This is a genomic window from uncultured Lacinutrix sp., assembly GCF_947500325.1.
GTDB lineage: Bacteria > Bacteroidota > Bacteroidia > Flavobacteriales > Flavobacteriaceae > Lacinutrix.
Genome location: NZ_CANMRQ010000010.1, coordinates 57,672 through 115,342, shown reverse-complemented (window position 1 = coordinate 115,342; position 57,671 = coordinate 57,672). Strand labels below are relative to the sequence as shown.

46 protein-coding genes and 1 tRNA gene (1 of these 47 only partly in view) are annotated in these 57,671 nt (G+C 30.7%); 36 read left to right on the top strand and 11 right to left on the bottom strand.

The genetic code is table 11. The features are described from left to right. Positions 1-49: 49 nt before the first annotated feature. Positions 50-1,489: a tRNA (N6-isopentenyl adenosine(37)-C2)-methylthiotransferase MiaB gene (gene miaB / locus Q0997_RS13050; protein ID WP_299889569.1), complete on the bottom strand. Its 1,440-nt coding sequence runs from the start codon at positions 1,487-1,489 to the stop codon at positions 50-52. A 160-nt stretch (positions 1,490-1,649) separates the two neighbouring features. Here miaB and Q0997_RS13045 point away from each other — a divergent pair, with 160 nt between their 5' ends. The 8 genes from Q0997_RS13045 (at position 1,650) to Q0997_RS13010 (ending at position 12,301) form a co-directional block, all read left to right on the top strand. After that, a complete protein-coding gene (locus Q0997_RS13045) occupies positions 1,650-2,558 on the top strand; it encodes a lipid A-modifier LpxR family protein (RefSeq protein ID WP_299889567.1) in 909 nt (302 codons plus the stop codon). A 114-nt stretch (positions 2,559-2,672) separates the two neighbouring features. Further along, entirely contained in the window at positions 2,673-5,180 is a 2,508-nt protein-coding gene (gene topA, locus Q0997_RS13040) for a type I DNA topoisomerase (RefSeq protein ID WP_299889565.1), read from the top strand. A 6-nt stretch (positions 5,181-5,186) separates the two neighbouring features. After that, positions 5,187-6,353, top strand: coding sequence for a formimidoylglutamase (locus Q0997_RS13035; protein WP_299889563.1), 1,167 nt, complete (start codon positions 5,187-5,189; stop codon positions 6,351-6,353). 164 nt (positions 6,354-6,517) lie between these two features. After that, positions 6,518-7,888 (top strand): gliding motility lipoprotein GldK, encoded by a 1,371-nt coding sequence (gldK, locus tag Q0997_RS13030; RefSeq protein WP_299889560.1) that lies wholly within the window; start codon positions 6,518-6,520, stop codon positions 7,886-7,888. A gap of 65 nt (positions 7,889-7,953) precedes the next feature. Next, complete coding sequence (gene gldL, locus Q0997_RS13025; protein WP_299889558.1) at positions 7,954-8,583, top strand: gliding motility protein GldL; 630 nt, start codon at positions 7,954-7,956, stop codon at positions 8,581-8,583. Between the two features lie 47 nt (positions 8,584-8,630). Further along, entirely contained in the window at positions 8,631-10,193 is a 1,563-nt protein-coding gene (gene gldM, locus Q0997_RS13020) for a gliding motility protein GldM (RefSeq protein WP_299889556.1), read from the top strand. Between the two features lie 40 nt (positions 10,194-10,233). Beyond that, on the top strand, positions 10,234-11,133 hold the full coding sequence (gene gldN, locus Q0997_RS13015; protein ID WP_299889554.1) for a gliding motility protein GldN: 900 nt from the start codon (positions 10,234-10,236) through the stop codon (positions 11,131-11,133). A 112-nt stretch (positions 11,134-11,245) separates the two neighbouring features. Next, entirely contained in the window at positions 11,246-12,301 is a 1,056-nt protein-coding gene (locus tag Q0997_RS13010) for an FAD-binding oxidoreductase (protein ID WP_299889552.1), read from the top strand. Here Q0997_RS13010 and Q0997_RS13005 read toward each other — a convergent pair. Next, entirely contained in the window at positions 12,291-12,674 is a 384-nt protein-coding gene (locus Q0997_RS13005) for a DUF983 domain-containing protein (protein WP_299889550.1), read from the bottom strand. The genes Q0997_RS13010 and Q0997_RS13005 overlap by 11 nt on opposite strands. A 90-nt stretch (positions 12,675-12,764) precedes the next feature. Here Q0997_RS13005 and Q0997_RS13000 point away from each other — a divergent pair, with 90 nt between their 5' ends. From Q0997_RS13000 to Q0997_RS12990, 3 genes are all read left to right on the top strand, one after another. Beyond that, complete coding sequence (locus Q0997_RS13000; protein WP_299889549.1) at positions 12,765-14,672, top strand: ABC-F family ATP-binding cassette domain-containing protein; 1,908 nt, start codon at positions 12,765-12,767, stop codon at positions 14,670-14,672. A 210-nt stretch (positions 14,673-14,882) separates the two neighbouring features. Beyond that, entirely contained in the window at positions 14,883-15,701 is an 819-nt protein-coding gene (locus Q0997_RS12995; RefSeq protein ID WP_299889547.1) for a Two component regulator three Y domain protein, read from the top strand. A gap of 79 nt (positions 15,702-15,780) precedes the next feature. After that, complete coding sequence (locus Q0997_RS12990) at positions 15,781-15,963, top strand: CPXCG motif-containing cysteine-rich protein (RefSeq protein ID WP_299889545.1); 183 nt, start codon at positions 15,781-15,783, stop codon at positions 15,961-15,963. Between the two features lie 195 nt (positions 15,964-16,158). Here Q0997_RS12990 and Q0997_RS12985 read toward each other — a convergent pair whose 3' ends face one another. Together Q0997_RS12985 and Q0997_RS12980 are read right to left on the bottom strand one after the other, a co-directional pair. Then, positions 16,159-16,620, bottom strand: coding sequence for a hypothetical protein (locus Q0997_RS12985; RefSeq protein WP_299889544.1), 462 nt, complete (start codon positions 16,618-16,620; stop codon positions 16,159-16,161). A 45-nt stretch (positions 16,621-16,665) separates the two neighbouring features. Continuing rightward, positions 16,666-17,067 (bottom strand): hypothetical protein, encoded by a 402-nt coding sequence (locus Q0997_RS12980; RefSeq protein WP_299889542.1) that lies wholly within the window; start codon positions 17,065-17,067, stop codon positions 16,666-16,668. 282 nt (positions 17,068-17,349) lie between these two features. Between Q0997_RS12980 and Q0997_RS12975 the strand changes: the two genes are divergently transcribed. The 13 genes from Q0997_RS12975 (at position 17,350) to Q0997_RS12915 (ending at position 34,964) form a co-directional block, all read left to right on the top strand. After that, positions 17,350-17,853, top strand: a complete 504-nt coding sequence (locus tag Q0997_RS12975) for a hypothetical protein (protein ID WP_299889540.1) — start codon at positions 17,350-17,352, stop codon at positions 17,851-17,853. 60 nt (positions 17,854-17,913) lie between these two features. Next, positions 17,914-19,632, top strand: a complete 1,719-nt coding sequence (locus tag Q0997_RS12970; RefSeq protein WP_299889538.1) for a tetratricopeptide repeat-containing sensor histidine kinase — start codon at positions 17,914-17,916, stop codon at positions 19,630-19,632. Positions 19,633-19,635: 3 nt separating this feature from the next. Then, the gene (locus Q0997_RS12965; RefSeq protein WP_299889536.1) at positions 19,636-20,373 is read left to right on the top strand and encodes a LytTR family DNA-binding domain-containing protein; all 738 of its coding nucleotides are present in this window, start codon (positions 19,636-19,638) and stop codon (positions 20,371-20,373) included. 194 nt (positions 20,374-20,567) lie between these two features. Next, positions 20,568-20,640, top strand: a tRNA-Met gene (locus Q0997_RS12960). Positions 20,641-21,240: 600 nt separating this feature from the next. Then, positions 21,241-22,803 carry a hypothetical protein gene (locus Q0997_RS12955; protein WP_299889534.1) on the top strand — a complete coding sequence of 521 codons (1,563 nt, stop codon included), beginning with the start codon at positions 21,241-21,243 and terminating at the stop codon, positions 22,801-22,803. Between the two features lie 197 nt (positions 22,804-23,000). Beyond that, on the top strand, positions 23,001-24,488 hold the full coding sequence (locus Q0997_RS12950; RefSeq protein ID WP_299889532.1) for a T9SS type A sorting domain-containing protein: 1,488 nt from the start codon (positions 23,001-23,003) through the stop codon (positions 24,486-24,488). Positions 24,489-24,938: 450 nt separating this feature from the next. Further along, the gene (locus tag Q0997_RS12945) at positions 24,939-26,234 is read left to right on the top strand and encodes a hypothetical protein (RefSeq protein ID WP_299889530.1); all 1,296 of its coding nucleotides are present in this window, start codon (positions 24,939-24,941) and stop codon (positions 26,232-26,234) included. 343 nt (positions 26,235-26,577) lie between these two features. Beyond that, entirely contained in the window at positions 26,578-28,887 is a 2,310-nt protein-coding gene (locus Q0997_RS12940; RefSeq protein ID WP_299889528.1) for a PSD1 and planctomycete cytochrome C domain-containing protein, read from the top strand. Positions 28,888-28,891: 4 nt separating this feature from the next. After that, a complete protein-coding gene (locus Q0997_RS12935) occupies positions 28,892-30,352 on the top strand; it encodes a DUF1501 domain-containing protein (RefSeq protein WP_299889526.1) in 1,461 nt (486 codons plus the stop codon). Between the two features lie 4 nt (positions 30,353-30,356). Then, positions 30,357-31,400, top strand: coding sequence for a 6-bladed beta-propeller (locus tag Q0997_RS12930; protein ID WP_299889524.1), 1,044 nt, complete (start codon positions 30,357-30,359; stop codon positions 31,398-31,400). Further along, positions 31,397-32,179, top strand: coding sequence for an FN3 associated domain-containing protein (locus tag Q0997_RS12925; protein WP_299889522.1), 783 nt, complete (start codon positions 31,397-31,399; stop codon positions 32,177-32,179). The genes Q0997_RS12930 and Q0997_RS12925 overlap by 4 nt, the downstream gene beginning before the upstream one ends. After that, complete coding sequence (locus Q0997_RS12920; protein ID WP_299889520.1) at positions 32,179-34,308, top strand: c-type cytochrome domain-containing protein; 2,130 nt, start codon at positions 32,179-32,181, stop codon at positions 34,306-34,308. The genes Q0997_RS12925 and Q0997_RS12920 overlap by 1 nt, the downstream gene beginning before the upstream one ends. A 5-nt stretch (positions 34,309-34,313) precedes the next feature. Then, positions 34,314-34,964 carry a hypothetical protein gene (locus tag Q0997_RS12915; RefSeq protein ID WP_299889518.1) on the top strand — a complete coding sequence of 217 codons (651 nt, stop codon included), beginning with the start codon at positions 34,314-34,316 and terminating at the stop codon, positions 34,962-34,964. A 121-nt stretch (positions 34,965-35,085) separates the two neighbouring features. On the opposite strand, the gene Q0997_RS12910 is transcribed toward Q0997_RS12915, so the two are convergent. From Q0997_RS12910 to Q0997_RS12900, 3 genes are all read right to left on the bottom strand, one after another. Continuing rightward, positions 35,086-35,661 (bottom strand): DUF2911 domain-containing protein, encoded by a 576-nt coding sequence (locus Q0997_RS12910; protein ID WP_299889516.1) that lies wholly within the window; start codon positions 35,659-35,661, stop codon positions 35,086-35,088. Continuing rightward, positions 35,658-36,461, bottom strand: a complete 804-nt coding sequence (locus Q0997_RS12905; RefSeq protein WP_299889514.1) for a DUF6503 family protein — start codon at positions 36,459-36,461, stop codon at positions 35,658-35,660. The genes Q0997_RS12910 and Q0997_RS12905 overlap by 4 nt, the downstream gene beginning before the upstream one ends. Before the next feature lie 73 nt (positions 36,462-36,534). Beyond that, positions 36,535-37,140, bottom strand: a complete 606-nt coding sequence (locus tag Q0997_RS12900) for a methyltransferase domain-containing protein (protein ID WP_299889512.1) — start codon at positions 37,138-37,140, stop codon at positions 36,535-36,537. A gap of 146 nt (positions 37,141-37,286) precedes the next feature. Here Q0997_RS12900 and Q0997_RS12895 point away from each other — a divergent pair, with 146 nt between their 5' ends. The 4 genes from Q0997_RS12895 (at position 37,287) to Q0997_RS12880 (ending at position 40,388) form a co-directional block, all read left to right on the top strand. Beyond that, positions 37,287-38,036, top strand: a complete 750-nt coding sequence (locus Q0997_RS12895) for an SDR family NAD(P)-dependent oxidoreductase (RefSeq protein WP_299889510.1) — start codon at positions 37,287-37,289, stop codon at positions 38,034-38,036. Between the two features lie 137 nt (positions 38,037-38,173). Continuing rightward, positions 38,174-38,467, top strand: a complete 294-nt coding sequence (locus tag Q0997_RS12890; protein ID WP_299889508.1) for a carboxymuconolactone decarboxylase family protein — start codon at positions 38,174-38,176, stop codon at positions 38,465-38,467. Between the two features lie 5 nt (positions 38,468-38,472). Further along, positions 38,473-39,516: an FAD-dependent oxidoreductase gene (locus tag Q0997_RS12885; protein WP_299889506.1), complete on the top strand. Its 1,044-nt coding sequence runs from the start codon at positions 38,473-38,475 to the stop codon at positions 39,514-39,516. Continuing rightward, on the top strand, positions 39,513-40,388 hold the full coding sequence (locus Q0997_RS12880; RefSeq protein WP_299889504.1) for an AraC family transcriptional regulator: 876 nt from the start codon (positions 39,513-39,515) through the stop codon (positions 40,386-40,388). Before Q0997_RS12885 ends, Q0997_RS12880 begins: the two co-directional genes overlap by 4 nt. 136 nt (positions 40,389-40,524) lie before the next feature. Here the strand turns inward: Q0997_RS12880 and Q0997_RS12875 are convergent, their stop codons facing one another. Then, on the bottom strand, positions 40,525-42,519 hold the full coding sequence (locus tag Q0997_RS12875; RefSeq protein WP_299889503.1) for a M43 family zinc metalloprotease: 1,995 nt from the start codon (positions 42,517-42,519) through the stop codon (positions 40,525-40,527). Positions 42,520-42,767: 248 nt separating this feature from the next. Here Q0997_RS12875 and Q0997_RS12870 point away from each other — a divergent pair, with 248 nt between their 5' ends. The 8 genes from Q0997_RS12870 (at position 42,768) to Q0997_RS12840 (ending at position 55,797) form a co-directional block, all read left to right on the top strand. Next, complete coding sequence (locus tag Q0997_RS12870) at positions 42,768-43,226, top strand: RNA methyltransferase (protein ID WP_299889501.1); 459 nt, start codon at positions 42,768-42,770, stop codon at positions 43,224-43,226. Between the two features lie 102 nt (positions 43,227-43,328). Further along, positions 43,329-46,130 carry a trypsin-like peptidase domain-containing protein gene (locus Q0997_RS12865; RefSeq protein ID WP_299889500.1) on the top strand — a complete coding sequence of 934 codons (2,802 nt, stop codon included), beginning with the start codon at positions 43,329-43,331 and terminating at the stop codon, positions 46,128-46,130. Positions 46,131-46,263: 133 nt separating this feature from the next. Further along, complete coding sequence (gene era, locus Q0997_RS12860) at positions 46,264-47,145, top strand: GTPase Era (protein WP_299889497.1); 882 nt, start codon at positions 46,264-46,266, stop codon at positions 47,143-47,145. Between the two features lie 148 nt (positions 47,146-47,293). Continuing rightward, on the top strand, positions 47,294-48,040 hold the full coding sequence (locus Q0997_RS20495; RefSeq protein WP_367180219.1) for a hypothetical protein: 747 nt from the start codon (positions 47,294-47,296) through the stop codon (positions 48,038-48,040). Further along, positions 47,995-48,825: a hypothetical protein gene (locus Q0997_RS20490; protein ID WP_367180218.1), complete on the top strand. Its 831-nt coding sequence runs from the start codon at positions 47,995-47,997 to the stop codon at positions 48,823-48,825. The genes Q0997_RS20495 and Q0997_RS20490 overlap by 46 nt, the downstream gene beginning before the upstream one ends. A 164-nt stretch (positions 48,826-48,989) precedes the next feature. After that, positions 48,990-50,297: a ribosome biogenesis GTPase Der gene (gene der / locus Q0997_RS12850; protein ID WP_299889495.1), complete on the top strand. Its 1,308-nt coding sequence runs from the start codon at positions 48,990-48,992 to the stop codon at positions 50,295-50,297. Between the two features lie 148 nt (positions 50,298-50,445). Next, positions 50,446-52,881 carry a T9SS type B sorting domain-containing protein gene (locus Q0997_RS12845; RefSeq protein ID WP_299889493.1) on the top strand — a complete coding sequence of 812 codons (2,436 nt, stop codon included), beginning with the start codon at positions 50,446-50,448 and terminating at the stop codon, positions 52,879-52,881. 132 nt (positions 52,882-53,013) lie between these two features. Beyond that, a complete protein-coding gene (locus Q0997_RS12840) occupies positions 53,014-55,797 on the top strand; it encodes an outer membrane beta-barrel protein (RefSeq protein ID WP_299889491.1) in 2,784 nt (927 codons plus the stop codon). Between the two features lie 190 nt (positions 55,798-55,987). On the opposite strand, the gene Q0997_RS12835 is transcribed toward Q0997_RS12840, so the two are convergent. The 3 genes in view from Q0997_RS12835 to Q0997_RS12825 are tightly spaced (at most 20 nt apart) and all read right to left on the bottom strand, a layout consistent with a single transcriptional unit that may run on beyond the window. Further along, positions 55,988-56,860 carry a YgcG family protein gene (locus Q0997_RS12835; RefSeq protein ID WP_299889489.1) on the bottom strand — a complete coding sequence of 291 codons (873 nt, stop codon included), beginning with the start codon at positions 56,858-56,860 and terminating at the stop codon, positions 55,988-55,990. A gap of 1 nt (position 56,861) precedes the next feature. Further along, positions 56,862-57,302 (bottom strand): TPM domain-containing protein, encoded by a 441-nt coding sequence (locus Q0997_RS12830; protein WP_299889487.1) that lies wholly within the window; start codon positions 57,300-57,302, stop codon positions 56,862-56,864. A 20-nt stretch (positions 57,303-57,322) separates the two neighbouring features. Then, positions 57,323-57,671: the 3' portion of a LemA family protein gene (locus Q0997_RS12825; RefSeq protein WP_299889485.1), read on the bottom strand. The gene runs 242 nt beyond the window's last position; 349 of the gene's 591 nt are visible here — the last part of the coding sequence; its start codon lies beyond the right edge, outside the window — the gene reads right to left on this strand; it ends in the stop codon at positions 57,323-57,325.

Below are 57,671 nucleotides of genomic sequence, written 5' to 3'. Positions count from 1 at the left end.
TTTTTTAATTGTTTTTTTTGTTTTTGGTTTATAACGAACGAAACTATTTTTATTTTGCTATGCCTACAGCTTCACCTATAAGTGTCGCCTTAGTACAATTTGTTACTTTTACATTAACAAAATCACCAACATTATAATGCTCTTTAGGGAAAACAGCTACTAAATTCTTCTCGGTTCTTCCAGACCATTGGTCTTTAGATTTTTTAGATTCACGTTCTACTAAAACCTCTACTGTTCTTCCTAAATGTTCTCGTGTTCTTAATTCACTATGTTTCAGTTGTAATTCAATAATTTCACTTAACCTCTTACTCTTAGTTGCTTCGGGAACATCATCTTCTAGTTTTCTTTCAGCAAGTGTGCCAGGTCTTTCAGAATAAGTAAACATATAACCAAAATTATATTTTACATACTCCATAAGTGATAATGTGTCTTTATGGTCTTCTTCTGTTTCAGTTGGAAAACCAGAAATCATATCTTGAGAAATTGCACAATCTGGAATAATTGACTTTATATTATCTATTAGAGTAAAATACTCTTCGCGAGTATGTAAACGGTTCATGGCTTTCAAAATGCGATTACTACCACTTTGCACAGGTAGATGAATGTGGTTACATATGTTATTGTATTTTGCCATAGTACGTATCACATCTAAACTCATGTCTTGTGGATTAGATGTTGAAAAACGAATACGCATTTTGGGTTGCGCTTCTGCGCATAATTGCAATAATTTTGAAAAATCAATAGCTGTAGCTTTTTGAATGTCTGTAGCCTTTACAAAATCTTTTTTTAATCCACCACCATACCAAAGGTAACTATCAACATTCTGGCCTAATAACGTGATTTCTTTATAGCCTTTCTGCCATAAATCATTTACTTCTTCTATAATACTTTGTGGGTCTCGACTACGTTCACGACCACGAGTAAAAGGTACTACACAAAAAGTACACATATTATCACATCCACGAGTAATAGAAACAAAAGCAGTAACACCATTGGAGTTTAAGCGAACAGGAGAGATGTCTCCATACGTTTCGTCTTTAGATAAAACAACGTTAATAGCATCGTGACCATCTTCTACTTCAGCTAAGAGGTTTGGTAAATCTTTATAGGCATCAGGCCCAACTACAAGATCTACTATTTTTTCTTCTTCTAAAAACTTGCTTTTTAAACGTTCAGCCATACAGCCTAATACGCCAACTTTCATTTTAGAATTTTTGCGTTTTACAGCGTTGTATTTTTCTAAACGTTTCCGAACAGTTTGTTCAGCTTTATCTCTAATTGAACAGGTGTTAACTAAAACTAAATCGGCGTCTTCCAATTTATCTGTTGTATTATAACCTTGATCATTTAATATAGAAGCTACTATTTCACTATCGCTAAAATTCATTGCGCAACCATAGCTCTCTATAAAAAGTTTTTTTGTGTTTTTTTGGTTTTGTTTTAAAACAAGTGATTGTCCTTGTTTTGATTCGTCTATAGTCTTCTCCATATTCATTTTCTGTAAAAACAGATATCTTTTCGTGTAAAAAGTAGTGTTCAATAAGTGTGCAAAGATAATATTTATTTTAAATATAGTGACAAAGTGGCAGGTTGTTATTGTTGATTTTAGTAATATTGAACGTCTAAAGATGTTATAAATACCTAACTGCTTGAAAAAACTTTTTTATTTAATCTACCTACTAACAGCATGTAGTCTAATTGCTCAAAACAATAATGAGCAAATAGAGCTACGTATAGAAAATGATAAACTAGTTTTAGTAGATAAATATTATACTAGTGGTCTGTTCTTATCTTATAAAAAAAGTTTAGACAATAATTTTGTCTTCAAAAAAAATAATAAGAATGCATTGCAGTTAAATATAGTTCTCGGAAATGAAACATACACACCAAGTAATTTAATGTCTTCGAATTCAAAAGACTTTGATAGGCCATATGCAGGATGGTTTTTTTTGAAAACAGAGTTAGGTAGTGTTAAAAATAATACTGCTTTATTTGTTGCCGTAGAAACAGGTATTACAGGTAAGGAAGCGCTTTCTGGGAAATTGCAAACGTGGGTGCACGATTTTTTGAATATTAATGATAATCCTACTTGGTTTCAGGAAATTGAATTTAAATTTTTAGTAAACTTGAAAGCTAAGTATATACTCAACAAAACTATAGGCAAGTATCAGGCATTTCAATATAATATTGAATCTTCAATAGGCACAAAAGATATTTTTTTAGAAAATGGAATTAGTTATGTTTTTGGAAAGTTTAATAATTTAAAATATTCGTCAAGAATAGGAGTGATAGATAGGAATACAGTAAATGAACTTTTTGGTTTTATTAATTTTGGCTACAGGTATGTCGTTCATAATACTTTAATTCAAGGTAGTTTAGATTATAAGGATACTTTTTTTACAATTAATAGAGCACCTCATATAATTAAATTTAAAGCGGGAATAGTTTTTAAAACAGCTAGAAATACTTTTAGATTTATATACAATTTTAATACAAAAGAAACACCAATTGCTAATTCTCATGCCTACGGAACTTTAAGTTATAGCCGTGATTTTTAATTTTATTTTACTAAGAATCAACTATAAAATTATACTAATATTAATGGTTTTAAAAATTTTAATTAGGTTCATATATTTTTTTTGATATACATTTGTAACCTCAAAAATCGAAGAATGGCGAAGAATTTAGTAATAGTTGAGTCACCTGCGAAAGCAAAAACAATTGAAAAATTTCTTGGAAAAGATTTCAAGGTTGAATCTAGTTATGGACATATATCAGATTTACCTTCCAAGGAATTAGGTGTAGATGTTGAAGGTGATTTTAATCCCAAATATGAAGTTTCTACTGATAAAAAAGCAGTTGTAAAAAAACTAAAAGACTTAGCTAAGAAAGCAGAAATGGTTTGGTTGGCAAGTGATGAGGATCGAGAGGGAGAAGCTATTGCATGGCATTTAGCAGAGTCTTTAGGATTAGATAAAGAGAAGACTAAGCGTATTGTCTTTCATGAAATTACTAAAAGCGCTATTCAAAAAGCGGTTGAAAACCCAAGACAAATAGATTACGATTTAGTAGATGCACAACAGGCAAGACGTGTACTGGATAGAATAGTAGGATATGAATTATCTCCAGTGTTATGGAGAAAAGTAAAAGGAGGTTTATCTGCGGGAAGAGTGCAATCTGTTTCTGTTCGATTAATTGTTGAGAGGGAAAGAGAAATTCAAGCATTTGAGCCACAAGCATCTTATAGAATTGATGCTGAGTTTTCAAATGAGAACGGGCAGTCTTTTAAAGCAAAGTTGCCAAAAACAATAAAGACTAAAGCTGAAGCAATAAAGTTTTTAGAGCAAAACGCAAATACAACTTTTAAAGTTTCAGATTTAGAAAAAAAACCTGCTAAAAAATCACCTGCGGCACCATTTACAACATCTACTTTACAGCAAGAAGCGTCTCGTAAATTATATTTTTCAGTAAGTAAAACCATGAATATGGCGCAACGCCTATATGAAGCAGGTTTAATTACTTATATGAGAACAGATAGTGTGAATCTAAGTGATGAAGCTAGAAAAGGAGCTGAAAAAGAAATTAAAGCTGCTTATGGAGATAATTATGCTAAAGAGCGTAACTATAAAGGGAAAAAAGGAGCTCAAGAAGCACACGAAGCTATAAGGCCTACAGATTTCTCAAGGCATTCTGTAGATAATTTAGAAAGAGATCAAGCGAGATTATACGATTTAATATGGAAACGTGCTATAGCATCACAAATGAGTGAAGCGCAATTAGAGCGTACCAATGTAAAAATAAATGCAGCTGCTCATAACGAAACCTTTACTGCAAATGGAGAAGTAATTACATTTGATGGTTTCTTAAAAGTGTATTTAGAAGGGACAGATGATGAGGAAACTGAGCAAGAAGGCATGTTGCCAGCAATGAAAGTGAATGAAGTGTTGCTTAACAATTATATTAATGCTACAGAACGTTATACAAGAGCTCCGTATAGATTTACAGAAGCTTCTTTGGTTAAGAAATTAGAAGAGCTTGGTATTGGACGTCCATCTACATATGCTCCTACTATTTCTACAATTCAAAATAGAAACTACGTTGAAAAAGGATCAATTGAAGGTGTAGAGCGTAATTATACACAGCTAGTTTTAAAGCAAAATGAAGTAAAAGATAATTTATTGACAGAAAAAGTAGGGTCAGATAAGGGTAAACTTGTTCCTACAGATATAGGAATGATTGTGACTGATTTTTTGGTTAATCATTTTGAAAGTATTTTAGATTATAGTTTTACTGCTAATGTAGAAAATCAGTTTGATGATATTGCAGATGGTAAAGCAGACTGGAAGAATGTAATGAGGTCTTTTTATAAAGATTTTCATCCTCGTGTTGTTGATGTTCAAGAAAATGCCGAACGAGAATCTGGAGAGCGTATTTTAGGAGAAGATCCTAAAACAGGAAGACGAGTTAGTGTACGTTTAGGTAAGTTTGGACCAATGGTACAAATGGGAACTGTAGATGATGAGGAAAAACCAACGTTTGCTAGTTTAGGACCAGATCAACAATTAAATACAATCACTTTTGAGGAAGCAATGGACTTATTTCAATTGCCTAAAACATTAGGAGAGTATAAAGAGAAGTCTGTGCAAGTAAATAATGGTCGTTTTGGACCTTACGTTAAATTTGGAGATGCTTTTGTGTCATTGCCAAAGGGAGTAGATCCATTAAGTGTTGAATTAGACGAAGCTATAGAGCTTATTAAAGAAAAAGAAAAAGCAGATGCACCTATTTATGTGTATAAAGATTTACCAGTACAAAAAGGTAAAGGGCGTTTTGGGCCGTTTATTAAATGGAATGGGATGTTTATCAATGTAAATAAAAAGTACGATTGGGATAATTTATCTGAAGCAGATATTATTGAATTAATAGAAGTTAAGATTCAAAAGGAGATTGATAAAGTTGTCCATAATTGGGAAGAAGAAGGTATTCGTGTTGAAAAAGCCCGTTGGGGAAGACACAATATTTTACAAGGTAAAATAAAAATAGAATTACCAAAAACAGTTGATGCAGCAGCTTTATCTTTAGAAGAAGTGAAAGCTCTAATTGAAAAAAATGCACCTAAGAAAAAAGCAACTAAAAGAAAAACAGCTACAAAAAAGAAAGCAACAGCAAAAAAGAAGTAATAATATATGAATTTTAATTTCTTATCACCTGTTCAAGATGCAGTCTTAGCTCATAACGAGTTATTGTCAATGCAAGCTCTTGGAAGGAAATTAAAAATACATTCAATACAAAATGGGATTCCTGATTTAGAAGATGTTTCAATTGCTATAATAGGGGTTTTAGAAAATAGAAATGATGTTAATTATATAGGAGAGGAATTTCAACTTAATGAAGTAAGAAAATCATTTTATTCATTATTTCCAGGAAGTTGGAATACTATAGTTGCAGATTTAGGAGATATTAATCGTGGAGAATCTGTTGAAGATACATACTTTGCATTAAAAACAACGATTTCAATATTAGTGCAGAAAAAAATAATACCTGTTATAATAGGAGGTAGTCAAGATTTAACTTATGCTGTATATAGGGCTTATGATAATATGATGCCAATGGTTAATATTGTAAATGTTGATTCTCGTTTTGATTTAGGTGATTCAACAAAACCAATTAAAAATAATAGTTTTGTAGGGAAGGTTATTTTAGATCAACCATATAATTTGTTTAACTATGCGACTGTAGGATATCAAACATATTTTAATTCGCAAGAAGAAATAGATTTAATGGAGCGCTTATATTTTGAAGCGTATCGTTTAGGAGAAGTCTCAAATGATATTACTACTGTTGAACCAGTAATGCGTGATGCAAATATTGTAAGTATAGATTTAGGAGTGGTAAAGGCAAGCGAGGTAAGTTTAAAACAACGTTTATCTCCAAATGGATTAGATGGAAAAGAGATTTGTGCTGTAGCCCGCTATGCAGGAATTAGTAATAAGGTGTCGTCATTTGGTATTTATGAATATAAACCATCTTACGATGATGAAGTTACAGCTATGTTAATATCTCAAATGCTATGGTATTTTATTGAAGGTGTAAACTGTCGGGTTGAAGATGATGATTTTATGAATGATAAAAGTCATCAAAAATTTACAACTTTAACAAATTCACAAGAGTTAGTGTTCTATAAAAGTACAAAAACAGGGAGATGGTGGATAGAAATACCTTTTTTAGCAAATGTTAATAATAAATTAAAAAAGCACACGTTATTATCATGCACGCACCAAGATTATCTGGATGCATGTAACGATAAAGTACCTGAAAGGTGGTATAAAGCCTATCAAAAGAATAGTGTTTAATTGTTGAAAATAGTTCGATTTTAACACAATATTTATCGTTTAAATGTAATTTTATACGATGAAATGTATTTTTTTTTAGTTAAAAAGTTGTTTTTTTGAAAATATATAAATATGTTTACGCTCTTAAAAAATTTAAGAGTAAATAATTAACCTCGAGTTTTATCATGAATATGAAGAAGTTTGTATTGTTAACGGCAGTTTTAGCATTTTTAGCGAGTTGTGGGTCTAAAGACAAAGGCCAACTAGTTGGTGTTAAAGGAAAGAAATGGCATCCAGAAAAACCTTATGGAATGACATTAGTGCCAGGAGGCGCATTTATTATGGGTAAAGCTGATGATGATTTGGCTGGTATTCAAGATGCACCTGCAAAAACGGTCACAGTTAGGGCATTCTATATGGACGAAACTGAAATCACAAATAGTGAGTATCGTCAATTTGTAGAATGGGTAAGAGATTCTACTATTAGAACCAAATTAGCAATTTTAGCTGATGAAGTTGGTGAAACAGATCCTGATTCTGATGGGATTGGTCAATTTGCATTTAAAGATGCAGATACTACAGATATGTCTCCTTATGAGAAATATATGATTGACAACTATAGCGGTCTTGGTGAAACAGGATACGAAGGTAGAAAGTTAAACAATGATATAGACTTGATTTTTGATACTGCAGAATACCCAGATGAGTATTATGTAGAAGTAATGGATACAATGTACTTACCATTAGAAGAGTCTTATAATGGACAAAGAACTTGGGATGTTACAAAATTCAAGTTCCAATACACACATATGGATATTGCTAAAGCAGCAAAAAATAAGAGTTTACGTCGTAAAGATGTTATTATAAAAGAAGAAGTAGAAATCTATCCAGATACTACAGCATGGATTCGTGATTTTGCTTATTCTTATAATGAGCCAATGCATAATGATTATTTCTGGCACGATGCATATAGCGATTACCCTGTAGTTGGTGTGTCTTGGAAACAAGCAAAAGCATTTTGTCAATGGAGAACATTAAAGCATAATGCATACCGTAAAGAAAGAAAAAGACACTATGTAAATTCTTATAGATTACCTAGTGAAGCGGAATGGGAATATGCTGCAAGAGGTGGTTTGCAAGCTGCTACTTTTCCTTGGGGTGGACCATATGCTAAGAATGACAGAGGTTGTTTTATGGCTAACTTTAAACCATTACGTGGTGATTATGCTGCAGATCAGGCATTATATACAGTAGAAGCAGACGCATACGAGCCTAACGATTTTAATCTATATAATATGGCTGGAAATGTATCAGAATGGGTAAATGCATCTTATGATCCAGCATCTTATGAATATGCATCAACAATTAATCCAAGTGTTAACGATAAGAATAATCAACGTAAAGTTGTAAGAGGTGGATCATGGAAAGATGTTGCATATTTCTTACAAGTAAGTTCAAGAGATTATGAATATGCAGATTCTGCAAGAAGTTATATCGGTTTTAGAACTGTACAAGATTATATGGGAACTGAAGTAACTAAAAATTCAAGAAGATAAAAGTATAAAGAATAGAATACCTACTTAATTAAAATTAACTACTTAAAACTTAAAACTTAGAAATTATGGCACAAAAAGGAAAAATCACAGTTACTAATATGATCTACGGATTAGGAGCAGCAATCGTAATCGTAGGTGCATTATTTAAAATTCAACACTGGCCATTTGGATCAGAGATTTTAACAATTGGTATGATTGTAGAAGCATTAGTATTTACATACTCTGCATTCGAAAGACAACAGTCAGATTTAGATTGGTCGTTAGTTTACCCAGAATTAGCTGGAGGAGCAACAACAAAAGGTAAAAAAGAAGAGCCAAAAGATGCTCAAGGAATGTTGTCTCAAAAATTAGATAACTTATTAAAAGAAGCTAAAATTGACGGAGAGTTAATGTCTAGCTTAGGAAACAGTATTAAAAACTTTGAAGGTGCTGCAAAAGGAATTTCTCCAACAGTAGATTCAATGGCTGCTCAAAAGAAATATGGTGAAGAGTTATCATTAGCTGCTGCACAAATGGAATCTTTAAATAGTTTATATAAAGTACAAATGGAATCTGCTAGTCGTCAAGCGTCTATTAATGAAGAGTCTGTTGAGAATGCTAATAAATTAAAAGAGCAAATGCAATCATTAGCGTCTAACTTATCTTCATTAAATGGAGTATATGGTGGAATGTTAACTGCAATGAACAAAAACTAATTAGTAATTAGGTATACATAAATTAATAACTTAAAAACTAATTAGACATGGCAGGAGGAAAAGCATCTGCAAGGCAGAAAATGATTAACTTGATGTATTTAGTGTTTATCGCTATGATGGCAATGAATATGTCAAAGGAAGTACTATCAGCATTTGGACTGATGGAAACAAAGTTTGCTAACGCAAATAATGATACAGCCGATAGAAATGGAGCATTGTTAGCAGATTTAGAAACTAAAGCTGAAGAAAAACCAGAAGAATTTATGGTTCCTGCAGCTAAAGCTAAACAAATTAGTGTTGTTTCAGAAAAATTTTATAATTACATAGAAACTTTAAAGAACGATTTATTAAAGCAAGGGAAATATTCAATTGATCCTGAAACTGGTAAATTACCTTTTGAGGCTATGGATAAGACTGATATTTTAGATGAAGCTTGGTTTACTGGAGATCGTTTAACCAAGAAAGGTGACGAAGTAATGGCTAAAATTAATGGCTACAAGTCTGAAGTAAAAGAAATTTTAGGTACAGATGTAAAATATAGTAAGGCATTAAATAGTTTTGAAGAATTATTTAATACTAACAAGGTTGAAAATAAAGATAAAAAGAAAATCGATTGGTTAAATTACCACTTCCAAGGTTTTCCTGCTATAGCTTCTTATACTAAAATGACAGCAATGCAAAATGATGTTAAAGTTACTGAAGCTAATATGATGAACCTTTTCTTAGGGAATACATTAAGTGAAGCAGTATCTCTTAATAAATATCAAGCTATTATTTTGGCAGATAAATCAGCGTTTTTTGCTGGTGAAAAATTCCAAGGTAAAGTTGTAATAGGTAAATATGCTAAAGTGCCGCCAACTAAGTTAGAAGTACAAGGAAAAGAAATTGATTTGTCTCAAGCAATTGATTCTACTGGAGCAGCTACGTTAGATTTTAATGTTGGTAATGTAGGAGAACATGATATTAAAGGTAAATTTACTTTCTTAGAAGATGGAAAGCCTTTAGAAATCGATATTAAAGGAAACTACGTTGTAGTACCAAGACCAAATTCTGCAACTATATCTGCAGATAAAATGAATGTAGTCTATCGTGGTGTAACAAACCCAATGACTATTTCTTTTGCTGGTGTTCCAGATAATAAAGTATCTGCTTCAGGTGCTGGTTTATCTAAAGCTGGTAAAGCTGGTAAATATAATATGATACCTACATCTGGTAGAGAAGTAACTATTAATGTATCTGCTACTCTAGATGATGGTTCAAAAGCATCAGATAAAGCAGTATTTAGAATTAAAGACATTCCTAAACCGTCAGGTCAGATTGCTGGTTTATCTACAGGTAAATTACCAAGAAATAATGTTGAAATTGGTACAGTTAAAGCTGTCTTAGAAGATTTCGATTTCGATTTACCGTTAACAGTTACAGGATTTAAATTTAAAGTGCCAGGACAACCAAGTGTTACAGTAAGTGGTAATAAACTTAATGGTTCTGCTAAAGGAGCTTTACGTAAAGCTAAACGTGGAGCAACTGTTCAATTTATTGATATTAAATCAAGATCTAATGGGCCTAAAATAAAGCCTGCAACACCTATAGTTATAGAGTTAGCAAACTAATTAACTTTATAATTATATAAATAATTTTAAAAAATAGAATATGAACTATAAATCTTTATTAGCAATTGTATGTGGTGTATTAATCACTTCTAATGCCTTTGCTCAAGCTAACATTTTAAATGCTAAATCTCCAGCAGAGATTGGTGTGAGAACTGACGAACAAAAAGCTTTAGACAACGATAAGCCATTAGAATATGGTTATGTTGACGATAGAGATATCATGTTTGCTAAAATGACTTGGGAAAAAGTGGTTTTAGACGAGCGTGTAAACTTCCCATTATACTATCCAGTAGATACAAATAATATCGGAAGTAATAGACGTTCATTATATGATGTGTTAACAAAAGCGATCGTCGATGGTGAAATTAAAGATGTTTATAACGATTCTTATTTTACAGGAAAACGTACAGCTAAAGAATTGGCAGATATCACAACCAAAGTAGATACTATGGATATTGGTTATGACCAATTAAATGCAGATGGTCGTGTAGATCCAGAATATATTAGAAAAAGAGAGCTTGCATCTTTTGATATTAGCGCTTATTTAATAAAAGGATTATGGTATTTTGACAAGCGTCAAGGTGAACTAAAGTATCGTCTTTTAGGTATTGCACCAGCAGCACCAGACATTAACTTTATCGATTCTAATGACGAAGATAATAAAGAGCCTAATCCATTATTTTGGATATTCTATCCAGATGCTAGAGATGTTTTACATGAAGCAAAGTCTTTTAATGCAAAAAATAGTGCTATTCCTTTTTCTTTCGACCATATTTTAAACGCTCGTCGTTTTAACAGTGTGGTGACAAGAGAAGAAAACGTATACGGAGATCGTAAAGTGGAGGAATATATTCCTGAAAATGCATTAATGCAACTTTTAGAATCTGAACGCATCAAAGAAAAAATTAGAAATTTTGAATTAGATATGTGGTCATACTAATTTAAAATTATAATATATCTTAAAACGCTCACTTGAAAAAGTGAGCGTTTTTATTTATTAATATAATGATTCGTTACTCTAGTCTTGGTATTGAATCCTTTATCTTCGCATAATGAAAGTAGATTATATTGTTGTTGGATGTGGTATAGCAGGAATTAATTTTTGTGAAGAATTAATTGCAAACAATAAAACATTTTTAGTTTTCGATAATAAATCGCAGCAAGCATCTACTGTTGCTGGAGGACTATATAATCCAGTAACATTAAAACGGTTTACACCAGTTTGGAACAGTAAAGAACAATTAGAAATTGCTTTGCCTGTTTATTCTAAAATTGAAAAGCGTTTAAATAAAAAGATAGATTTTAAAATACCAGTTTTTAGACGTTTTACCTCTTTAGAAGAGCAAAATGATTGGTTTGCGGCTTCAGATAAAGTAGGATTGTCTGATTATATGTCTACTACAATTCATAAAAATGATAACGAATATATTGATGCTAAGTTTGGTTTTGGGGAAGTCTTACATACAGGAAGAATTGACACTAAACTTTTAATTTCCGAGTATAAAAATTACTTACAAACGAATCAATTATTAATTGAAGAGACCTTTGAGTATGATGCTATAGAAAGAACAGAAGAGTTTGTTGTTTATAAAAATTATAAGGCAAAGCATATTGTTTTTGCAGAAGGCTTTGGAGTGATAAATAATCCGTTTTTTAATTATTTACCGTTAGTAGGTAGTAAGGGTGAATTACTTACCATTCATTCACCAAACTTAAAATTAGAATTTGTTTTAAAATCTAGTGTTTTTGTGATTCCTTTGGGTAATGATTTATATAGAATAGGATCTACTTATAATTGGAAAGATAAAACCAATAAAACGACACCTGAAGCTAGAGAAGAACTTTTAAATAAGTTTAAAACATTTACAAGTTGTGACTTTGAGGTTGTTAATCAAGTTGCAGGAATTAGGCCTACGGTACAAAACCGGAGACCTTTAGCTGGCACTCATAATACTTTTAATAATTATCATGTGTTAAATGGATTGGGCACACGAGGTGTAATGATTGGACCATATGTTGCAAAGCAATTGTACGACTTTATTGAAAACAAAAAGCCTTTAGATGTAGTAATAGATATTAAACGTTTCAATAAAACGATTAAGACTTAGTTTTAGACTTGTCGTAACTCATAAAAAGGTTAATCCAAATGTTGCGAGATAACCTAATAATTATTGGGTATAGTAAAACTTGAGATACTATAACCGCAAGTATTGCTATATTAATTGAGCTATTAAAAACGAAATAACTAATTAAAAACGGGCCAAGTGCAAGTGCAATACCAACACCATAACTTACATACATAGCACCGAAAAAAAACGAAGGTTCTATTTTATATTTAGTATTACAATTACTACAATGTTCATGCATTTTAAAAAGCTCGGTCAAAGCATATGGATTTTTGTTTACATACATTGACTCTTCATGACATCTTGGACAAGTACCAGTAATAATTGAGTATAGTTTTGAGCCTTTTTTAAACATATAATTTATGTACTTTTGCAGTCGTTAAACAATAACACAAAGTTAAGGTTTACTAGTTATATATTCTCTTATCATTAATAGTTATAATCGATGCTCAATATTCATAATCTATCCATTTCGTTTCAAGGCGAATATTTATTTCAAGACATTACTTTTAAATTAGGTAATGGTGATCGTGTAGGGCTTATTGGTAAAAATGGAGCAGGTAAATCGACAATGCTAAAAATTCTATCTAAAGAATTAGAACCAGATTCTGGTCAGATTGCTGCAGATAAAGAATTAAAAATAGGTTTTCTTAAACAAGATATTGATTTCATCTTTGGTAGAACAGTACTAGAGGAATCGTATGAAGCATTTACAGAGATTAAAGCTCTAGAAACTAAAATGGAAACTATTAATAATCAGTTAGCAGAGCGAACAGACTACGAAAGTGAAGGATATAATCAGCTAATGATTGATTTAAACGAAACGCAACATCAATATGAAATAATAGGTGGTTATAATTACCAAGGTGATACAGAGAAAATACTTCAAGGTTTAGGTTTTAAACGAGAAGACTTTAATAAGTTAACAGATACATTTTCTGGAGGTTGGCGAATGCGAATCGAACTTGCTAAATTATTGCTTCAAAATAATGATGTATTACTCTTAGATGAACCTACAAACCATTTAGATATTGAGTCTATTATTTGGTTAGAAGGATTCTTAAAGAATTATTTTGGGGCAGTAGCCATAGTGTCGCACGATAAAATGTTTTTAGATAATGTAACTAATCGTACTATAGAAATCTCACTAGGTCGTATTTATGATTACCCAAAACCATACACTAAATATTTAATTTTACGAGAAGAGATTAGAACACAGCAATTAGCATCTCAGAAAAACCAGCAAAAGCAAATTGAACAAACTGAAAAACTTATAGAAAAGTTTAGAGCTAAAGCAAGTAAGGCAACAATGGCTCAATCTCTTATTAAAAAGCTGGATAAAATTGATCGTATAGAAGTCGATGCTGATGACAATAGTGTAATGACATTAAATTTTCCAGTATCAATTATTCCTGGTAAGGTAGTAGTAGAGGCTGAAGGTATCTCTAAAAATTATGATGAAAACCAAGTGTTGTCTAATGTAAGTTTAATGATTGAACGTGATGCAAAAACTGCTTTTGTAGGACAAAATGGTCAAGGGAAATCAACATTAGCAAAAATATTAGTTGGTGATTTAGAACACAATGGCAATTTAAAATTAGGACATAATGTGCAAATAGGTTACTTCGCTCAAAATCAAGCTGAATATCTTGATGGAAGTAAAACTGTTTTAGATACCATGATTGATGCTGCAAATGAAACCAATAGGAGTAAAGTTCGTGATATTTTGGGCTCGTTTTTATTTAGAGGAGAAGAAGTAGATAAATATGTTCGTGTATTATCTGGAGGTGAAAGAAACCGCTTGGCATTAGCAAAATTAATGCTACAGCCTTTTAACGTGTTGATAATGGATGAGCCTACTAATCATTTAGATATAAAATCTAAAAATGTATTGAAAGAAGCGCTTCAACGTTTTGAAGGTACACTTATTTTAGTTTCTCACGACCGTGATTTTCTTCAGGGTTTAACATCTACAGTATACGAGTTTAAAGATGAAAAAGTAAAAAAATATTTAGGAGATATTGATTATTATCTAGAACAACGTAAAGTAGAAAGTCTTCGTGAGGTTGAAAAAAGAACGATTATAAAAGAAGCCCCTAAAGAGACTAAAAAGCAAAGCTACGAAGAGCAGAAAAAGATAAAATCTTTAAATAATAAATTGAGTAATACAGAATCTAAAATCAGTGAGTTAGAAAAAGAAATCAAAGAAATTGATGTAGAATTAGCCACTAATTATGATGAAACAGTAGCTAAACCAGATTTTTTTGATGCTTACCAAGCAAAAAAAGATAGACTTTCTAACTTAATGGAAGATTGGGAGACTATTACTTTAGAATTGGAAGGTTTAATGTAAGTAAAACCCTATTAGTAATTTTTGTTTTCTTAAAAGCTAGAATGTTTTTCTTTTTAATGGCAATATTGCATTTTGTCTTTAAAATTAGTGTTTAAAAGTATTTTTGCTAATTTTTTAATAATTGCCACGTGTCGTTCATCGAAAAAATTTGCATTTAACAAGCCTTTAACATAGATTTACAAGGTATTTGTCCTAAAACCCTAACCTATTATGAAAACATTTAAACTTACTTTTGTCTGCTTATTTGCAATGCTTTTTAGTTTTGCTCAAATTCCTAATACAGAAAAAGAAGCTTTAATTGCTATTTATAATTCAACAAATGGTGAAAAATGGAATACAAAATGGGATTTAACAAAAGAAGTTAAAACATGGACAGGTGTAACTATAGAAAATGATCATGTTGTTGCTTTAAATCTAACATTTAATAATCTTCAAGGTACCTTACCAGAAGCTATTGGAAATTTAAAACAATTACGTTCACTTAATCTAGGCCTTAATAAATTAGAAGGTAATTTACCTAAAAGTATTTCTGCTTTAACTCAGTTAACATCTCTGGAATTATTTTTAAACCAATTTAGAGGTACTATTCCAACTTTTTTAGCAGATCTTTCTAAGTTAGAAGTACTAAGATTGTATAGTAATGCTTTTATAGGAGATATTCCAATAGAATTAACACGTTTAACTAACTTAAAAGAATTACAATTAGGGAGTAACTTTTTGACAGGGACAATTCCTACCGAAATTAATGCGCTGGTAAAACTTGAAAAACTAAGTTTAATAGATAATAAATTAGTAGGTAATATTCCTGTAGAATTAAGTGATTTAACAAACTTAGAAGAGCTTATCTTATCAGATAATAATTTAACAGGTAACGTACCATTACAATTTAGTAAAATGCCTAAATTAAGTACATTAATGATTAGCGATAATAAGATGGATGCAAATTATGCAACTGTTGTTGATGATAAGGCTACAATTAAAAAGGCATTATTAAATTATAATGATACATATGTAGTAGAAAGAGATTAGAAAAAAAACTAACTAAATATATCTAAAAGGAGTCGACTTAAATAGTTGGCTCTTTTTATTTTTATAGAAAATTAAAAGTATGTTAGAACATTTTTTCCAATGTCCATATTGCTGGGAGACAATATCAATGCTATTAGATACTAGTGTAGATAAACAAACTTATGTTGAAGATTGTGAAGTATGCTGTAATCCAATACAAATTACAACAAATTTTGAATCGTATAAACTTATTAGTTTTGATGTGGTTAATATAGAACAGTGATTTACTAGTGGTACCTATAAATATTGTGTGATAATACATGATTGTAATAGAAACTATTCTTTTTTCTCTTATTTAAGAAGTAACTATTTAAATTAATATTTGGTAATGAATTAATTGCAAGTATTTTGGTTTCTTTAATAAAAGAAAAACCTTTACAAGATTGTAAAGGTTTTTAATTTCTAAAAAAGGCTATAGCTATACAGGTGGATGTATCATTGGGTTTGCAACTCCAGCAGTAATAGTGTAAATCCAATTTGTAGTATCTCCTGCAATATTTTCTTGAGCATATCCAAAAATACCATCTGCAGATTCTACATAAATTTGATTTGTTTTCTCTTTTTCGTTTTGAGCAACCCATGATGGCATATTGGCTCCATCGATTGTAATAATTGTAGGATTGTATTTTCCTTCTGGACCAAAAACCACAACAGTAATTGAAACGTCCTCAATGTTTCCATCTAATTCTAAAAACCATGTTGGAGATTTTGGAGGATCATTACTTGGAATTGGTAAATGAACACCTTCTTGATAAGGAAAACTTGTTTGCTTGTTTAAGGTCCCACCTTTAGTTCCTAAAACAATTCCATATAATTCATCACCACATCCAGTTCCTGGATCGTTTTGACTAACCATTGTTAATTGAAATACTTGTTTCATAATCGTAATTTTTAATGTTAATAAATTGTTTGTTAGCTAAAGGTCTTAAGCTATAGAAAAAGTAATGTCATTATCTCCTTTACTCCATATAACACCATCTAAAGGTTGGTTTGGATTGTTTGGTAACTTGTATTGATCTTTATTAAATGTGAAATCAAAATTGTAAGGTCCACCCCAATTTATACCTGCGTAGTATAACACGTAATCTCCAGCAGGAAGATTTACTGTAGTACTATCGTTTAAATTTTGGTTTACACCATCTAAAGCATATGTTCCTGCGAAAGTGCCTTCAGAAAGCGCAATGGTAACATCTACTGTATTGAAATTACCACTTTTAATATTACAAATTTGATATGATAAATCTTTATTACTTTGGTTAACTGCGAAAACAAAAAGTTGGTTATCGCATGCTGAAATTTTTATTGTATTCGATTTGGTACTTGACATAATATTGAAATTTAATTTTCCTACTCTTTTAAAAAGGCTTTTCGGATTACACCTTAACTTTATTGAATGCGCATTATCTTATTAAAGACAGTGCTAATTTCAAGAATGAAAGGCTTGTAATTATTTAAAATGACATAAGTGTAGAAAAATAGACCATAAACGTAGTAGAATACAGACTAGAATTATAGAGCTCTATTTTTTAAAACTAAAATCTATGCGTTAACATATGTTTATACTATAAAATCCTTAAATTTAACTGCTAATCTAAACTTATATATACTTATGTCAGAACAAGAAAAACTATCCAAAACAGCACATTCTATTAAAGTAATTTCTATGTCTATAGATAAGGTAAATAGTAAAATGTTTTTTTTACAAAATGCGCCAACCAAACCAATGGTTTCAGCTTCGTGTTTAAAAGATGAAGAACTTTACATGTACCAAGTTGACGTTGCTGTATATTTACCACAAGAAATAAATAACTTGCATCTTAAGAAATGGGGCAATAATAATTATATTTCTCAATATCAAAAAGCGGGTGAAAATAAAAACAAGATTAATGGTTCGTATCGTCAAATAACGATTCAGTTTGACGGAAATATCTCAAACATTCTTACTCAAGATATTGTAATGTTCGATTTATACACTATTCAAATTTGTTATACAAGTACACAAAAGGAAGATCCTAAAAACATTTTTGTAGATTATGTATTCGATGATCCAGAAACAACAAGAGGTACAGTTACAACTGTTAGAGATGTAGATGCTACTTCTACTAGTGGATAAGTTTAATTAGTTTCAAAAAAAATACAAATAAAAACTTTCGTTAATTTAATTCATTTAAATATGAAAAAAGGGCTATGTCTTATATGTTGTTTTATTTTCTTTTATAGTTATAGCCAAAAAATAGTAGACAATACTAATTTTAATACCCATTTTAAAGAGATTTGTAGTAATACAAAGCATAATTACTACTTTCATAAATCACTTAGTTTTTTTATTAATAAAGAGATCGATTCTGCTTATTCTAATATTAATAAGTATTTTTTATCTGAAAATCGAAACGACAAATTAAAAAACTATGCATATTATATTCAAGGTGATTGTGCTGTAAAGAAAAAACTATGGAGTGAAGCACAAGAGAGTTTAGAAAAAATTCCAGATGGCTTTGTATCAGATCATTTTAAATATTTAAATCTAGCGAATGTCTTTTTAAATCAAAAAAAATATAAAGAAGCCTTAAAGTTTTATAAAAAAGTAGAAGTATTAGGAGTAAAAAAAACAGATGATTATAATCAAAAAATTATGTATCATAATATTGGCTTGTGCTATCTACATTTAAACGATTATAAAAATGCAGAAATTTACTTGTCTAAAGAAAGAAATTTAGCAATAAAAAGTAAAGATACGTTAAGTACTATTTATGCAACAATGGATTTGGCGAACCTTTATTATCAGCAATATCTAGATGATAAAGCAATACCTTTATTCTTAGAATCTTATAATTTATCAAAGATTACCTCTAATTTAGAAATAAAACAAAATGCTGCTTTAAATATGGCAGTAGTAGAAGAAAATAATAAAGATTTTGAAAAAAGTATTGCCTATAGAAAAGAATATGAATCTTGGAAAGATTCTATTTGGAATCGAGATAAAATATGGGAACTAGCCAAGCAAGGAAGAGTATTTGCTGTAAAAGAGAAGCAAAAAGAAATAGCATTACAAGAGGAACAAATTAAAGTGCAAAAAACTAAACAAAGAGCATTGTATATTGGTGTCTTTGCCTTAGCGTTGATTGTGGCTATTATTGCTTTTTTCTTACATGATAGAATTCAAAAAAATAAGGTGATTACACAACAAAAAAATAAGCTATCAGATTTAAATGATATGAAAAACAAACTGTTTTCAATTGTTTCTCATGATTTACGCACTCCTATAAATACTATTAGAAATAACAATGTAGATTTAAAAGAAGCTTTTAAATTAAATAATAAGACAGAAATATCAGATAAAATTAATCAGGGTATTCAAGTAACCGAAGGCGTACATTTACTTTTAGACAAGGTTTTAAACTGGTCGCTTTTAGAATCTGGACAGCTATTTACCAATATAGAGTCTTTTCCATTAAAACCAATTTTAGCTCAAGTTATATACAATTATAAAAGTATTGCAGCATCAAAAAATATAACAATTATAAATACGGTTTCTTCTAATGTTATAGTGAATTCTGATATTGAATCGACTAAAATTGTATTAAGAAATATACTAGATAATGCTATTAAATACTCTGCTAATGGAAGTGAGATAAATTGTAAAGCAATCATGAATGAGAATTTTTGTAATTTAGAAATTACCGATACTGGTATTGGAATATCTAAAGCTGATTTAGCAGAAATACTTATAGAAGAAAAAGCAACTAATGAGCAAAGTGCGGTTAAAGGGTTTGGTTTACGTTTATGCCGATCTTTAATACAAAATAATGGCGGAGATTTAACTATTTCAAGTCAAAAAGGAATAGGTACTACAGTAAGTCTTTCTATACCATATAAATCACTAGAACATTAAACAATGAAAAGTATTAATATACTCATATTAGAAGACGAACCTAAAGAAGCCAAAAAATTAAAAACAGCATTAGAGGATAATAATTACAATGTTATAGCTGTTTGTGATACAGTTGTAAGTGCCGAAAACGTTTTAAAAACTAAAAGTATTGATTTCTGCATTTTGGATATCTTTTTAGGAAAAGAATTAGGAGGAATCCAATTGGCAGAAAAAATTTCAGAATACAATATTCCTTTTCTGTTTTTAACAAGTTCTAAAGATCGATTTGTGTTCGAAAAAGCAAAATTAACACAACCTTTTAGCTATTTATTAAAACCTTTTAATGAACTAGAACTATTGTTTACTCTAGAGTTAGCTATTGAAAAGTTTTTCCAGCAAGCTAATGCTTTCTCTGAAGAAAAGGCGCCAACCGTTTTAAGTGAAAAATATTTATTTATAAAAAATAAAGATCGAATTAGCAAAGTAGAAATTAATGATATTTCTTTTGTGGAAGTAGAAGATCGTTATTGTAAAGTTGCATACAACCAAAGAAATTATCTTATTAAAATGGCTTTAAAAAAAGTAATAGAAATATTACCTGATTATTTTATACAAGCGCATAGAAATTGCATTGTGAATTTAGATAAAATTAAAGATATTTTTCCAAATGATAATTTAATCGTTTTGGCAGGAGATGAAAAGATTACTCTAAGTGAGCGTTATAAATACGATATTTTAAAGAAATTGAATATTATGAACTGATAAAAATGGAGTTATTTCTATATCAATTTTTAAGCTAAGTAGCTGTAGTAAAATAAGATAAAAACTATCTTAAAAAAACAGAAATAAAATTTGGCCATAAGTATTTAAAAGACGTATATTTGCAGTCCGAAATGATTTGGTCGGCATTATGAACCGAAAGTTAGAAGCTAAGTAAATTATTTTAAATATTAAATCGCGGGATAGAGCAGTAGGTAGCTCGTCGGGCTCATAACCCGAAGGTCACTGGTTCGAGTCCAGTTCCCGCTACTAGTAAAATCAAAGCTTCACAGGAATGTGAAGCTTTTTTTATTGCAATGGGTACAACAAATCAAGGGTTCAAATACCTTTAAATACCTTCAAATAATCATTTTTTTTACAAATTTCCTCCAAGCTCCCTCTATTAGATGAATGATAGAAAAGAGATAAATAGAAGGAATATGAAAATTAGTATAAGCACACTAATAATGAGGATTAAGGGATATAAATGTTTTTATATCAATTTGTTCAAAATTTCGAATAGGTTTAGAAATTAAAAAAGTGCTTTAAAATACTATTTTACTCGAAGAAAATTGTACATGAGGATTGAAAATTTAAACTTACATATAAAATACCTTTACCAGGTATTAAAATAATGAAGTATTTACTAAGGATTAACATCCTTTAATGTATTTTCGGTTCTGATTAGAAGCTATTCGATCTTTGAGTGCTGATTTAAGACGTGGTCTAACATTTTTAAGCTCAGGTTTATTATGTATTTTAGAAGGAGTGTATATCTCATGTTCATAATGAAAATCGAAAATTAAAGTTTTGAATGGATGCAATAAATATAATTACCTAATGTATTTATATTTGAAAAAAAATATTTAAATGAGAAAGCTTTTGCTATGTGTAGTCTTATTTTTTTTAGCTAAACATATTTGTTTTGCAAACGAAACTACTGCTGTCAATTCTATATCAAAATCGGACAGTATTCAAAATCAACGCGTTAAAATCATTGATGATTTGTCAAAATCTAAATTATTTACAAAAAAAAGAATGCAAGATAGTGCTTTGTTTTATGCAAATAGGGCTATTAGATTCAGCATAGAATATAACTTGCTGGAAGAAGAATTACTTTCGGCAAATCAAAAAGGGTTAGTCTATTTAGCTTTTAGAAACTTTGATGAGGCTACTAGTTTATTTGAAAATGTACTAGAACGATCTACATCAATAGATAGATGTGAACTATATCATAATATAGGTGTTACTAAGAATAATGCAGGTCAAAAACGTATGGCTATTGAATTTTATTTAAAGGCTAAAGACTGTTTTAGTAGTTCAAACACTAGTGATCGGGGATCCATGGTTTTATATAGTTTAGGTTGGCTTTTCATGGATTTAAAGCAATATGACAAAGCATCTAAATATTATTTAGAAGGATTAAGTAACTTAGGATCAGATACTCTAAGGAAAAATAAAGCTAGGATTTATAGGGGATTGGGTGTTAATGCTTCAAGAAAAGGCAACTACAATGTTGCAATAGAGTATTCAAAAAAAGCATTGACAATTTTCGAATTAGAAAATGATAACATTATGGTTTTTGATGTATTGAATAACATCTCTGCAAATTATTTAAGAATGACCGAGTATAAGAATGCTCTAGATTATAGTAATTATGCTTTAGCTAAAGCCTTTCAAATTAAAGATAGTTTAGCAATTTCTGCAAGTAAAATTAATAAAATCAGTGCACTTATCGGTTTAAAAAGATTTAATAAAGCTTTTATTGTACTTAAGGAAATAGAGAAAGATACGGTACGGGATTATTTTGTTCCGCAACTTAAAGTTGAATTTTATAGGAATATGGCATTAATTAATTCAGATGCAGGAAATTATAAAAATGCCTTTTTATCTCAAAAGCGATTTAAAGAATATAGTGATTCTATAGTTTCTAAAAATCAAACTTTAGATATTATTGAATTAGAAAATGAGTATCAATTTGAGAAAAGCAAGAACCAGATTCTCAATCAAAAAAACAAAATAATAGAACAAGAAATAAAATTAAAAAACAAAACTATTTTAATTTTAATTATTTCATTAATTTCTATCATTTTAATCAGTGTTGTTGGATATAAATTCTATCGGGAAAGAGAGAAACAACAACTTAGAAGAGTACTAAGCCTAAAATTCCAAAATGGTTTCAATGAATATTTAATAGCCAAATATGATTTATCTAAACAACAATTAGATCTTTGGTTAAAGATTACCGAAGGTCTTGAAGAGAATGAAATTGCCCAAATTTTCTTTAAATCTCCCGAAACAATTAATAGATGGCGACGCAAATTATATGTAAAATTAAATACAATAGAAAAAACCGAAAAGCACTATACAAAGGCAAAGGCAATTATTCTTTACAATAAAGAATTATCTCTCTATAAGGAACTTATAAAATAATTTATTGATATCTTAAAAGATGAAGGGGGATACATGACCCATAAGAGTCAGCGACCCCTTTGGTTCTATTTTTAATAATGGATAATATTTTAATTTAATTTTAGACAAATAGTATTTTTCCTTTCTTATCATTGCTATAATTTACTGACTTTCACGCACTAGTGATAAGTTAAACTATAATTTTAAATCTCAATTTTATGAAAAAAAAATTACTCTTGTTTATTATTCTTGCACTATCATTTAAGCATTCAGGAACAGCACAATCTTCCTGCATTCAAACACAAGTGAGCAATAACTTTGAAGATGGGATACCCATACCGATTGGAGCAACTGATATTTTCGCCGATGACCTTATAGTATCTGCCAATGTTTCTAATTTTGAATTGCAGACAATTATAACAAACATTTGGGTTAATGGCGGTGTTGATGTTGTAAATGTAACTATTTATGAGGATAGTGGTAATGAGCAACCTGGCGCAGAATTAATGCCAACCATACAAAACATAGTACCCACCACTCAAGTTTTGTTAGGAAGTAGTACGTTTGGTACTGAAATTTATGAAGTAGTAATTGATTTACCAGTACCCATACAATTATCAGGTTCTGGGCAAGAAAAATTATATTGGGTGTCTTTACAAGCCGCCCCAATAAATTCAGGCGTAGCAATTTTTTTAGGTCGAACGTCTGTCAATCCAATAAATAAATTTACATCTAGAAGTATTAATGGTGAACCTTGGTATGATATTGGCACTACCGATGGAGTTATTTCGTTTTCTGGTGAGTGCACAGAAATTACCGGTTGTTTAGCTCCAGAAAATATAGAGCTTAGCAATATTACAGATGACAATTCAGATGTAAGTTGGGATGATTTACCATCAGCGATAGAAGGTTTTCTAGTTGAAGTGTACATCCAAGGAGAAGACCCAATGACTGCTACTCCTTTATTTTCTGAAAGTTTACCAGCAGGTTCAGTAATGACTACCATAACTGGAACAGAGATAGGAATGTCCTACGATGTATATATAACAGCCAATTGTGGAGGAGGAAATTTTTCTATTCCTCAATTAATAACGTATATGACATCAGCATTACCTCCTTCATGTGGAGATGAGTTTTATGATACTGGGGGTATTGGAGAGGATTATTCTAATAATGAAGACTATTCACACTTAATACAACCAGATTCTCCAGATAATAATGTTACGATCACATTTTCACTTGTGGAAATAGAAGAAGATTATGATATTTTAAGGGTCTATGACGGTGATGATGCAACTGCGCCAGAATTGTCAGACCCAATTACAGGTGTTACCGCTCCAGGAGAGTACTCGTCCTCTGTTTCTGGAGGAAATTTATTTGTGACTTTTACATCAGATGCATCTATTGATTTTGCAGGATGGGAAGCTGTAATAACGTGTGAAGAATTATTATCCAATGACAGTTTTTTGTTATCGCCTAAAGTAACGTTACACCCTAATCCAGCTTCAGATTTTATAATCTTGAGTTTAACAGAAGGATTAGAGATAGAAGGCTACAGTATTTATGATTTTCAGGGAAGAAAAATCATTGCAGTTCCTTCTTTAGAAAACGGGAAACTGGATGTTTCAAGTTTAGCGAGAGGAATGTATTTCTTAAATATGAAAACCAATGCTGGGGTCTACATTGAAAAGTTTATTTTAGAGTAATTTTGAGGATAGAATCTATATAATAAAGGGTTAATGGTGATACCCCGATATAATTTTTATGTAAACTTAAAGACCAAGGTTAACCGATTTAGATTTAGTTAGATAGTCAAAACTCTCACTTAATTATCTGACTCTTGAGATTTGCAAATACATAATGTGTTGAAATTCAATATTTTGAATTTTTGTTTTCTCATAACCCGAAGGTCACTGGTTCGAGTCCAGTTCCCGCTACTACTAGATAAAAGGCTTTCAATTAATTGAAAGCCTTTTTTATTTCCCTTAAACATATCTAAAACAAAATTAATTTTGACTATTAAATTTTGTTATATAGAATACTTACCTTTAAGATATTCTTGAAAGAAACTCCTAATCATCCTAGAGTTTTTCTTTTGAAGTATGAACAATATGATTACCCTAAAATAAATTATTTGAAATTTGTAAATAAACTCTATGCTAAGTGAAGAACGATTAAATTATTTCTTGAAAACCTCTTATAAAGATATAAAAGAGCAAGAGTATAATGATTTGGTGAATAATTACTTTAGAGTAAAAAAAGATGATTGGTACCAAATAAAGTATAGTATACATAGAAATGGAGAATATAAAGATTGGGGATATTCATATAGTATACCTCCAAGTAAAATAACAGTTTTTTGGCAATTAATTAGACTTCATTGTATCCCAAATAGTATAAATAATGAGGCATTTGATTTTTCGAGTTTTATATTTCCTACATCTCAAGGGACTGGTGATTTTTGGGATGAAAATGATAAAAAAGAGTTTAAATTTAAAACCACTTTTTTAGATGCAATTTTTTTAGACGAAATTGATTTTTTAGATACAATTTTTTTGAAAGAGGTAAATTTTACGAATACAACTTTTTCAAGTCAAGCAAAGTTTAATAATTCCATTTTTTTTGGAAAAACATATTTTTTAAGAACGAAATTTATTAGTCATATTAGTTTTGAATATGTGAAATTTTCAGCAGAGCAAGAAACAGTTTTTGAAGACTGTAGTGGTAGTGATTCTCTTTCAAATAAAGTTATATTTAATTTTAATTTTTCTAAACTAAATGAAAATGTTCTCTTTAGGAGAATTCATTTTCACTATACATCTTTTTTTCAAGCAACTGTTAAAAATACTGTATTTGAGGAGTGTTATTGGAAAGGAAATAATCGAATAATTTTTCACGGTACTATACCTAAAGGGATGAGTTTGTTTAATTTTTATTCATCTACAGAAGAACGATACAGACAAATAAAAGTTGCATATAAAAAGTTGGAAGATTGGGAAAAGTCTGGCAAAGCTTATGTAAGTGAAATGTATATTAAGCAATGGCGGATTCTTTTTCAAATTTTTGGACCAACCGGAGCCGAATTAATATTTCCAAATACTTGGTACAGAGTATTGGCATTCCCGTTTATTAAAACTATAGAGTTTTTAATACATGCATTCTATGGATTGTTTTCTGGATATACTCAAAGTATTACTAAACCTATAGTTTGGTATTCTTTATTCTCTTTTTTTATATTTCCATTTATATATTCTGATTGTTCTATTAGTAGTTTTTTTTCCTGTAATGTCCAGGAAAATTGGAGAAGCAGCATTTTTAATTCCCTTCCATTTTTTAAGATTAATGTTAGTATAATAAATGAAGATTTTTGGGTGTTAATTTTTCAAAAAATACTCAGTACTATATTAATTACGTTTTTTATTCTTGCTTTGCGTAAACGCTTTAAGCAGTAGAATTAGATTTCTTAGTGGTTTTGTTGTCCTTTATTAACGATAAATTTAACGCTATTAAATCATAGAATTCATTCATTACGACTTTATAAAGAGTTTAAAAGGATTGATGAATGATTTTTTATAAAAATATAATTTTGGTATATAGTTGTTTATTAAATAAACAAAAATTTCTTATCCAAGAATTGATATTTTTCATAGTATTTTTTCGAATGCCATTTTTATCTAGCAGATTATTTTTGTTTTCCTAATAGGTGTATATTTTCTATCTTGTAGACGATTAACTTTTTAATAAAGACTTTTGAGGAAAAATAACAATAAGGCTTTTGTATGGGTGCTATATTTTATGATACCATTTGTACTAGTATTATTTTATAAATATATATCTAAAGAAGCAAAAGAAAATTACATAACTGTAGATAATATAAGTACAACAGGTTTAAATCAAGATCAGAAATTACCTGAAGTAATAGATTATATTTTTGATGTAAAACCTATCTTATCAGATCGCTGTTACCTTTGTCATGGCCCTGATGAAGGTACGCGAGAGGCTAATTTAAGATTAGACATCAAAGAAGATGCTTATGCAGCTATTGGAACAAACATGAATAAATTTGCTATCGTTCCGGGAGATACACTTTCTAGTCAACTCGTTTTTCGAATAAATACTACAGACAGGACAAAACTAATGCCTCCAGAAGACTCTAATTTAAGTTTAAGTGATTATGAGAAGAAAGTGTTAACAAAATGGGTAGAACAAGGAGCTGTTTGGAAGGAACATTGGGCATTTGTAGCGCCTGAAAAAAAAGATATTCCTAAAACAAATAATATAAGTCTCGTTGCGAATGAGATAGATAACTTTATTATAGAAAAATTAGAAAAACAAGGTTTATCTCTGTCCGAAAAGGCAAGCAAAGAAAAATTGATTAGACGTGTGTATTTTGACTTAACAGGTTTGCCTCCCAACCTTAAAGCAATAGATGAGTTTATTAATGATAATAGACCTAATGCATATGAGGTAGTCGTTGATAGTTTGTTAAACTCTACCAGATATGGAGAACACATGACAACAAGTTGGTTGGACATTGCTAGGTATTCAGATACGCATGGTTATCAAGATGATCTAGAACGTGTCATGTGGCCATGGAGAGATTGGGTAATAAGTGCTTTTAATAGAAATATGCCTTATAATGAGTTTGTTAAATGGCAGCTAGCTGGTGATTTAATGCCCAATGCTACCCTAGAACAAATTGTAGCTACGGGTTTTAATAGAAATCATAAAATAACACAAGAAGGTGGAGTTATCGACGAAGAATATCGTGTAGAATATGTTTTAGATAGAACTAATACGGTTTCTAAATCCTTATTGGGTTTAACAATGGAGTGTGCTCAATGTCACGATCATAAATACGACCCTATATCACAAAAAGAATATTTTAGTTTTTATAGTTTCTTTAATAAAGTTAAGGAAAAAGGTAGAATGGATTATGGTGAAATTCCAGAACCAAATATTAAAATAACGCAAAAGGAAATTAATAATGTATTATCGTTTATAAATAAACCAGATTCTATTCCTGAAATAAATTTAATGGTAATGAAAGATGATGCGCCAAAACGTAAGACGTTTGTCTTAAAAAGAGGTGCTTATGATGCTTATGGAGAAGAGGTACAGCCGGGAACGCCAAAGGCTGTATTATCTTTTGATAATTTTCAGAATAATAGATTAGGTTTAGCGAATTGGCTTTTCGATGAAAAAAACACCTTAACTGCTAGAGTAGCGGTCAATAGATTATGGCAACAAATTTTTGGTACTGGAATAGTGGCATCAAGTTCAGATTTTGGAAATCAAGGCGCTTTGCCATCGCATCCTGAACTTTTAGATTGGTTAGCTATTACTTTTAGAGAAGAAGGCTGGAATATTAAAAAAATGGTAAAACGAATGGTGATGTCTAATACCTATAGACAAACATCAAAAACAAGCCCTGAACTATTAGAAATTGATCCTTATAATAAATGGTTAGCGAGAAGTTCTCGTAATAAACTAACAGCAGAAATGATTAGAGACAATGCGCTTGCAGTAAGTGGTCTTTTAGTAGAAAAAATTGGAGGACCAAGTGTAAAACCATACCAACCTAAAGGGCTTTGGGCAGAAACAACTTCTGGTCAAGGACTTACTAAATATATTATGGATACTGGAGAAAATGTATATAGACGAAGTTTATATACGTTTTGGAAACGTACAGTTCCACCGCCATCTATGATGACTTTTGATGCAGCTACTAGGGATTATTGTACTGTTGAAAGACAAAAAACGAGTACACCATTACAAGCTTTAGTAATGTTAAATGATCCCCAACTTATAGAGGCAGCTAACACTTTAGCTAATCAAGTATTAAAAAATAAAAATCTTACAGATCAAGAGCGTATAAAAACTATCTTTAGGAAAATTACTTCTCGACAACCTGATGATTCTGAAGTTGAGAATCTATTACGTTTTTTAAATGCATCTGAAGAAGGTTTTAATGAGGCTGAAAAAGAAGAGTTTAAAGGCGATGAAAATCTTTTAATAGAAGGAGTTGTATTGAGTAAAATATATGCTTACGGAGTCTTAACTAGTTTGATTTTTAATTTAGATGAAGCTATTGTAAAAGGATAATATAATGGAAGAAGAAGTATCAAAACACTTTCTTAATAATAACAGAAGGCATTTTCTCAAAAAATTGAGCCTAGGTATTGGTGGATTGGCAGCTGCATCTATGTTAGATCCATTTTCATCATTAGTTGAAGCAACAGACTCTCCTTTAAAAGGAATGAATTTGCCTCATTTTGCACCAAAAGCGAAACGCGTTATTTACTTATTTCAAAGTGGTGGTCCATCACAATTAGAATTATTTGATTATAAGCCATTACTAGATAAAATGAGAGGTCAAGATTTACCGGATTCTGTTAGGAAAGGACAACGCTTAACAGGTATGACTTCAGGACAAGATAGCTTTCCTTTGGTTGGTAGCCAGTTTAAATTTAATCAATACGGAGAATCTAGAGCTTGGGTAAGTGATTTAATGCCTTATACTGCAAAAATTGTAGACGAATTATGCTTTGTAAAATCAATGCATACAGAAGCCATTAATCACGATCCAGCCATTACCTTTTTTCAAACAGGTTCTCAACAGGCTGGTAGGCCAAGTATTGGGTCTTGGATGAGTTATGGCTTAGGAAGCTTAAATGAAAACTTACCAACATTTACGGTATTATTGTCTAGAGGAACTGGAAGACCTTTATCACAACCATTATATTCTAGACTTTGGGGAAATGGATTTTTAAGTTCATTACATCAAGGAGTACAATTTCGTTCAGGTAAAGATCCTGTGTTGTATCTAAAAGACCCTGAAGGCATGACACGTTCTGAAAGAAGAAATATGTTAGATCATATTAGTAAGTTAAATGAAAAACAAGAACAGGAGTTTGGAGACCCAGAAATTAATAGTAGAATAGCTCAGTATGAAATGGCTTATAGAATGCAAACTTCTGTTCCAGAGACTATGAATATTGAAGACGAACCAGACCATATAATTCAAATGTATGGAGCAGATGCAGCTGTACCAGGAACCTATGCTGCTAATTGTTTGTTAGCAAGACGTTTGGTAGAGAAAGATGTTAGGTTTGTTCAACTCTACCATATGGGATGGGATCAACATGAGAATTTACCGTCTCAAATAGAAAAACAAGCTAAAGATATAGATCAAGCTACAGCGGCATTAATTATGGATCTAAAACAACGTGGCTTATTAGAGGATACTTTAGTAGTTTGGGGTGGAGAATTTGGCCGTACAAATTATAGCCAAGGCACACTTACAAAAACAAATTACGGAAGAGATCATCATCCAAAATGCTTTACAATGTTTATGGCTGGAGGAGGCGTAAAACCAGGTTTTTCTTATGGAGAAACAGACGATTTTGGTTACAATATTGTTAAAGATCCTGTTCATGTACACGATCTGCAAGCTACAATGATGCATTTAATGGGAGTAGATCATACAAAATTCACATACAAACATCAAGGCAGACGATTTAGATTAACAGATGTTTCTGGACATGTGGTAAAAGACCTTTTAAGTTAATAGAATGAGTCGTAGAAAATTTTTAAAACAATCGTCTTGTGCTACTTTAGGATTATTGACATTTCCTGTATATAGCTCTGCTTTTTCTTTTAATGATTCTAAAGATGTTATTGTTGGTCATAATTCTCATAAATATAAAGTCAATTTAAATTGGGGGAATTTAAATCCATCCCAAACGCCTGTAAATGATTGTCATGAAATGGTACAGGACTCAAAAGGGCGCATTGTTTTATTGACTAATCATGTAAAAAACAATGTTATTATATATGATAAATCAGGAAAGTTAATTGAAACTTGGGGAACAGAATATCCCGGAGCTCACGGCTTAACTTTAGTTAAAGAAAACGGTACAGATTTTTTGCTAATTACAGATTACGAACGTCATCAAATTATTAAAACCACAATAGATGGTAAAGTTGTTTTTACGATAGATTGTCCCCTAGAAACTGGAAAGTATAATTCTAAAGACGAATTTAAACCTACAGAAACTACTGTGGTTGCCAATGGTGATATTTATGTTGCAGATGGTTATGGGAAACAACATATTATTCATTATAATGATAAAGGAGAATTGCTTAATGTTTTTGGAGGTCAAGGAAAAGCTGATGGGCAATTTTTAAATGCCCATGGTATTTGTTATGATGATAGGGATAAAAAGAATCCTTCTTTATTGGTTTCTGCTAGAGAATTAAATCAATTAAAACGATTTGATTTAAAAGGTCAATTTATAGAAAAAATAGATGTTCCTGGCGCACTAATTTGTCGACCAGTTATTCATAAAAAAGATCTTTATTTTGCCGTATTACGTTCTAAAAACGCTTTAAATCCTGATTCTGGATTTATATTAATTATGAATGAAAACAATGAAGTCGTTTCGTGTCCTGGAGCTACGTCTCCTTCATATAAAAATTATAAATTAAAAGAGTTGTATCAAACCATCCGATTATTTCAACATCCTCATGATGTTTGTATAGATGATGATGAAAATATGTATGTAGCGCAATGGAATTCTGGGAGAACATACCCCATAAAACTAACAAGAATATGAGGTGTACTATATTAATTGTGGTTTTATTATTTATTGGATGCGCTAAAAACAAAAAGAATGTTTATCTACAAGAGCAACAAATTAGTCTTGCCCAACCAAGAGTAAATGTAACTTCAACAATAATAGATTCATCAGTTGTGGCAACAGCCAATTTGGATATGGAAAATGTTGATATATATTATACAAATGATGGTACAAAACCCAATCAAAAATCTTTAATGTATAATACACCTCTTAAAATAAAAGAACAAGGTAATTATAAGTTTAGAGCATTTCATCCAGATTGGAAACCAAGTGCAGTGACTAAATTAAAATTATATAAAAAAGGATATAGACCTAATAAAATAGATTGGGAAACTAATATAACTACAACCTATCCAGGAATTGGTGAGGCAACAGTTGTAAACCAAAAAAAAGGGAGTTTAAATTTTAGAGATAAACAGTGGTTTGGTTCTGATTCTATTGTTAAAGCCACAGTTAATTTTAAGGAGAAAACATATGTAGAAAGCATGATTATTGGCTATTTAGTAGATACTAAATCATGGATTTTTTCCCCAAGTCAAGTTATTTTATGTTTTTCTAAAACAGATAGTATAACCATTAACTTAGAGAAACTAAAAGCAAAGGATTTAAGAGAATTAAATGATATAGAGATTAGAATTAACAAAACAATAGACTCAATAAACATAACTGTGGTAAACACAATAGAACTACCAGAATGGCATCCTGGAAAAGGTTCAAAAGCGTGGTTGTTTATGGATGAATGGATTTTTAATTAATGAAAGAAAATAATCAATTATATAAGAGTATATTTCTAATACTTATTTTGGTGTTTGGAGTGGCAACATTGTATGCTATTAAAACAGATGAAGCTCCTAGATTTATTTTGTTTTTAGGACGTTTTCATCCCTTGTTACTCCATTTGCCTATAGGTGCTTTAGTCGTTACTTTTTTTATTGATATTTTAAGCCGTTTTCAAAAGAACTATCCCGAAATAACTGTAAGAAATTTATTTGGTTTTATAGCGGTATTTTCAATTATAACATGTTTTTTAGGTTATTTTTTATCGTTGGAAGATGGTTATAATAAAGACACTTTAGATCTTCATTTTTACACAGGAATAGGGACAGCAATAGTGTCTTGTTTTCTTTTTTTAATGAGCTTAAAACCAGATTTTAAATCAAATAAATTATTTCTCCCACTATTTATAATTGCACTAGTATGTATTAGTGTTGCTGGGCATTATGGAAGTGTTTTGACTCATGGAGATAATTTTATAACAGAATACGCAAGTGCTCCGGAAAAAGAAAAGACTATAGAGATTGTAGATAGTTTAAGACTTTATGAGGATGTTGTGGCAAAAATATTAGATGCTAAATGTATTCAATGTCACAATACTACCAAGCAAAAAGGAGAATTAGCATTACTTTCTAAAGCGCATATTTTAAACGGAGGAGTAAGTGGAGTAAGTGCTATTGCAGGTAATGCTTCAGAGAGTTTGTTGTATTCAAGACTATTGTTACCTATTACAGATGAAAAGCATATGCCTCCTGAAGGTAAAGAACAATTAACTAAAGATGAAATATGGCTTGTTGAACATTGGATAAATGAAGGACTTGATTTTGAAAATTATGTAGCTAATACATCTGAAAACATAGAGCTTAGAAAGAAGTTAGAAAAATATCTTGTTTTTGATACAATAGAAATACCAAAAGCATCGAAAGATGATATTGAAGAAGTGAAGTTAGCTGGTTTTAGAATTATTGAATTAGTACCGGGAGAAGCAGATCTTAATGTAAAACTTTTAAAAGCAAAACCTACTGAAGACATAATTGATAAACTTTCAGTATTAAATGAGCAAATAGTCGAATTAGATCTTAGCAATATGGCAGTAACTGATGCTATGACTAGTGTTTTTAAAAAGTTTAAAAACTTAAAATCATTACGATTAAATGGAACTAAAATATCTGATGTATCACTTAAGTATATTAAGGATTTAAAAAACTTAGAAACATTAAATATATATAATACAAATGTTTCTAATCAAGGCCTTTCGGAGTTGTTAAAAACTATTAAGCCAAAAACTATTTATGCATGGAAAACAAAAGTAGATAAAGAAACGGCAATACAATTAGAGAAAGAATATGATGTTGATATACAAAACACTATAGTTGATGGTTTTATAAAAAAGAGCCAATTGGAAAAACCTGTAGTAAGCCCAAATAAAACACTCTTTACAGATACTATTCATATAAATATAAGAAGTAGAATTAAAGGTGTTGATATTCGTTACACTTTAAACGGGAAAATACCAGATTCTACTTCTAAAATATACAATGGTGAAATTATTCTTGAAGCTTCTAAAATATTAAAAATAGCTTCCTTTAAAAAGGGTTGGTTACCTAGTGAAATTTTAGAAAGAGAACTTACTAAAGTAGATAATAGAGTCGAAAAATTTGTTATGAAAACTAAGCCAGATGAGAGGTATCCAGATAGTAATAAGCTGTTTGATTTAAAAGAAGGGAGTCTGGATTTTAAAGATGGACAATGGGTAGGTTATTTTGGTACAAGTTTGAATACGACTATAGATTTAGGAGCCATTAAAACAATTAATAATATTTCGTTTAATTGCTTGGAAGATGTAGGTAGTTGGATTTTATACCCCACAGATTTTATAGTTTATGCTTCAAATTATAAAAACAAAGACTTTAAAAAAATAGGTGAATTAGATATTAAAAGGCAAGGACAAGGAGGTGAGCCAGAATTAAAAAAAGTGACCTTAAAGTTGCCTGAGACTAAAACACGATACTTAAAATTACGTATTAAAAATCATGAAAAATTACCAGCTTGGCATCCAAGTGCTGGAAATCCTTCTTGGCTTTTTGTAGATGAAATATATTTGTGGTAATAACTATGGAAAGAAAGTTGCTTTTTAAAGATAAATTAACAAAATTAGAACTTACTCTTAATCAAGATAAGTGGTTAAACTATAAAGATATCTTAACTTTAAAAAAAACAGACAGTAAAATTTTATTCGACCTCCTTTTAGAATATGATATTAATTCTATTGAAGTTTATGAGTCTTCTAAAAAAGTAACTCCAATACATATATGGAGATCTATTTGTCAAATTGGAAATATTGAAGATTTCGAAAAATTATTAAAGGTATTAATTGATATAGATAATTTAGATGCGGTTTGGCTACAACTCGATTTTCCTAAGATAACATCAATATATGGTGTAGCAGTGCTTTCCATAATACAGCAAGTATTTGATGATGTTAAAGTTGATGGAGTCTATAAATTATGCTTATTAAATAGTATTAAAAAATTATATCATTTTGATGAGGATTCAAATCAAAAAATAAGAACTATTATAAAAACTTTTTTTGTAAAATACGTAGGTGAACTAGATGAAGAATTTGTGAATTATGTATTACAGATTCTAGTAGGGTTTCAAACCGATGATTTTACAAGTTTATTATTTGAATTAGATGAAAAAGAAATTATAAATTTAAATTTAATACTTCCAGAGATTTTAGACGAACTTATAGAGCAATATTAATATCTGTTTATTAAACTGAGAACTATCTAGAGATGTATTTAGGGAGAGTATTTCTTAGAAATTAATCACATAAAAAAAGTCAGCTATAAAAGCTGACTTTTTTATTTTATGCGATAATTCTTTATTTTAAAGAAATAGGGAATTCAGCAATTGTTGTGTCCCATCCAATTTTTAAGTGTACTGTATTTGCTGAAGCTTCATAAAGAGCAATTGATAAATTTTCAATTTCGTTAGCACTTTTAGTAACCGGTACGCTTACACTTGCAATATCTTTACTAGCATCATAACCATAATTTCCCCAGCCATCTAATTCTGTATTTAATTTTAATGTCCATTCTTTTTCACTTGGAATAATAATAACAGAATAACGTCCAGCTTTAATATTTTTTCCTCCAAATTTAACATCATTGATGAATAATATTTCTGTTGATTCATTTGCACCAACTCTCCATGCTTCTCCAAACTTTAAAAGTTTACCAAATACTTCTCTTCCTTTTTTTGCTGGACGAGAATATGTTATTCTAATTTGTGCTTTTTGAGCTTCTCTTTTAGCAGCATCTTTAGTAAATGTTCTAACTGGAGCTTCAGCAGGATAATAAGAGCGATCCATTGGACTCTTATCCATCTTGGCAAATTTTTGTGCATTTACAGTTGTTCCAATAAATGTTAATGCAATAATCATTAATAAATTTTTCATTGTTGTTTGTTGTTTAAATTAATTATGTTCTCAGTTTTTATTTTAGATAATTCTTTTAGTTTTCCGGCTTCATAAAGCTTAGGAAGTTCTTTTAAAGGTGTCCCAACTTCAGCTTTATAATTTATATAATCTTGAAAAGTAATACCATCAATAACTCTAGTATTATAGGCACTCCTAAAACGAACGCCTCCTTTATTTACTTTATAGTTGTAAGCTATATAATCAATTTTATTATTGTTTTTATTAATCCAATAATAAAATTCATCATCATGATCTTCTCCTCCGTTTTCTTCATTAAAGGTGATTTCTATAATATTATAGTCCTTACTTTTAATATTCGTTTCTCCAATATAAGTTTTATTTACGGCGTTATCATTTAGCTTATTTGGAAGGGTTGCAAAATAAATAACAGAATTTAATGCGGCAGTGTATTTAGAAATATCTTCTTTTGATAATTCAATACGCTTAGAATTTATAGTCCTTGAAAACTTGTTGTTGTCAAGAATGTCTTGTATTAATGTATCTCCTTTTTGTGAATATTTTTCATATTTATAATTTATGCCGTCGTTTTTAAATATGTATTTATTATTTCTAAAAACAAAAGAATATTCGGCACGGTTATATAAATTACCGCCATGTGTAGCTATAGCTTTATTTAAAATAACTTGAGCTTTAGAAAGTTCAGTAGTTTTAGAACTCTTTTCTTTAATATTTTGCTTGACTATTTTTTTGTTTTCTGTATTGCAAGACAGAAAACTAACTAATAAGAAAAAGAATAGTGCTATTTTTTTTATTGACATTATTTGTTATTGATTGTTTTTTTAATATTAAATGTTTGTCGAACTAAATTAGCTAGGCTTTCATCTGATAATGTTAACGTTTTGTGAAAATTCCAAAGAGTTCATTATTTGTTCTTTCTGGAATAGAATTATAACATTTTTCAAATGTTTTAACCTTAAAATAAAGTTCTAAATAGGAGAGATATAATGCTTTGTCTCCTCCAAATGGTCGTTTTTCTATATTGCCTGTAAGAGGAATGTTAAACCATAATCCTACTAGTTTTCCATTCTCGTTTAGTAAATGTGCCATTTTTTTAAAATAGGCTTTTCGTGTTTCTTCTAATGGTGGGAAAGAGCAGAAAAAAGTTTGTTCTATAATTAAATCATAAGTAGTATTGTGAAAGAAGAAATCTCCTAATATAAGTTGTGAGTTAGGAAAATTAGGGTTTCTTTTTTTGAAGTGTTCTAAAGGTAATTCAGAAATATCCATTACATATATGTTTTTAAATCCATTATTATAAAGGTATTCTGCTTCATATGCGTTTCCTGCTCCAGGAATTAAAATTTTTAATTTCTTATTGTTTAGTTGATCGAAATAAGTCTTTAGAGGTGTTGATGGATAACCAATATCCCAACCTGTTTTTTCATCTTTATAACGTTGTGTCCAATAATTTTTAGTATCTATTTCTTCTTTTTTCATAAACAATTCTTTTTTCAAAGTAATTAATAATTCAGCTAAAAAAATAATGGTTTCTCAATATTACCATTTTTTCTCTTTTTATGACATCAAAGAGAATAGAAACACGATTTACTTTTGCTTCATCAATAATTTAAAATTAAAATATTATGAGTAAAAGAGCATTAATTATAGGAGGAAGTAGTGGAATAGGTAAAGCTACAGCACAAAATTTATTAAAGGAAGGCCTAGAAGTTCATGTGGTTGGAACTAATGATGTTAAATTAGAGGCGTTTAAGAATGAAGCTGGGGAGAACTTACACACCCATAAAATTGATATTACTAACGAAGCCGAGGTAGCAAAGTTAAATGAAGCTATTAACAATTTAGATAATTTAGATTATTTAGTTAATGCTTCTGGGATTTTTGGACCTAAAGCTTTTTTAGAGCATACAACTGCAGATTATAATTCTTATCAAGATCTTAACAGAGGTTTCTTTTTTATCACGCAAGCTGCGGCTAAGAAAATGTCTGCTACCTATGGAGGTGCAATTGTAAATGTTGGATCTATGTGGGCTAAACAATCTGTTAAAGCGACGCCTTCTTCTGCTTATTCAATGCAAAAGGCAGGTTTGCATAGTTTAACACAACACTTGGCTATGGAATTAGCAGATCATAAAATTCGAGTAAATGCGGTTTCTCCAGCTGTAGTGGAGACACCCGTTTATGAAAATGTATTTGGAGGAAAGCAAGAAGCTAAAGATGCATTACAAGATTTTCATGGTTTTCATCCAATAGGGAGAAATGGTAAAGCTCAAGATGTAGCAGATACTATTTCATTTTTATTATCAGACAAGGCTTCATGGGTAACTGGTGCAATTTGGGATACAGATGGTGGTGTAATGTCAGGAAGAAATTAAATATTAAAATAAACGTCATGTCGAATGATTTGTGAATAAAGTAACAAATGGCACCGAAACTGACGATAGTAATAATGTAAGGCGTGTTATTTATAATCACGCCTTTTTAATAAAAAAATATACACAATATGTATGATATGAATAACCTAAAAAAATTAGGTACATTAGGTAAAAGTGCTGAAGCTGCTATGAAAGCTTTTCAAGAGCTGGATAAAGTAGCATTAGCGGAAGGAGCAATTCCAAAAAAATATAAGGAGCTTATAGCAGTAGCAGTTGCATTAACAACACAATGCCCATATTGTTTAGAAATACATAAAAAACATGCTATAGATGCTGGTGCAACTCAAGAAGAATTGGCAGAAGCAACATTTGTTTCTGCAGCTTTAAGAGCTGGTGCTGCTGTAGTTCACGGTACGCATATAGTAGAATAGTATTAATGAAAAAAACAGAGTCAAAGTATATTATAATAGGCGCGGGTATTTCTGGTTTAACAACAGCCTATCAATTATTAAAAGAAGGAGAGCATAACTTTTTAATTCTTGAAGGGAGAGATCGAATTGGTGGTCGCGTACTAACTAAAAACGATATAGATTTTGGGCCAGCTTGGTTTCAGCCTAGTCATAAAAACCTATTACAATTATTAAATGATTTAGATATTGAAAAATTCAATCAATATTCTATAGGTAAAAATGTACTTGTCTATAATACAATGGCACCAGCTCATTATTTTGAAAGTGATCAATCTCAACCATCAGCTTATAGAGTTGCTGGTGGTTCTATACAGTTAATAAAAAAAATGGCGAGTTTGCTTAAAGATAAAATAGTATTAAATACTAAAGTGTCTAAAATAACTGAAATAGAAAATGAAATTGAAGTTTTAACAGATAATGGATTGTTTTCTGCAGAAAAGGCTATAATTACTTTGCCTCCAAAATTAGCTATAACATTAAAATATACTCCAGAATTACCTTTTGAACTAAATAATGTCATGAAAAATACGCATACTTGGATGAGTAATGCTATAAAAGTTGGTATGAATTATGAATCACCGTTTTGGAGAAAAAAAGGTTTTTCAGGAACAATTATTGGGCAAGTTGGTCCAGTAGTAGAATTGTACGATCATACTAATGCAGATGAAACCACTTATAGTTTAATGGGTTTTGTTAATGAAGGTCTTCGAGATGTTGCGGCTCAAGAAAGAAAAGAACGTATTTTAGTATATCTTGAAAAATATTTAGGTAAGCAAGTGAGGCATTATTTAAGTTATGATGAAAAAGATTGGTCTAAAGATCCATACACAAGCTGTTCTAATTTAAAATCGGTTTATATGTCACCAAAATATGGAAACCCAGTTTTTGATATGTTGTATATGAATGGTAAATTATTATTTTCTGGAACCGAAACATCTCCGTATTTTGGGGGTTATATAGAAGGAGCTGTAATTAGTGGAATCTTAACAGCGAATAAAATTAAGGCTTGAAACATAAAGATAAAATAGAACAATACCATTTACATAAAGCGCATCCAGAACGTTTGCAATTTGAAATTTATGATTTGGCCTCTTACCTTAAAAGAAATGTAGAACATGCTTCTGTAGCACATTCCCATAGTTTTTATCAAATTTTATGGTTTTATAATGCAGGAGGTAATCATTATGTGGATTTTGATGTGCATCATATAAAGAAAGACACAGTATTATTTATATCAAAAAATCAAATTCATTATTTTGATGAATCTGCAAAACACGAAGGTGTAATTATACATTTTAATGAGCAGTTTTTAATGCAAAGCGATGTTGATATTTTTTTAAAATATAATGTTTTTAATACCCAAGGTAGGCCTTGTTATTGTATAACAGAAGATATCTCCGTTTTAGCAAATTCGTATATCGAATTAATAAAGACAGAGCTAAAAAATAATGCTCATTTTGGTCACAAACAAGTAGTACGTTATTTGCTAAAGTCGTTGTTAATTGTTTTTGAACGTGTACATCGTGAAAATAAAGACGGAACAATTAAATTTACAAATCATTATGAGTTACAATACCTTCAATTTAGGGAATTAATTGAAACTCATTATAAAAACCACAATACGGTTAGTGAATATGCAGATTTGCTTTATATTTCTTCAAAGACATTATCAACTGTAACAAAATTAATAGCGTCAAAATCACCTTCCGAATTAATTTCCGAACGTCTTATTTTAGAAGCACAACGTTTACTGTCTTTCACTACTTTAAAAATTAATGAAGTAGCCTATACACTTGGCTTTGATGATGCATCTTATTTTGTTAAATATTTTAAAAGGCATTTAAAACAATCGCCTAGTGATTACCGTAAGCTCATCTCTTGATTATTAACTAAGTGTTTTGAAAAAATAAGAGGAATAATATCTGTTAGAACTAGTTTGTCTGCTAAAAAAGTAAAAGGCTACTTAAATTAATAAATAGCCTTTATAAAATAATTACTTGATTGTTTATCTATAATTATTATCGTTTAACAAATTTTCTTGTAATAGTTTGATCAGGTAAATCAAACTGAATTAAATATAACCCTGTTTCTAAAGCTTCTACATTTATTTTATTTGATGTATTAGCTGTAGAGCCATTTAATACTATTTTACCTGCCATATTTGTAATTCTATAAGATACAGTGTTAATAGTGTTTATTGAGATATTAAGTATATTCCCTTTTACTGGATTTGGATATATTTTTAAATCAAAACTTGGTGTGTCTACAATTCCTCTTGGTGTACCGCATGCTCCTAAATTAGTCCAACCACCATTTGCTCTTCTTTCGTATAAGTTGTTTCTATAAACAACTTTGTCTCCTGCAGAGTATGTATTTGAACTATTATAAGCAGGAATTCCTGCACATTTATCGCCTCCAGTATTGCAAGGTGTGCATGTACCTCCACAATCTATTCCAGTTTCGTTTCCGTTTTGGATACCATCGTTACAGGTTGGAGTTGGAGTAGTAGTGCCTATAATATTTACAGTGTAGTCTTCTACTTCACCATCACCAATACTTCCGCAAGCATTTGGTGCTGAACTATATTTCATAGAAACTCTCATTCTAGTTGTCCCAGATAATACCGAAGTAGCTGGCGATATTGTTCCATTAACAGCTGTGTTTGTGGCTGAACCTGCATCAAAAGCTAATTCTCCTGAATCACTAAAATCACCATCTTGATTATAGTCAATCCATACTCTAAAGTATTCATCATAAGCAGAACCAGAATATCCTGGTGTTAATGTAATAGTATTACTTTGACCTTTTGATATAGTAGCAGTTTGAGATGTGAAATCTGAATATAATGAAGCTCCAGATGTGTTATTGAAACTGCCTACTTGTACACCTGCTATCCATTCATATTGCACTCTTGTTCCAGAAGAATCACAATATTGATTGCCAGTTTGGCAAGGAGAACAAGATGTGCCTCCACAATCTATTCCAGTTTCGTCTCCATTTTGAACACCATCGTTACATGTTGGTTGCGTTACTGTATCACATTTATTTGAATTTGCTAAAGCAGATCTAACGCCACCAGAAAGTAAGACTGCTCTCATTCTGTTTTTTTGACCTTGAGTGAACAAATTCATGCAAGAATCATCACTGTAATCCATGTAATTTTGTACCATATCTGTAGATCCACAAGATACATGAGTTGTATTACAACCAGTATTTGAAGCATCAGATTCCGGTGTGTCAGATACAAAATCATCTACACCGCAAGCGCCATCACCCCATATGTGACGTAAATTTAAAAAATGCCCAACTTCGTGAGTTGTAGTGCGACCTAAATTAAACGGAGCTGTAGCTGTGCCTGTTCTTCCAAAGTATTTATATCCCATCACAACACCATCAGTTAATGGATCACCACCAGGGAATTGGGCAAATCCTAATAAGTTGCTAAAACCAGGAGACGAAAGTTTAGGGCATACCCACATATTTAAATACTGTGTTGTATCCCAAGCATCAATACCTCCAGAAGAAGATTTTTTCATTGCATTATCTGCAAAACCACCCCAATCTTCTCTTGTTGTAGATTTTCTTGTAATACCACTTGTTGAGTTGCCATTTGGATCTACTTTAGCTAGACAAAATTCTATTTGTGTATCTGCAGCTTGAGACCATGTATTATCTGTATCATTATTTGTCCTTCTAAAATCTTCGTTTAAAACGTCTATTTGAGATTGTATTTGTGCGTCGCTAATATTTTCTGTAGCATTTCTATATAGTACATGAATAACCACAGGTATAGTAATTATGTCGCCAACAATTTTATTAGAGGATCCTTCTAGAGCTTCTAATTCTTTAACTTTTTTACGCGTGTAGGCTTCAATAGTAGCCATGCGTTCAGATAGACTTTGGTCTATTTGCATTCTGCTTTCTAAATCTTCCATCGCTGCACAGTTTCTCTCTTGAGAAAGAGCTACAATTGAAAAAAAGAAACATAATAGTAATGTAAATGTGTTTTTCATAATTAAAACCTTTAATATTAGTTTTTGTGTAATAAATGAGTTAATTTTTTGATAAAATCTCAGTGAATCTAATTATATTTTTAAGAATTTTTAAAGTTAAAGGTGATAATGGATAATATACTGCTAGACTATGATAATTTAATATCAAAAAAAGTATGAGGTATAATAAATAATTGTAGAAAAATGTGGTTTATTTATGAAGTAGGATATTCTAATTTAAGTACATTTTAAATGTTTATTTTTGGAGGATGATAGATAATTTCGAAAACGAATACTTTGGTATTGGTATTCAAAATGGTAAAACACCAGAAAATTTAGGAGTCCTTTGGCGTTCAGCTCAAAATTTAGGAGCAAGTTTTATATTTACAATAGGGAACAGATATGCTAAACAAGCTTGTGATACACATAACGCTGTAAAATCAATGCCATATTTTCATTATGAAAATTTTGAAGAATTTTATAACCATTTACCAAAAGGCGCTAGATTAGTTGGAGTAGAACTAGTTGAAGAAGCAGAAGCGTTAGAAACGTTTAATCATCCAAGGCGTTGTGTTTACTTGTTAGGAGCCGAAGATCATGGTTTGTCAAAAAAAGCAATTGCAAAATCTCACCATTTAGTAAAGTTTAAAAGTGAACTAAGTTTAAATGTATCCGTTGCGGGAAGTATTATTATGTACGATAGAGGAATAAATAAGCCAAGAGTGTAACAAAGTATCATAATCATATACTAGTATAAGTATGTCTATGTTTTGATTTAATATCTTAGCCTAGATTTTTTTAACAGCAAATATCAAAAAACTAAAGTAACCATGAAATTAAAATTACTATCGCTAATAATCTGTTTTATTACATTAAGCAGTAATGTAATATCTGCTCAAGAGGGCAAAAAACCATTAAGAATTGCAGACGAAATTGCAGTGGATTTAACAGCAACTAATGCTTATTATAATAACAGTGCTAAGGGTGTTGTTTATAGTAAAACGTTTTCTAATAAAGGTTCAGCATACATTAAGTTGTATTTTGAAAGTTTCGATTTAAAGGCAGGAGACTTTGTAAAAGTATATAGTCCAGAAACTGGAGAAGAATATATTTATTCTGAAAAAGGTAAAATTATAGGAGCAAATAAAGAAATGGTAAATCAGTTTTGGTCTGGTACTTTATGGAGTGATACTATTACTGTAGAATTACATAAAGTATCTACTAATAATTTAAATTATGGATTCAATATTAGCAAAGTAGCTTATGGGCATACTATTGAACGTATAAATCATGCTGTAGAGTCTTTGGGAGATCCTTTAGGGAGAACCATTTGTAGTGCAGATGATAAAGAGCCTGTAGTATGTTATGTAGGTACAGAGATGAGCCGTAAAGCAGAAGCAGTTTGTAGATTACTTATTGGCGGTGGCGGTTTATGTACAGGATGGTTATTGGGTTGCGATGGAAGTGTAATGACAAATAATCACTGTGTAGATAGTGCTGGAGGTGCGCAAAATATTGATTTTTTGTTTAACTATAGGTATGATAATTGTGCTGCTACTATAGATGCTACATCAGATTTAGTGGCAACTTCAGCAACGTTTATTCAAACCGATGCGTCATTAGACTTTACTTTATTACAATTGCCTGTAAATCCAACACCTACATATGGGTATTTAAGTTTGTCTTCTGTTGCTGTTACTGCTGGTGAACGTATATATATTCCACAACACCCAGGTGGTAGACGTAAAGAGATTGCAGTAAATACAGATAGTAATGGTGATGCTAATGGTTTTGCTATGGTTACAGATGCTGGTCCAGCAAGAGTAGAATATCATTGTGATACAGAAGGAGGTAGTTCAGGATCTCCAGTAATTCGTTATGAGGATCATTTAGTAATTGCAATTCATAATACAGGAGGTTGTGCTAATGGCTCTAGTGGAAGAAGCGATAATTTAATTGCTGCTATAGGTGCTAATATGCCAACTTGTGGTGTAGATGATAATAATCCGGATGAGCCGGTAGTTTTTGCTCTTGATAGTATAGCTCCAGACGTGAATGAAGCTACAGATTGTAATTATCAAGATATAGATTTAGAAATTAGATTGGCACAACCTGCAAGTGCGAATGCAGATGTTACTTTAAATGTTGTAGCTGGAGGAACTGCGACCGAAGGTGTAGATTTTGAATTGCTAACAAGTTCGGTTACTTTTATTACTGGAGATGCATTTAATAAAATAGCAACAGTTAGAGTGTTTAATGATTCTTTTGTTGAAGGTAATGAAGATTTCTCAATTGAATTAACTTTAAATGCTAATGGAGGCGATGCTGTATTAAGTGCAAATAACGTTTTTAATATTACTATTGAAGATGACGATTATAATCCTAATATAGGCGATAATCAAGTGCTTTTTTCTGATGATTTAGAAGCGGGAGTAAACAATTATACAATAACAGGTAATGGAACATCTAATTTTGCTATTGGTAATAGTTTATCTTCTACTTCAGCAAATTGGTCTACAAATGGTAATGGTACTAATTTTATTTTTGTTAATGATGATGCTTGTAATTGCGATATGAGTCAAGAACGATTAATGATAAATAGCCCTGTGGATTTTTCTACAGTTAATCAAGCTTATATTAGTTTCGATATAGTGCATACAGATTCTAATGATCAATATGATAGTGAATCTTATGTTCAAGTATCTACAGATAATGGAGTAACATGGAATAATGTTGGTTCAGAGATAGAAAGTACAAGTGGTTGGGAGAATTTAAATGTAGATTTATCTGCTTATGCTGGTCAATCTAATATTATGATATCTTTATTATATAATGACCTAGGGAACTGGGCTTATGGTATTGCAATAGATAACATTGAAGTTGGAGGCTATGGAAATGCTATTGCGCAAACAGCAATTAATACAGCTACTAGTACAAGATTAGCAGATGCTGGAACTATTAATGTTTATGATACTGCTTCTGGAAATATAATGTCGACAATTACTAATAACGATGGTTTTGATTATGGTTGTATAGATGTTGCGGTTACTAGAGAAGGTAATAGCGGGCAAGCCTTTGAAGGTTTTGCATTACCTATTTTAGCAATGGATAAAGCTTATACTATTACAGCCGATAATGCAATTAATACAGGAGATAATACCATTACATTTTATTTTACTGAAACTGAAATTGCTGGTTGGGAAACAGCAGTAGTTAATGCAGCTGGAACATATACTAGAAATGATTTGTTTATTTATAGAGGTACAGAATCTGTCGCTGCTACTGTAGGAGCTTTTGGAGATGCAGTTACTCTAACAGCTACATTTACAGGTATAGATGGAGAATTTTTATTTGCACCAGATACTAGTAATTTAAGTGTTAAGCAAGAGGGTATTAATACTTTTTCAATGTATCCAAACCCAGTTAAAGATATTGTAACTATTAAAGCTAATAATAATCAATTACCAGACAACTATGCTATATATACGGTTTTAGGGCAAATGATTACTAAGAAAAATGTTAATACAAGCTCAGATTTAATTATAGATGCACAACAATTGTCAACTGGATTATATTTTGTAAAAATAAATTTAGAATCTAGAACTCAAGTTGTTCGATTTATAAAAGAGTAATTATTCTATTTTAAAAATAAAGACAAAGGCAGAAATATTATTTCTGCCTTTACTTTTTTATGTAAATACTATTATAAATAGGTATAATACCAAACTAACATCGTAACTTTGCAGTCTGAAAAACAAGAGTCTAATGGGTCATAAAGCAGGTTTTGTAAATATTATTGGGAATCCAAATGTTGGGAAATCAACATTGATGAATGCTTTTGTAGGTGAGAAATTATCTATAATAACATCTAAAGCGCAAACAACTAGACACCGTATTCTAGGGATTGTAAATGGAGAAGATTTTCAAGTAATTTTGAGTGATACACCTGGAATTATAAAACCAGCATACGAGTTACAGGCATCTATGATGGATTTTGTAAAATCGGCTTTTGAAGATGCAGATGTGCTTATCTATATGGTTGAAATTGGTGAAAAAGAATTAAAAGATGAAGCCTTTTTTAATAAAATTAAAAGTGCTAAAATCCCTGTTCTTTTGTTGTTAAATAAAATAGATAAGTCTAATCAAGCACAGCTAGAAGAGCAAGTTCAACTTTGGGCCGAGAAAGTACCAAATGCAGAGATTATTGCAATTTCTGCTTTAGAAGGTTTTAATGTAAAAGAAGTGTTCGATAAAATAATTGAGTTACTTCCAGAATCACCGGCTTATTACCCTAAAGATCAGTTAACAGATAAGCCAGAACGTTTTTTTATAAATGAAACCATTCGAGAAAAAATCTTAATGCATTATAAAAAAGAAATTCCTTATGCTGTAGAAATTGATACTGAGGAGTTTTTTGAAGAAGAAAAAATAATACGAGTGCGTTCTGTTATTATGGTAGAACGAGACACACAAAAAGGTATTATTATAGGGCATAAAGGCACTGCTTTAAAACGCGTTGGTGTTGAGGCTAGAAAAGATTTGGAAAAGTTTTTTGGAAAGCAAATTCACTTAGAACTCTATGTTAAGGTAAATAAGAATTGGAGAAGTGATCAGCGTCAATTAAGACGATTTGGTTATAATCAATAATTATAGATAAGACTATAATATCTTTAATTTAACATTGTCATAAATATTAAAATGTTTTATAGAATTTAAGTAAAGATTTCTTAGAATTTGCTTAACATTCAGTTTAAACAATAGTTTCAATTTTGGTGTTAATTCAAAAAACCGAAAAATGAAACTTTTAAAGAAAACCATTTATGCATTATTAGTAATGTTAGCTTTTAGTTGTCAAAATGATGACGAAATACCAATTACAAATCCACAACCAATAAATACTAATGTTAATTTTCAATATAAGAGTACTATTAATATTGGAGGAGAAGCCGCTTCAGAAATTTCTGCCTTTGATCCAATAACAAATAAATTATTTATAACTAATTCTGAATCTAACGAGATTTCAATTTATAATATTTCAGATTTAGATACACCTGTTCAAGAGACATCAATAAGTTTGAGTGCTTTTGGAGGACCTAATAGTGTTTCTGTATCTAATGGGAAATTAGCAATCGCAGTTGAAGCTACTGTAAAACAAAATCCTGGAAAAATTTTAGTCTATAATACTTTAGATGCTACATTACTTAATGAGTATACTGTTGGTGCATTACCTGATATGGTAACATTTTCTAACGATGGGAATTTAATTGTATCTGCAAACGAAGGAGAACCTAATGATGATTATACTATAGATCCAATGGGAACAGTTAGTATTATAGATTTAAATGATGATTCTGTAACTACTTTAGATTTTACAATGTTTAACAGTCAAGAGGATACTTTAGAAGCTCAAGGATTTAGAGTTTTTGGCCCTAATGCAGATTTAGCTAAAGATGTCGAACCAGAATATATAACTATTTCAGATGATTCTCAAACGGCATGGGTTTCGTTACAAGAAATAACGGTATTGCTAAAGTTAATTTAACTACAAAAACTATTGAAGCGATTTATCCTTTAGGATATAAAGATCATAGTTTACCACAAAATTCTTTAGATGCTAGTAATGAAGATGGCGTTACACAATTAAAAAATTGGCCAGTAAGAGGTTTATTTCAACCAGATGCCATTACATATGTAAATATTGCAGGAACAGATTATGTGATTTCTGCTAATGAAGGTGATGCTAGAGAATATGAGGGAACTCCAGGTTTTGTAGGTGAAGATAGAATTAAAGATTTTAATTTAGACCCAACAGCTTTTCCTGTTTCAGAAGATTACCAAAATGAAGCTAATCTTGGAAGGTTAAAAGCAATGCTTTCTGAAGGAGATATAGATAATGATGGTGATTACGATGTTTTATATTCTTATGGAGCACGTTCATTTACAATATGGAGTGGAAATGGAACGCAAGTATACGATAGTGGGAATAGTATAGCAACAGAAACTTTAGCAGCTTCACCCGCTACTTTTAATGATGAAGATAAAAGAAGCGATGATAAAGGTGCAGAACCAGAAAGTGTAGATGTTTTAAATATTGGTGATCAACGTTATATTTTATTTGTTGGCTTAGAACGTACAGATCAAATTATGGTATATGATATTACTAATCCATCTGCTCCAACATTTTTAACTATTCTATCTCATAGTGGAGATGAAGCTCCAGAAGGATTATTAGTTGTTCCTGCTGCAGATAGTCCTAATGATAAAGATTTATTAATCGTTTCTAATGAAGATAGTGGAACCGTTACTTTTTACGAAAATCAACAATAAAAAATAAATAATCTTTTTTAAAATGCTTTGTCTTAATTAATTAAGGCAAAGCATTTTTTATTTTTAATATATAGAAAGATGTATAAGTTTTGTTTTTTATCTCTAACTAAACACTACCTTTGCATCCGCTTACAGGATATGTAATGCAGATTAAAACTAAAATTATGAGTAATATAGTAGCTATTGTAGGAAGACCAAATGTTGGAAAATCAACATTCTTTAATCGTTTAATACAGCGTAGAGAAGCAATTGTAGACGCTGTTAGTGGTGTTACAAGAGATCGTCATTACGGTAAAAGTGATTGGAATGGTAAAGAATTTTCATTAATTGATACAGGTGGATATGTAAAAGGGAGCGATGATATTTTTGAAGCTGAAATCGATAAACAAGTAGAATTAGCTATCGAAGAAGCAGATGCTATTATTTTTATGGTAGATGTAGAAGCTGGAGTTACAGGAATGGACGAAGATGTTGCAAGATTATTACGTAAAGTTACAAAACCTGTTTTTTTAGTAGTTAATAAAGTTGATAATGGAAAGCGAGCTGAAGATGCTGTAGAATTCTACGAATTAGGTCTAGGAGATTATTATACAATTGCTAGTATTAATGGTAGTGGTACTGGTGATTTATTAGATGATCTAGTTGAGGCTTTACCTGAAAAAGAAGAGGAAGAAGAACAAGAGGAATTACCTCGTTTTGCTGTAGTTGGCCGTCCCAATGCAGGAAAATCTTCTTTTATAAATGCCTTAATAGGGGAAGATAGATATATTGTTACTGATATTGCAGGAACTACTCGTGATGCTATAGATACAAAATACAATCGTTTCGGGTTTGACTTTAATCTTGTAGATACTGCAGGAATTAGAAAAAAATCTAAAGTTAAAGAAGATTTAGAATTCTATTCTGTAATGAGAAGTGTACGTGCTATAGAACATAGTGATGTTTGCTTATTAGTAGTAGATGCTAATCGTGGTTTTGATGGGCAAGTTCAAAATATTTTTTGGTTAGCTGAGCGCAATAGAAAAGGGATTGTAATTTTAGTTAATAAATGGGATATAGTTGAAAAAGATCATAAAACAACTGTGGCTTTTGAAAAACATATACGATCGCAAATAGAACCTTTTACAGATGTCCCAATTGTATTTATTTCGGCATTAACAAAACAACGTATTTATAAAGCCATAGAAACAGCAGTTGAAGTCTATAAGAATAGAAGCAAAAAAATTAAGACAAGTGTATTAAATGATACTTTGTTACCAATTATAGAAAACTATCCTCCACCAGCATATAAAGGTAAGTTTGTTAAGATTAAATATATTATGCAATTACCTACACCGCAACCTCAATTTGCGTTTTTTTGCAACTTGCCTCAGTACGTAAGAGAACCTTATAAGCGTTTCTTAGAGAATAAATTAAGAGATATTTTTGATTTTAAAGGTGTGCCAGTAAGTGTTTATATGCGTAAAAAATAAGTTTTTGTTTAATTTTTTTTAAGGATTTCTTATTATTAACGTTTTATATTATTGATTCTTTAATAAAGAGCGTTGTAAGTTAATGTAGTTAAGTGTATTATAATGAAAAAGTAAAAAAATAACTATTTTTACTTTTCATCGTCATATAATGAATAAAAAATTAGCTGTATTAACCTTCTTTATTGGAATCACTGTTTTTAATGGTTATTGCCAAGATAGTCCACCTTCAATTATAGCATCTGGGAGTCAAGGATATTGCCCTGGAACATCTGTTAATATTGCTACAGCTGTAGATATTACAGATCCAGATGTTGGAGATACAACATTAGATCTAATTCGCATTCAAATTTCTGAAGGTTATAATGCAGGAAATGATGAACTAACATTATCAGGGATACATCCTTCAATTACTACAGATTGGTCTGTTGCCTTAGGTGTTTTAACACTTAATGGACCAGCAACTTTTAATGAGTTTGAAGCGGCTATTTTAGATGTTCTTTTTCAAACTAGTCAAACAAATTTTACTGAAGATAAATTTTTTTCAATTAATATTGGTAGTGCTAATTATTTGCCTTCTACAGATCATTATTATTTTTATGTAGCAGATTTGAGTATTACCTGGACAGAAGCTGAAACTGCAGCCGCATCACAAAGTTTTTATGGGTTACAAGGCTATTTAGCAACAATTTCTTCTATTGAAGAATCACAATTAGCTGGAGAGCAAAGCCCAGGAGCCGGATGGATTGGTGCAACAGATGCCGAAATAGAGAATACTTGGAAATGGGTAACAGGACCAGAAGCAGGTACAGTTTTTTGGATAGGTCAAGAAAATGGAACGCCTCAAAATGGAGAATATAACTTCTGGAATACTGCAGAACCAAATAATTTTGGAGGAAACGAAGATTATGCACATATAACAGATCCTAGTATAGGGCAACCAGGTTCTTGGAACGATTTACCAGTAACAGGCGATTTAGATATTTCTAGTCCTTATCATCCAAAAGGATATTTAGTTGAATTTGGTGGAATGCCTGGTGATCCATCAATTAACTTATCGGCTAGTACTTCAATAATAACTCCAAGAATTATAGATGCTAATAATGCTGCCTTTTGTGAAAATGATGCTATCACTCTTAATATAAGTTCTAATACAGATACTATTTTATGGTATGATTCTGCAACATCTATCACTCCAATTCATAATGGGTTTACATACAATCCTGTATTAGTTACAACAACAACTTATTGGGTGGTACCTGTTTTTGCAGGTTGTACTGTTGGAGAAAGAACACAAATAATAGTAACCATAAATACCCAGCCAGAAGTTTTTAATACATCCATAAGACAATGCGAAGATGGTGATGTAAATGATGGTATTACAACTTTTAATTTGAATAATGTTTTTTCAGAAATAGTTAATGGCTCTACGACTAATTTTTCTATAAGTTTTTATAGTGATATAGCATTAACTAATCAAATTGATAGCGATTATACCAATACATCTAATCCACAAACTATATACGCGTTGGTGACAGACACAAATAATAATTGTACTAATACAGCAGAAGTTATATTAGAAGTTGGAACAGATGCTTTAAATAATGCGCTTTTATTAATATGTGATGATTCTTCAAATGATGGGCTTGCAACTTTTAATCTTTCAGAAGCGAATACGCAGGTACTTTTAGGATTACCTCAAGATATTATGTTAGAGTTTTACTTATCTATAGACGATGCGCTGCTTCAAAATAATCAATTAACTAATGATTATATAAATGTAATACCTGAGTCTCAAATAATTTATGTTAGAGGAGAACAAAATAATAACTGTTATGGTATTGCTCAAGTAGAGTTACAGGTAAACAGCGCACCAGATGTTATTGAAGATTCTGAAATATATTATTGTTTAAATGAGTTTCCTAATACGGTTTCTCTAACAAGTGGTGTTATAGGTAACTCTAATGATTTTTCTTACAGCTGGTCTACAAGTGAAGTTTCTGAAAGTATAGTAATTAATACTGTTGGAACATATGTGGTTACAATTACCGATAATAATACTAATTGTTCGATTTCTAGAAGTATAAATGTACTACCTTCTAATATAGCTACTATTGAAGAAATAGAAATACTAGATGTTTCACAAAATAATACAATTTCGATTTTTGTTTCTGGTGAAGGTAATTATCAGTATGCTTTAGACGATATAAATGGACCATACCAAGATGCTAATACATTTACTAATGTTACTGCAAACGTTCATACTGTATATGTTAGAGATGTATTAAATAATTGTGGTATTGTAAATCAAGATATTTCTGTTATAGGCTATCCTAATTATTTTACTCCCAATAATGATACTAAAAATGACACATGGAGTATAAAAGGACTTTTAGATAGTTTTAATGGTGTTTTTGTAGTAAATATCTATGATAGATATGGTAAACTTTTATACACATTAAAAGATAAAGAAGATAGCTGGGATGGCACCTATAATGGGGTGAAAATGCCAACTTCAGATTATTGGTTTACGGTCTTTTTGGGTAGAGGAAAAAACTTCAAAGGGCATTTTACTTTAAAACGTTAATTTATAAAATAAAAAGAACAGAATATTTAAGAAATTTTATCATTCTTTTAAGAAAATCATACGTTTTCTAAACTACTTTCGTTGTTTAATAAACGCTATGTAACCAATATCCAATCTAACTAATCTTAAATTATGCGTAAGTTATTACTTCTTGCTTCTTTACTATTTGCTACAGTGTCATTTTCTCAAACAAAAGAATTTAAAGTTATAGGTAAACTTATAGCTGCAAATGATCAATCTCCATTAGAAGCTGCAACAGTGTATATGCAACGTGTTAAGGATAGTACTTTGGTTACCTATACAATTTCAGATAAAAATGGTGTTTTTTCTTTAGAAGATACTACATCAGATGAGTATTTAAACTTTTACATTTCATACGTAGGTTACAAAACATATCTTCAGAAATTAAAAATAGATAAAGAAATAATCGATTTAGAGACTATTCTTTTAGAAGAGGATTCTAATACATTGGATGAAGTTATTATAAAATCTACTGCCCCAGTTACCATTAAACAGGATACTTTAGAGTTTAATGTTAAATCATTTAAAACAAAAAAAGATGCTAATGTCGAAGATTTATTAAAACAATTACCAGGCGTGGAAATTGATGAAGAAGGTAAGATTAAAGTTAATGGAAAAGAAGTGAATAAAATTTTAGTTAATGGAAAACCTTTCTTTGGAAATGACCCATCTATTACAACTAAGAATTTGACTAAAGATATAGTTGAGAAAATTCAAATTGTAGATACAAAAACAAAAGCAGAAGCATTCACTGGAGAAGCTGGAAGTAAGGAAAATAAAACAATAAACCTCACTATAAAAGAGGAAAATAACAAAGGCGTTTTTGGTCGTGTCGCAGCAGGTGGAGGAACAGATGAACGTTATGAGTTTGCAGGAATGTTAAATGTGTTTGATAATGATCAACGTATAAGTGTACTTGCTGGAGGTAATAATACTAATTCTCCAGGTTTTAGTTTTGGCGAAATTTCTAAAATGTTCGGTCGCGGTGGAGGCATGAATTTTGGAGGTAATGGCTCTTTTACTATTGGAGGCCGTTCTTTTGGAGGAGGACAAGGTATTACAACTTCAAAAAATGCAGGACTTAACTATGCCGATAAGATAGGTGAAACTACAGAAGTATCTAGTGATTATTTTTATGCTTCTAGTAGTTCTGTTAATGAGTCTTCGTCACAAAGAGAAACAATTTTATCAGATTCACGATTTTTTACAAATTCTAATTCAAGATCAGATAATGATACAGATAGTCATACAGCTAATTTAGAATTCGAAATTGAAACTGATTCTACATTTCAAATTAATATTGTACCATCATTTAGTTATTCAAAAACAAGAACAATATTTGGAAGAGAAGATGAAACACTAAATGAAGAACGAGTGTTAACTAACCAATCGTCTACAGATTCAGATGTGGAGCGTTTAGCAAAACAGTTTTCAAATCAGCTAACATTAACAAAACGATTTGGAGCTAAAGGAGCTTTTGTGCGTTTCGAATTAGAGAATAGGATTAATAGAGACGAGAGTGATGATTTTATAAATTCTAACACAGAGATTTTTGGAGCTAGTCCAGAAACTATTATAAGAAATCAATTTACAGATGGTGAAAATAATAGTAATGGTTTAACAGCAGAATTTACTTATCGTTTGCCAATAGTCGCAAAAAAATTATTCTTGAATTTTGAATATGAATACTCAAGAGATAAAGACGAAAATAGAGAAAGTACTTTTGATTTTGATGACATTTCTCAATCTTTTTCTATTTTTAATACAGATTTGAGTACGGATTTCGAATATACAGATTCTAGAAGTATTCCAGGTGTTGGTTTGACGTATAGAGGGAAAAAATGGTCTACACGATTTAATGCTAGTTACAATATAAGAACACTTAAAAATGAAGATTTATTAAGGCCTCAATTTAATGTAGAACGCGATTTTAAAAATTTACAATTGCGTTATAATATTGATTACAGGTTTAGTGAAAAAGAATCTATATATATGGGATATAGATTGAATAACAATCCACCAGCATTAAGGCAACTACAAGCTTACACAGATGTTTCAAACCCATTAAATACTATTATAGGTAATCCAAATTTAGAGCCATCTAATACTCATAGGCTTTATGTAGGTTATAATAGTTTCGATTGGCAAAAAAGAACAGGTATGTATGTTAATGTTAGTGCAAATGTTAATAATAACCAAGTGATTTCTAAAACTGTTGTAGAACCTGAAACTTTAAAAAGAACAACCACTTACGAAAATGTAAATGGTAATTATAATTTTAATGCTTCTGGTAATTATAGTAAGAACTTTAAGTTAGATTCATTAAGGAATATTAAATTAAGAGTAGGAGCTTGGTCTAGTTTTTCTAAGAACATTAATTTTAATAATGATATAAAATATTCAAGTACAGTATCTGCTATAACTCCTAATGTTGGGTTAGATTTTATCTGGAAAAATACTTTTGAATTTAAACCATATTATCGTATTACTTTTACTAATAATGCTTTTGATATAGATGCTTTTCAAGATAGAGAATTTACTAGGCATTCTGCAGGTATAAAAACAGCAACATTTTTACCTAAAAAATTAGAATGGAGAAATGATATTAGTTTTAATTATAATCCTGATGTAGCTGAAGGTTTTCAAAAAAGTGCTTGGTTTTGGAATGCAACGCTTGCTTATTCTGTATTAAAAGATAAAGGAGCTGTTACATTAAAGGTTTATGATTTATTAAATCAAAATACAAATGCTAGACGAACTGCTACTCAGGATTATATTGAAGATTCTCAAAGTACTGTGCTACAACAATACTTTATGTTAAGCTTTAGTTGGAAATTTAATAGTTTAGGCTCTAAAGGAGAAAGCTCTAAAAATAGTTTTCACATTTTTAACTAATACCATTTCTTAATAATGGAATATAATGCTGTATTTATATAATAGTAATAATATGATTCTTTAAATTTGTAGATGCTATTTTTTCTATAATTCCTTTTAATATAACCTATAATTGCTATTTGTCTATGTTAAAAGAAATATTAAATTCTTCTTAGTAAAGTTGTAATAAGAAATTTTAATAGTGGTTGATTTACCAACCGCCAGATGCGCCACCGCCGCCAAAACCGCCGCCGCCAAATCCACCACCAAATCCGCCGCCACCAAAACTTCCGCCAGAGCTACTACCTCCAAAACCGCCACCAAATCCTCCAGATCCACGTCTGTAACCACCGCGACCAGAGTTACTCAAGATAATAGCCTCTAAGATATCACGTCCTGTAGAGTTGTCTCTAAAACCTCGGCCACCATTTCCACCACCACGTCTATTTTTAGAAATGGAGATTAAAATAATGATGAAGACTATAAATAGAAATAAAAGAATACCAAAAGGAAAATCATTACCGCTACCTTGTTGTCTTGTGCCTTGATATTCGCCTTGCATGACTTCAAAAATAGAATCAGCACCTTTATTAAGTCCTCCATAATAATCATTACGCTTAAAATAAGGGATGATGTCTCGCTCAATAATACGGCGAGACATTGCATCGGTCATTAAGTGTTCTGTGCCATAACCTGTACTAATACCTATTTTTCTATCGTCTCTGGCTAAAAGTATAAAAATACCATTGTCTTTATCTTTATCTCCAATACCCCATTTTTGAGCCCATTGAGCACCTAAATAGTTAATATATTCTCCTTTAGTAGAACTAATAATAGCTACAACTATTTGTGTAGACGTTGTATCAGAGTATTTTATAAGCTTTTGCTCTAGTGTACGTTTTTGATTTGGTTTGAGTAACCCAATATAATCATAAACACTCGTTTGTCCTCCATTCGCAATTGGAGGCTTTGGAGGGATATTAAATTGAGCATAAGAAGCATTAAGCCCAAAGCATACTATTATTAATAGAAATAGTCTTTGCTTGGCAATGTTTAAAAATATATGTTTAAGGGTGTATAACATATTAACCTTTTGAAATGCTATCATCCAATTCATTATAGTCATGAGTAGTATATGGAAAATATGCTTTTAGCTGTTGTCCAGCTAATAAAATACCATCAACTAAACCTTGTTTAAAGTTTCCATTTTTAAAATGTTCTTGAATAACATTTTTAGTGTCATCCCAAAAAGTTTTAGAAACGACATCATTTATACCTTTGTCTCCATAAATAGCAAATGCATGATCTTTAACAGCCACGTATATTAAAACAGCGTTATGCAATTCAGTATTTTGCATTTTTAAAATAGAGAAAACTTCTAATGAGCGCGTATCTATGTCGCCATTAGAAGTTGTTTCAATATGTACTCTAATCTCACCAGAAGTTTCTTGTTCAGCTTCTCTAATAGCTGCGACAATCTCCTGTTCTTCTATAGTAGTTAAAAAAGCTTCAACAGTATTTTGCATAAGTTAGGATTCAATCAATTTTAATTGCTAAAATCAAACTCTACATCTGGAGCTTTTTCCGCACCTTTTTCAGATTTAAAGTAAGCCATAGGATCAAAACCTAATAGACCAGTTATAAATTTGTTAGGAAATGTTTTTACCATTTTATTATATGGTTCTACTTTTTCATTAAAGCGGTCTCTAGCTACATTAATACGGTTCTCTGTACCTTCTAATTGAGATTGTAACTCTAAGAAATTTTGGTTGGCTTTTAGCTCAGGATATCTTTCTACAGTTACTAATAAACGAGATAAAGCACTGCTCATACCGCTTTGAGCTTGATTGAATTGCTCTAATTGTTCTGGGGTAATATTTGTTGGGTCAATATTT

Coding starts and splice junctions, on each gene's coding strand:
- Q0997_RS13005 (WP_299889550.1), bottom strand. CDS start 12,674: ATGTTTAAAAAAGGCTCAAAACTATACTCAATTATTACTGGTACTTGT.
- gldN (WP_299889554.1), top strand. CDS start 10,234: ATGAACTATAAATCTTTATTAGCAATTGTATGTGGTGTATTAATCACT.
- Q0997_RS12945 (WP_299889530.1), top strand. CDS start 24,939: ATGCTAAGTGAAGAACGATTAAATTATTTCTTGAAAACCTCTTATAAA.
- Q0997_RS12870 (WP_299889501.1), top strand. CDS start 42,768: ATGATAGATAATTTCGAAAACGAATACTTTGGTATTGGTATTCAAAAT.
- Q0997_RS12900 (WP_299889512.1), bottom strand. CDS start 37,140: ATGAAAAAAGAAGAAATAGATACTAAAAATTATTGGACACAACGTTAT.
- Q0997_RS12955 (WP_299889534.1), top strand. CDS start 21,241: ATGAGAAAGCTTTTGCTATGTGTAGTCTTATTTTTTTTAGCTAAACAT.
- Q0997_RS12890 (WP_299889508.1), top strand. CDS start 38,174: ATGAATAACCTAAAAAAATTAGGTACATTAGGTAAAAGTGCTGAAGCT.
- der (WP_299889495.1), top strand. CDS start 48,990: ATGAGTAATATAGTAGCTATTGTAGGAAGACCAAATGTTGGAAAATCA.
- Q0997_RS12915 (WP_299889518.1), top strand. CDS start 34,314: ATGGAAAGAAAGTTGCTTTTTAAAGATAAATTAACAAAATTAGAACTT.
- Q0997_RS12830 (WP_299889487.1), bottom strand. CDS start 57,302: ATGCAAAATACTGTTGAAGCTTTTTTAACTACTATAGAAGAACAGGAG.
- Q0997_RS12950 (WP_299889532.1), top strand. CDS start 23,001: ATGAAAAAAAAATTACTCTTGTTTATTATTCTTGCACTATCATTTAAG.
- Q0997_RS12835 (WP_299889489.1), bottom strand. CDS start 56,860: ATGTTATACACCCTTAAACATATATTTTTAAACATTGCCAAGCAAAGA.
- Q0997_RS12845 (WP_299889493.1), top strand. CDS start 50,446: ATGAATAAAAAATTAGCTGTATTAACCTTCTTTATTGGAATCACTGTT.
- Q0997_RS12985 (WP_299889544.1), bottom strand. CDS start 16,620: ATGAAACAAGTATTTCAATTAACAATGGTTAGTCAAAACGATCCAGGA.
- Q0997_RS12910 (WP_299889516.1), bottom strand. CDS start 35,661: ATGAAAAATTTATTAATGATTATTGCATTAACATTTATTGGAACAACT.
- Q0997_RS12875 (WP_299889503.1), bottom strand. CDS start 42,519: ATGAAAAACACATTTACATTACTATTATGTTTCTTTTTTTCAATTGTA.
- era (WP_299889497.1), top strand. CDS start 46,264: ATGGGTCATAAAGCAGGTTTTGTAAATATTATTGGGAATCCAAATGTT.
- Q0997_RS12995 (WP_299889547.1), top strand. CDS start 14,883: ATGAAAACATTTAAACTTACTTTTGTCTGCTTATTTGCAATGCTTTTT.
- Q0997_RS12885 (WP_299889506.1), top strand. CDS start 38,473: ATGAAAAAAACAGAGTCAAAGTATATTATAATAGGCGCGGGTATTTCT.
- Q0997_RS20495 (WP_367180219.1), top strand. CDS start 47,294: ATGAAACTTTTAAAGAAAACCATTTATGCATTATTAGTAATGTTAGCT.
- topA (WP_299889565.1), top strand. CDS start 2,673: ATGGCGAAGAATTTAGTAATAGTTGAGTCACCTGCGAAAGCAAAAACA.
- miaB (WP_299889569.1), bottom strand. CDS start 1,489: ATGGAGAAGACTATAGACGAATCAAAACAAGGACAATCACTTGTTTTA.
- gldM (WP_299889556.1), top strand. CDS start 8,631: ATGGCAGGAGGAAAAGCATCTGCAAGGCAGAAAATGATTAACTTGATG.
- Q0997_RS12990 (WP_299889545.1), top strand. CDS start 15,781: ATGTTAGAACATTTTTTCCAATGTCCATATTGCTGGGAGACAATATCA.
- Q0997_RS12935 (WP_299889526.1), top strand. CDS start 28,892: ATGGAAGAAGAAGTATCAAAACACTTTCTTAATAATAACAGAAGGCAT.
- Q0997_RS12970 (WP_299889538.1), top strand. CDS start 17,914: ATGAAAAAAGGGCTATGTCTTATATGTTGTTTTATTTTCTTTTATAGT.
- Q0997_RS12840 (WP_299889491.1), top strand. CDS start 53,014: ATGCGTAAGTTATTACTTCTTGCTTCTTTACTATTTGCTACAGTGTCA.
- Q0997_RS12940 (WP_299889528.1), top strand. CDS start 26,578: ATGATACCATTTGTACTAGTATTATTTTATAAATATATATCTAAAGAA.
- Q0997_RS12975 (WP_299889540.1), top strand. CDS start 17,350: ATGTCAGAACAAGAAAAACTATCCAAAACAGCACATTCTATTAAAGTA.
- Q0997_RS12930 (WP_299889524.1), top strand. CDS start 30,357: ATGAGTCGTAGAAAATTTTTAAAACAATCGTCTTGTGCTACTTTAGGA.
- Q0997_RS12920 (WP_299889520.1), top strand. CDS start 32,179: ATGAAAGAAAATAATCAATTATATAAGAGTATATTTCTAATACTTATT.
- Q0997_RS12965 (WP_299889536.1), top strand. CDS start 19,636: ATGAAAAGTATTAATATACTCATATTAGAAGACGAACCTAAAGAAGCC.
- Q0997_RS13010 (WP_299889552.1), top strand. CDS start 11,246: ATGAAAGTAGATTATATTGTTGTTGGATGTGGTATAGCAGGAATTAAT.
- Q0997_RS20490 (WP_367180218.1), top strand. CDS start 47,995: ATGGGTTTCGTTACAAGAAATAACGGTATTGCTAAAGTTAATTTAACT.
- Q0997_RS13035 (WP_299889563.1), top strand. CDS start 5,187: ATGAATTTTAATTTCTTATCACCTGTTCAAGATGCAGTCTTAGCTCAT.
- gldK (WP_299889560.1), top strand. CDS start 6,518: ATGAATATGAAGAAGTTTGTATTGTTAACGGCAGTTTTAGCATTTTTA.
- gldL (WP_299889558.1), top strand. CDS start 7,954: ATGGCACAAAAAGGAAAAATCACAGTTACTAATATGATCTACGGATTA.
- Q0997_RS12925 (WP_299889522.1), top strand. CDS start 31,397: ATGAGGTGTACTATATTAATTGTGGTTTTATTATTTATTGGATGCGCT.
- Q0997_RS12895 (WP_299889510.1), top strand. CDS start 37,287: ATGAGTAAAAGAGCATTAATTATAGGAGGAAGTAGTGGAATAGGTAAA.
- Q0997_RS12980 (WP_299889542.1), bottom strand. CDS start 17,067: ATGTCAAGTACCAAATCGAATACAATAAAAATTTCAGCATGCGATAAC.
- Q0997_RS12865 (WP_299889500.1), top strand. CDS start 43,329: ATGAAATTAAAATTACTATCGCTAATAATCTGTTTTATTACATTAAGC.
- Q0997_RS12905 (WP_299889514.1), bottom strand. CDS start 36,461: ATGTCAATAAAAAAAATAGCACTATTCTTTTTCTTATTAGTTAGTTTT.
- Q0997_RS13000 (WP_299889549.1), top strand. CDS start 12,765: ATGCTCAATATTCATAATCTATCCATTTCGTTTCAAGGCGAATATTTA.